The following is a 55,866-nucleotide window of genomic DNA, read 5'->3' as shown; positions in this document are numbered from 1 at the left end:
AGATTTACAGAAAGAGCACAGAAAGTATTAGCTTTATCTCAAGAGGAAGCAATTCGTATTGGGCATAATAATATTGGAACAGAACATATTTTACTTGGGCTTGTACGCGAAGGTGAAGGAATTGCAGCAAAAGCATTAATTGCTCTTGGATTAAGTCCAGAGAAAGTTCAAAAAGAAGTAGAAGCGTTAATTGGGCGTGGAACAGAAGCTTCTCAAACTGTACATTATACACCTCGTGCTAAAAAGGTTATTGAATTATCTATGGATGAAGCGCGTAAGCTAGGCCATTCTTACGTTGGAACGGAACACATTTTACTCGGTTTAATCCGTGAAGGTGAAGGTGTAGCCGCACGTGTTTTAAATAATTTAGGTGTAAGTCTAAATAAAGCAAGACAACAAGTCTTACAACTTCTTGGAAGTAATGAAGCTAGTTCAGGTCATCAAGGTGGTTCAGCATCAAATGCAAATACGCCGACACTTGACAGTTTAGCAAGGGACTTAACAGTTGTTGCGCGTGAAAATCGCTTAGACCCTGTTATTGGACGTGGTAAAGAAATTCAACGTGTAATTGAGGTATTAAGCCGTAGAACGAAAAACAACCCAGTATTAATTGGTGAGCCTGGTGTAGGTAAAACGGCAATTGCAGAAGGATTAGCACAGCAAATTGTAAATAATGAAGTTCCTGAAACTTTAAGAGATAAGCGTGTTATGACACTAGATATGGGTACAGTGGTAGCTGGAACGAAATATCGCGGTGAATTTGAAGATCGTTTAAAGAAAGTGATGGATGAAATTCGCCAAGCAGGCAATATTATTCTATTTATTGATGAGCTTCATACATTAATTGGTGCAGGTGGAGCAGAAGGTGCAATCGATGCATCGAATATTTTAAAACCATCGTTAGCACGAGGAGAGTTACAATGTATTGGGGCAACAACTTTAGATGAGTATCGTAAATATATTGAAAAAGACGCGGCTTTAGAAAGACGTTTTCAACCAATTCATGTTGATGAGCCAAGTTTAGAAGAATCGATTCAAATCTTGAAAGGTTTACGTGATCGTTATGAGGCGCATCACCGTGTATCTATTACAGATGACGCTATTGATGCAGCTGTAAAACTTTCAGATCGTTATATTACAGATCGCTTTTTACCAGATAAAGCAATTGATTTAATTGATGAAGCTGCTTCAAAAGTTCGCTTACGTTCTTATACAACACCACCAAACTTAAAAGAGCTTGAAGTGAAGCTTGAGGAGATTCGAAAAGAAAAAGATGCAGCTGTACAAAGTCAAGAATTTGAAAAGGCTGCATCCTTACGTGATATGGAGCAACGCTTACGTGAGAAGTTAGAAGATACAAAACGTCAATGGAAAGAGCAACAAGGAAAAGAAAATTCAGAGGTTACGGTAGAAGATATTGCAAATGTCGTTTCTACATGGACACGTATCCCAGTTTCTAAACTTGCACAAACAGAGACTGATAAATTATTAAATTTAGAATCCATTCTCCATGATCGTTTGATTGGTCAAGATGAAGCAGTAGTAGCTGTAGCAAAAGCTGTTCGTCGTGCAAGAGCAGGATTAAAAGATCCGAAGCGCCCAATTGGTTCATTTATTTTCTTAGGGCCAACAGGTGTAGGTAAAACAGAACTTGCAAGAGCACTAGCAGAATCTATGTTCGGTGATGAAGATGCAATGATTCGCATCGATATGTCAGAATACATGGAGAAGCATTCTACTTCCCGTTTAGTTGGTTCTCCTCCAGGATATGTTGGATATGAAGAAGGTGGACAATTAACAGAGAAAGTTCGTCGCAAGCCATATTCAGTTGTCTTATTAGATGAGGTAGAGAAAGCTCATCCGGATGTGTTTAATATTTTACTACAAGTATTAGAAGATGGTCGTTTAACAGATTCTAAAGGACGTACAGTTGATTTCCGTAATACGATTGTTATTATGACGTCTAACGTTGGTGCCGAGGCGTTAAAACGTAACAAACATCTTGGATTTAATGTACAAGATGAAAGCCGTGATTATTCGGATATGAAAGGTAAAGTAATGGATGAGCTGAAAAAGGCATTTCGTCCAGAATTCTTAAACCGTATTGATGAAATTATCGTATTCCATATGCTTGAGAAAAAACATATTCAAGAGATTGTAACTCTTATGGTAAATCAGTTAGTTAATCGCTTAAAAGAACAAGAAATCGAATTGCACTTAACGGAAGGGGCAATTTCAGCTATTGCAGATAAAGGATTTGATCGTGAGTATGGCGCTCGTCCACTTCGCAGAGCAATTCAGAAACATGTAGAAGATAGACTATCAGAAGAACTTTTAAAAGGTGCTATTGAGAAAGGACAAAAAGTTATCTTTGATGTAGAAGGAGAATCATTTGTCATTCATAGTGCGGAAAAGGTAAAATAAGTATAGACAAACAAAGAGGGCTACGCGATAGCCCTCTTTCTTGTACGAGAAGGATAAACGTTTATAGACGAAAGTGAAGTGAACTATAAAAAGGTATGGCTAAAAAGAAAACGAAATTTATATGTCAAGAATGTGGTTATCAGTCACCAAAATATATGGGTAAATGTCCTGGATGTGGTCAATGGAATACACTTGTTGAAGAAATGGAGCCAGTTGTATCATCTAGGCGCCTTAATTACGCGAATGCAATTCAAACGGAAGTAACAAAACCAAGACGTCTTACCGAAGTAGAAACAAAGTCTGAGGCACGTATTGAAACGGAATTTCAAGAGTTTAATCGTGTGCTTGGTGGTGGAATTGTAGATGGGTCCTTAGTGCTTATTGGTGGAGACCCTGGGATTGGAAAATCAACATTACTATTACAGATTTCATCACAATTAGCAGATTCTTCATATGATGTATTATACATATCGGGTGAGGAGTCGGCAAAGCAGATTAAACTTCGTGCAGATCGTTTGCATGTAAAGGGTAGCAATCTATTTGTTGTAGCAGAGACAGACCTGCAGCGTATTGCAGCACATATTGAAGAGATGAATCCAGCTTTTGTTGTTATTGATTCTATTCAAACGATACATTTACCTGAAGTGACGTCAGCACCAGGAAGTGTGGCACAAGTACGTGAATGTACAGCGGAATTAATGAAACTTGCAAAAACAAAAGGAATCCCTATTTTCATTGTCGGGCATGTGACAAAAGAAGGAGCAATTGCAGGACCTCGTATGTTAGAACATATGGTCGATGCAGTTCTTTACTTTGAAGGAGATCGACACCATACGTATCGTATTTTACGGGCTGTGAAGAACCGTTTTGGTTCCACGAATGAAATGGGTATCTTTGAAATGAAAGAGCTTGGTCTTGCGGAAGTTTTAAATCCTTCTGAAATCTTCCTTGAGGAAAGGCCGGTTGGTGTTGCAGGATCAACAGTAGTTGCTTCAATGGAAGGAACAAGACCGGTTTTAGTAGAAATACAAGCATTAATCTCCCCTACTAGTTTTGGAAATCCTCGAAGAATGGCGACGGGAATTGATCATAACCGTGTTTCGCTTATTATGGCAGTATTAGAAAAAAGAACAGGTTTACTATTGCAAAATCAAGATGCATATTTAAAAGTAGCTGGTGGTTTGAAATTAGACGAACCGGCAATTGATTTAGCAGTGGCTTTAAGTATAGCCTCAAGTTTTAGGGATAAATCTACGGCACCAACTGATGCAGTAATAGGAGAAGTAGGATTAACTGGAGAAATAAGAAGAGTATCAAGAATCGAACAACGTGTACAAGAAGCGGCTAAATTAGGATTTCAACGTGTTATTATTCCTAGAAAAAACTTAGGAGGATGGACAATTCCGGATGGGATTGAGGTTGTAGGTGTTTCTAATTTAGGAGAAGCGCTTCGTTTGACATTAGGAGGCTAGGCTATGGAAGAAAATAAGCAACGTGTCAAAAGTATGATTAATATTTTACAGCTCGTGGCCCCAGGAACACCACTGCGTGAAGGGATAGATAATGTACTTCGCGCACAAACAGGGGGGCTAATTGTTCTTGGATATAATGAGCAGATTAAAAGTATTGTGGATGGTGGTTTTCACATTAATTGTGCATTCTCTCCTGCTAGTTTATATGAATTAGCAAAAATGGACGGGGCACTTATTTTAAATGAAACGGGAAGTAAAATTTTAATAGCGAATGCACAGTTAGTTCCAGAGGCATCTATTGATTCTATTGAAACCGGTATGCGTCACCGAACAGCAGAACGTGTAGCGAAGCAGACGGGCAGCCTTGTTGTGGCCATTTCACAAAGACGTAACGTAATTACGCTATATCAAGGGAACTTACGTTATACACTAAAAGATATAGGGGTTATTTTAACAAAGGCAAACCAAGCTATTCAAACGTTAGAAAAATATAAGGCTGTATGGAATGATGGTATTACGAATTTGGGCATTCTAGAATTTGAAGAGGTCGTTACAATGTCTGAGGTAGTTCACGTTTTACATAGTGTTGAAATGGTACTGCGTATTAAAAATGAAATATTGAGCTATATTCATGAGCTAGGAACAGAAGGTAGGTTAATTCGTTTACAGCTTACAGAATTACTAGCTGATTTAGAAGCAGAGGCAGCATTGTTAATTAAAGATTACCATCAGGAGAAAACACAAGACCATCATCAAATTTTGAAAAAGTTACAGGACCTTGCAAATACACAACTTTTAGAGGATAGTGATTTAGTTAAATTACTTGGTTACCCAGGGCAAACCAGTTTAGAAGAAAGTGTGACGCCAAGGGGATATCGAATTACAAGCAAAATCTCTCGTGTTCCGCCACTTATCATTGAAAATTTAATTAATCGATTCAAAACGTTGCAAGGAGTTTGTCGCGCGACTATTCATGAATTGGATGATGTGGAAGGAATTGGGGAAGTAAGGGCGAAGAAAATACGAGAAGGCCTAAAAAGAATTCAAGAGCATCTATATATGAGTAGACACAATTAAGAATATTACATTGATTCCATAATATAACGACACTAGAACATTTTTGGTATATGATATGATATATTGGTAAATAAAACTATTTATAAAAAAACACGTCCGCTTTTGCATTCGGCGTTTTGATTAGCGAAACAATGGTTAATAATGAGTAGGAGGTGGTTGGATGTTAAAACGGATCGTACAGCTCTTCTTTCTAGTGATCGGGGGAGCGTTAGGGATTTACTTAATCCCAAAAGTTATTAATGTATTAGACATCGGTGCTGTTCCTTTATTGGAAGGATCGTATGTTCGTGCGATTATTGGTGCAATTATTTTATTTTTAACAACATTTTGGCTTGTAGATTATATTGTTCAACTTATTAAGCATATTGAAGAGGCTCTTGTAAAGGCGCCTGTAGCAGATGTTTTATTTGGTACATTAGGATTGATCTCTGGTCTTATTGTTGCATATTTAATTTTAATACCGATTCGTGAATTTACAATTCCGGTTATTAGTACGGTATTGCAAGTGTTCTTCACTCTTTTACTTGGATATTTAGGATTCCAAGTAGGATTTAAAAAGAGGAATGAATTGCTAGGATTATTTACATTACCCCAACGCGGAGGTAAGAAGAAAAATAATAGCGAGAACGAAGAGGCAGAAGCAGAAAAATCTACGACTCATTGGAAAATTCTCGATACGAGTGTAATTATTGATGGACGTATTGCTGATATTTGCCAAACGAAGTTTTTGGAAGGAACAATTGTGATTCCACAATTCGTATTAGAAGAGCTTCAGCATATTGCCGATTCTTCCGATGCTTTAAAGCGTAATCGTGGTCGCAGAGGACTAGACATTTTAAATCGTATTCAAAAAGAGATGCCGATTCCGGTAGAAATTTATGAAGGCGATTTCGAGGATATCCAAGAGGTGGATAGCAAACTTGTAAAGTTAGCAAAAATCACCGGTGGAACTGTAGTAACGAATGATTTTAACTTAAATAAAGTTTCTGAATTACAAGGAGTAACAGTGTTAAACATTAATGATTTAGCTAATGCAATTAAACCAGTTGTACTCCCTGGCGAAGAATTAAATGTTTATGTTGTGAAAGATGGTAAAGAGCAAAACCAAGGTGTTGCGTACTTAGATGATGGTACGATGATTGTAGTAGAAGATGGTAGAGAGTATGTAGGTTCGCAACTTAATGTACTGGTTACTAGCGTATTACAAACATCAGCTGGTCGTATGATTTTCGCAAAACGTAAATTATTAGAAAAAGCATTATAGGTAGAGGATTATTAATATGTATACATTAATTATTCCGGCAGCCGGCCAAGGAAAGCGGATGGGTGCTGGCAAAAATAAGTTGTTCTTACTTATAAATGAAGTACCGATTATCGTTCATACATTACGTGCTTTTGAAAGAGATAAAGCGTGCAAAAGTATTGTTATGGCAATTAACGAAGAGGAACGCCCGTATTTTGAAGAATTAATGCAGAAGTATCCGATTGAAAAACAGGTACAATTTATTCAGGGTGGAGCCGAAAGACAAGATAGTGTATATAACGCGATTCAGCATGCGAGTGGTGTTGAATACGTTCTTGTACATGACGGAGCGCGCCCATTCGTAACGAATAAAGTGATTCAAGATGTATTAACAGCAGCAGAAAAATATGGAGCTTCCATTTGTGCAGTGCCAGTAAAGGATACAGTTAAGAAGGTAGAGCAAGGTGTTGTTGTCGAAACGGTAGAACGATCTCAGCTTAAGGCTGTACAAACACCGCAAGGGTTCTCTGTTTCTCTTTTGCTAGAAGCTCATAGAAGTGCAAAACAGAGCTGTTTTCTTGGTACAGATGATGCAAGTCTCGTGGAACGTATTGGAAAGCAAGTAGGTGTAGTAGAAGGGAGTTACTATAATATTAAAGTGACGACTCCAGAGGATTTACTAATTGCTGAAAGTTTCCTTCATGTTCTGAAAAAATAGCCGTGATGGTGTATAACAAAGGAAAGCTCGGCAATGGCCGGGCTTTTCTTTGTAAGGATATCGATATAATATAGAGTCATAAAGCTCAGTGGTTTAGCTCAAGGAGGATGTAAAGAATGTTTCGAATTGGACAAGGTTTTGACGTGCATGAATTTGCAGAAGGTAGACCGTTAATTATTGGCGGAATTACAATTCCACACGAGAAAGGATTAATCGGCCATTCAGATGCAGATGTATTGTTACATACGATTGCTGATGCATGTTTAGGTGCCATTGCAGCAGGAGATATCGGAAAGCATTTTCCTGATACAGACCCAGCTTTTAAAGATGCAGATTCAGCTGTATTGTTGCAAAAAGTTTGGGAATTTGTGCGTGAACAAGGTTACGAGTTAGGGAATTTAGATTGTACAATTATTGCTCAAAAGCCAAAAATGGCACCGCATATTGAAAGTATGCGTAAACGTATTAGTGAACTGTTAGAAACGTCTATAGATAACATTAATGTAAAGGCAACTACAACAGAAAAATTAGGATTTACAGGTAGGGAAGAAGGAATTGCTTCTCAAGCAGTGGTATTATTACAGAAAAAATAATGGTTTTTAATTCGTAAGATGGATAATCACATTTTTTTGTTGTACAATTATAGAATGTGTAGACATTAAGAATGGAAGGTGTACCAATTATGGAAAAGCAAGTGAGAGTGCGCTATGCGCCAAGTCCAACAGGACACTTACATATCGGAAATGCGCGTACGGCATTATTTAATTATTTATTTGCTCGTCATTTAGATGGCAAGTTTATTATTCGTATTGAAGATACTGATGTAAAACGTAACGTGGCTGGTGGAGAAGAAAGCCAATTAAAATACTTAAAATGGCTCGGTATGGACTGGGATGAAGGTGTTGATGTTGGCGGTGAATTTGGACCATATCGTCAAACAGAGCGTTTAGATATTTATAAAAAATTATATCTAGATTTATTAGAGCGTGGTTTAGCTTACAAATGTTATATGACAGAAGAAGAGCTAGAAGCAGAGCGTGAAGGACAAATTTCTCGTGGTGAAACACCTCGTTATGCAGGTAACCACCGTGATTTAACTGAAGAACAAATGAAAGAATTTGAAGCTGAGGGACGTATTCCGAGTATTCGTTTCCGTGTACCAGCTAATCGTGATTACACATTCAAAGACATCGTAAAAGACGAAGTTGCATTCCATTCAAATGATTTTGGTGATTTTGTTATCGTGAAAAAAGATGGAATCCCAACTTATAACTTTGCGGTAGCAGTAGATGATCACTTAATGGAAATTACACATGTACTTCGTGGTGATGATCATATTTCAAACACGCCAAAACAAATGATGATTTATGAAGCTTTCGGTTGGGATATCCCACAATTCGGTCATATGACTTTAATTGTAAATGAAAGTCGTAAAAAATTAAGCAAGCGTGATGAATCTATTATTCAATTTATTGAGCAATATAAAGAGCTTGGATATCTTCCAGAAGCAATCTTTAACTTTATTGCGCTATTAGGTTGGTCACCAGTAGGTGAAGAAGAAATCTTCTCTAAAGATGAGTTTATCAAAATGTTTGATGCAGCTCGTTTATCGAAATCACCTGCATTATTTGATTCTCAAAAACTAAAATGGATGAACAACCAGTATATGAAAAAGCAAGATTTAGATACGGTTGTAGAGTTAAGTTTACCGCATTTAGTGAAAGCTGGACGTGTGGGAGAAACTTTAAGTGAACAAGACCAAGATTGGATCCGTGGTGTAATTGCTTTATACCATGAACAAATGAGTTTTGGAGCTGAAATTGTAGAGCTTTCTGAAATGTTCTTCAAAGATCATGTTGATTATGAAGAAGAAGGACAAGAAGTATTAAAAGGTGAACAAGTACCAGAAGTACTTCGTGCATTTGCTGGTCAAGTAGAAGCACTAGAAGCGATGGAACCAGCAGCAATTAAGGCGGCTATTAAAGCAGTTCAAAAGGAAACAGGTCATAAAGGTAAAAACTTATTTATGCCAATCCGTGTTGCAACTACTGGTCAAACACATGGTCCAGAGCTTCCGAATGCTATTGCACTTCTTGGAAAAGAAAAAGTTTTAAATCGTCTTCAAAAAGTAATTGGTTAACATTTTCTAGGTTTAGAAATATAATAAGTATACTTAAAACCTAATAAGGAAAAGCGACGAGAAGGAGAAGTAGAAAATCAGGCTTTTTACAGAGAGAACCACCTTTAGGCTGGAAGTGGTTTATAAGCGGATTTTTGAAATGCCCCTTCGAGTCTTCTGCTGAACAGTAAATTGTTTTGCGAAACGTCTTAGGGCGTAAAGTAAGCAGAAGCGGTGTACACCGTTATCAGAGATGAGTTTGAGGCTTTTTTAGCCTAAACAGAGTGGAACCGCGCTTATAAGGCGTCTCTGTCAATATGACAGAGGCGTCTTTTTTTATACCGTAAAACTGGGTATGAGTATAAATTTTATCTACGTGTATAAAGATTTAGGGAGATAAGTAGGGAGTTAGTTCATTCGAAAAAGCAGCCCATAAAGGGGAGGGAACGTCGATGTTTAAGAGGCTTCGGGAAGATATTGAAGTCGTTTTTGAACAGGATCCAGCGGCAAGAAGTTATTTCGAAGTCATTTTGACTTACTCTGGATTACATGCAGTTTGGGCCCATCGAATTGCACATGCTTTTTATAAAAAAAATTTCTTCTTTATTGCACGTTGGATCTCACAAGTTAGTCGTTTCTTTACTGGCATTGAGATTCATCCAGGAGCAACAATTGGTCGTCGTTTTTTCATAGACCATGGAATGGGGGTTGTAATTGGAGAAACGTGCGAAATTGGTGATAATGTAACGATCTATCAAGGGGTTACATTAGGTGGTACGGGTAAAGAAAAGGGAAAGAGGCACCCTACAATTCAGGATAATGTATTAATTGCAACAGGTGCTAAAGTACTAGGTTCTATTACAGTTGGAGAGAATTCTAAAATTGGAGCAGGTTCTGTCGTATTAAAAGAAGTCCCTGCACATTCTACAGTTGTAGGTATACCTGGCCGAGTCGTTATTCAAAATGGAGTAAAAATCGGTCAAGAATTAAATCATTCTGACCTTCCAGACCCAATTTTTGATAAGTTAAAGGTCATGGAAGTAGAACTTGATAAATTGAAAAAACAACTTGAAGTAAAGGTAGAAAGGAAGGATAAAAATGACTATTCACATTTATAATACGTTAACACGTCAAAAGGAAGAGTTTACTCCATTAGAAGAAAATAAGGTAAAGATGTATGTGTGTGGACCTACAGTTTATAACTATATTCACATTGGGAATGCAAGACCACCTATGGTATTTGATACGGTACGCCGTTATTTAGAATATAAAGGATATGATGTGCAGTATGTATCCAACTTTACTGACGTAGATGATAAATTAATTAAAGCAGCAAATGAATTAGGTGAAGATGTGCCGACAATTGCTGACCGTTTCGTTGAAGCGTACTTTGAGGATGTAACGGCACTAGGTTGCAAACACGCAACAGTTCATCCGCGTGTAACGGAAAATATGGATATCATTATTGAATTTATTCAAGAACTTGTGAATAAAGGATATGCATATGAATCAGAAGGTGATGTGTACTTTAGAACGAAGGAATTCGAAGGATATGGTAAATTATCGCATCAACCAATCGCAGACTTACGTCACGGTGCGCGTATTGAAGTAGGAGAAAAGAAACAAGACCCTCTTGATTTTGCTTTATGGAAAGATGCTAAAGAAGGAGAAATCTTCTGGGAAAGCCCTTGGGGGAAAGGTCGTCCAGGCTGGCATATTGAATGCTCGGCAATGGCACGTAAATACTTAGGAGATACAATCGATATTCATGCTGGTGGTCAAGACTTAGCATTTCCTCATCATGAGAATGAAATTGCGCAGTCTGAGGCGTTAACTGGAAAAACATTTGCACGTTACTGGATGCACAATGGATATATTAATATTAATAATGAGAAGATGTCTAAGTCATTGGGGAATTTTATTTTAGTTCACGATATCATTAAGCAATATAATCCGCAGTTAATTAGATTCTTTATGCTATCGGTACATTACCGTCATCCAATTAATTTCAGTGAAGAGTTATTACAAAGCACAAATAACGGACTGGAAAGAATTAAGACGGCTTACGGTAACTTAAAACACCGTATGGAAAGTAGTACTGATTTAACAGACCATAATGAGAAATGGTTAGCGGAACTGGAAAAATTCCAGACTGCATTTGAAGAAGCGATGAATGATGACTTCAACACTGCTAATGCAATCACTGAGTTATATAATGTGGCAAATCATGCGAATCAATATTTACTGGAAGAACATACGTCTACAGTGGTAATTGAAGCATACGTAAAACAACTTGAAACATTATTTGATATTTTAGGGTTAGAATTAGCGCAAGAAGAGTTGCTTGATGAAGAAATTGAGGCACTTATTCAAAAACGCATTGAAGCTCGTAAAAATCGTGATTTTGCATTATCAGATCAAATTCGCGATGACTTAAAAGACCGTAATATTATTTTAGAAGATACCGCTCAAGGTACAAGATGGAAAAGAGGATAAGAATGATTGATGCAAAGCAATTAAACAGCTTAGCGTTAGCATACATGGGTGATGCGGTATATGAACAATATATCCGCTATCACCTACTTCAAAAAGGGAAAGTTCGCCCTAATCAATTACATCGATTAGGGACGAGCTTTGTTTCAGCAAAAGCACAGGCGAAAGTTGTTTATCATTTATTAGAGACGGCGTTTTTGACAGAGGAAGAAGAGGCGGTATTAAGAAGAGGACGTAATGCAAATTCAGGTACAGTTCCAAAAAATACGGATGTACAAACATATCGACATAGTACAGCCTTTGAAGCGCTAATTGGTTATCATCATTTATTAAATAACCGTGAAAGATTAGACGAAATTGTATATAAGGCAATTGCAGTTTTAGAAGAAAAGGAAGGGGGCACATCATCATGAGTAGTGAATATATTATCGGACGTAACCCTGTAATTGAGGCGTTACGATCAGGGAGAGATATAAATAAAATTTGGATCGCAGAAGGTGCTGCCAAAGGACAAGTACAGATTGTACTAGCGTTAGCGAAAGAAAATAAGGTTATTTTACAACATGCACCAAAGAAAAAGTTAGATCAATTAGTTGAGGGTAATCATCAAGGTGTAATTGCTCAAGTAGCTGCATATCAGTATGCGGAGTTAGAAGAGTTATTCAAAGTGGCAGAAAAACGTAATGAAGATCCATTCTTCTTAATTTTAGATGAGATTGAAGATCCGCATAACCTAGGTTCTATTATGCGTACTGCTGATGCGACAGGAGCTCATGGAATTATTATTCCAAAGAGAAGGGCTGTGGGGCTTACAGCGTCAGTTGCGAAAGCATCAACAGGAGCGATTGAATACATTCCTGTTGCGCGCGTAACGAACTTATCCCGTACAATTGATGAATTAAAAGAACGTGGACTTTGGATTGCTGGTACAGATGCCAAAGGGAAAACGGATTACCGTAATTTAGATGGTAAAATGCCAATTGGGTTAGTAATTGGTAGTGAAGGAAAAGGTATGAGTCGTATTATTGGTGAAAAGTGTGATTTCCTAATCACTCTACCGATGGTTGGTAAAGTTACATCCTTAAATGCTTCCGTAGCCGCAAGTTTGTTAATGTATGAGGTATATCGTAAACGTCACGAAATTGGTAAATAAAAGATGAACGATATTTTAATCGTTGACGGTTACAACATTATCGGAGCTTGGGGAGATTTGAAGAAACTGCGGGATGTAGATTTACAATCATCAAGAGATGCACTTATTGATAAGATGGCGGATTATCAAGGTTATACAGGTACAAAAGTGATGATAGTCTTTGATGCCTATACAGTACATGGTATTGAAAAAAAGATGAAACAATCTCGTGTGGAAGTAATATTCACACGAAAGAATCAAACTGCAGACGAAAAGATAGAGCAACTTGCGATAGAGCTTAGAAATATAAATACACGAATATATGTTGCGACTTCTGATTACACGGAACAATGGGTTATATTTGCGCAAGGTGCCCTTCGGAAATCTGCGCGTGAATTAGAGTTGGAAGTACAGGCAATGGAGCAACAAGTAAGAAGGCGTACAAAAGACACGAAAGAACAGCAACCCGCCATGCGAAAGATATTTAGTAAAGATATTACAGAAAAATTAGAAAAATTAAGAAGAGGAGAGCGTTGAAGCATTGACGCTCTTTGTCTTTTTACTGTATAATATTGCTAAATAAATAGCGGTCGGAGGGATCAAGGTGGAAGCAGGCTTCGTAAGTGTAGGCGACGTTACATTTCGTGATTTAGAGGATGAGGCAATCGTTGAGTTAGTTCGAAAAGGTAATACTGACGCTCTAGAATATTTAATTCACAAATATAAGAACTTTGTTCGCGCGAAATCAAGATCTTACTTTTTAGTGGGTGCCGATCGAGAAGATATTGTTCAAGAAGGTATGATAGGATTGTTTAAAGCAATTCGTGATTATAAAGAGGACAAGCTGTCTTCATTCAAAGCATTTGCTGAACTGTGTATCACTCGACAAATTATTACCGCTATTAAAACGGCAACAAGGCAAAAACATATTCCCTTAAATTCGTATGTGTCTTTAGATAAGCCGATTTACGATGAGGAATCTGATCGAACATTATTGGATGTTATTTCTGAAGCGAAGGTAACTGATCCTGAAGAGATGATTATTAGCCAAGAAGAATATACAGACATAGAATCAAAAATATCAGAATTATTAAGCGATTTAGAAAGAAAAGTACTTTCTTTATATCTAGATGGGCGTTCTTATCAAGAGATTTCAGAACAGTTAAACAGACATGTGAAATCTATTGATAACGCTTTACAGCGGGTGAAGAGGAAATTGGAACGATATATGGAAATGCGAGAAAGTACAACTTTAAATTCATAACAAATAACAAGTGCAACAGGTGTAAAATAAATCACCTGTTTTCTTTTGTAGACAGTACAAAATGCATGTCATTGACATTGTCTTTTATTGTATGATACATTTTTAGGGACATAATGTTACAAGGTTGGTGTAACTAATGAGGAAAAAAGTTGTACTCTCATGTGAAGAGTGTAAAAATCGAAACTACTCTACTATGAAAGATACGAGCTCAATAGAGCGACTTGAAATAAAAAAGTTTTGTAAAACATGCAATCAGCATACAGTTCACAAGGAAACAAAATAAATAATTGAAATAATACACTGGAGGTCCCGCAGATGCGTTTAACGAACTTTTTCGGCGATGTAGGTCGCGAAATGAAAAAAGTAAGTTGGCCTAAAAAAGATGAATTACTCCGCTCAACAGCGACTGTTGTTGCTACAGTTGTGTTCTTTGCGATTTTCTTCGCAGTAGTTGATATGGGCATTTCTTCTTTAATTCGGTTAATTCTTGGTTAATTCTTGAATAAGAAGCACTTATCCATGATATAATGTTATTTATAAGAACTGTGTAAAAGCCCGGTGAACGGGTTTTTTCATTTGCGCAAAAAAATGTACGTCAGGGAGGGAAGGACGCTCGTCCTAAATGAATGGAAAAAAGTTGGTATGTTGTCCATACTTATTCTGGATATGAAAATAAAGTAAAAGCAAACCTAGAGAAGCGTGTAGAATCAATGGGTATGCAAGATAAAATTTTCCGTGTTGTTGTCCCGGAAGAAGTAGAAGTAGAAATGAAAAACGGAAAAGAAAAATTAATGAAAAGAAAAGTGTTCCCAGGTTATGTATTAGTAGAATTAATCATGACTGATGATTCTTGGTATGTTGTACGTAACACGCCGGGTGTAACTGGGTTCGTTGGTTCTTCTGGTTCTGGATCTAAACCATCACCTCTATTAGAAGAGGAAGTTGTTACCATTATGAAACATATGGGAATGGACAACGAAGTGGTTGATTTCGACTTTGAACTTCATGAGACAGTACGTGTAAATGAGGGGCCATTCGCAGATTATACAGGTGCTATTGAAGAAATTGATGTGGAGAAGAAAAAGGTTAGCGTACTTGTGGACATGTTTGGTCGCGAGACTCCAGTTGAACTTGACTTCCATCAAATTGAAAAATTATAAAATGAAACTTGAAATGAATTGTAAAAAGTGATAATATCTTTTAAGTCAGTACGTCTTCGTTATCGGAGACGTTTTTTGAAAGATTTTATCCTTACAGATAAAATATGACGTGGGAGGGCAAATCACTGTCCAATTGACCACATCACGGACTTAAGGAGGTGTGTCTCGTGGCTAAAAAGGTAATTAAAATGGTAAAGCTTCAAATTCCTGCAGGTAAAGCTAACCCAGCTCCACCAGTTGGTCCAGCATTAGGACAAGCAGGTGTTAACATCATGGGCTTCTGTAAAGAGTTTAACGCTCGTACAGCAGATCAAGCTGGTCTTATCATCCCTGTTGAAATTACGGTATTTGAGGACCGTTCATTCACTTTCATTACTAAAACTCCTCCTGCTGCTGTTCTTCTTAAGAAAGTAGCTGGTATTGAGTCTGGTTCTGGTGAACCAAACCGTAATAAAGTGGCAACTGTTAAGCGTGATAAAGTACGCGAAATCGCTGAAACTAAAATGCCTGACCTAAACGCTGCTAGCGTAGAAGCTGCAATGCGTATGGTTGAAGGTACTGCACGCAGTATGGGCATCGTTATCGAAGACTAATTCGATTTGTTTTTAAAAAAGGTTGCGGGTCTGGAATTCCAATTCGCAACCTTTATTATCGTAAATGATTATTGTTTTTAAATAAATGGATGGCGCTCATCCTCAGGTTATACCTGAAAACAGGCGTAAACGTGGGAGGTTATTCCGCTAAAACCACATTCGAGGAGGAAATAAAAATGGCTAAAAGAGGTAAAAAGTACGTAGAAGCTGCAAAGCTTGTTGATCGTGCATCTGCTTACTCTGCAACAGAAGCAGTAGAATTAGTAAAGAAAACAAACACAGCTAAATTTGATGCAACTGTAGAAGCTGCATTCCGTTTAGGTGTTGACCCTAAGAAAGCTGACCAACAAATCCGTGGTGCAGTTGTTCTTCCACACGGTACTGGTAAAGTACAACGTGTATTAGTGTTCGCTAAAGGTGAAAAAGCTAAAGAAGCTGAAGCTGCTGGCGCTGACTTCGTAGGCGATACTGATTACATCGGTAAAATCCAACAAGGTTGGTTCGATTTCGATGTAGTAGTAGCAACTCCTGACATGATGGGTGAAGTTGGTAAACTTGGTCGCGTATTAGGACCTAAAGGTTTAATGCCAAACCCTAAAACTGGAACAGTTACTTTCGATGTAACTAAAGCTGTTAACGAAATCAAAGCTGGTAAAGTTGAATACCGCGTTGATAAAGCTGGTAACATCCACGTTCCAATCGGTAAAGTATCTTTCGAAGATGCTAAATTAGTAGAAAACTTCAAAACAATCGCTGACACTTTATTAAAAGTTAAGCCATCTGCTGCAAAAGGTACTTACATGAAGAACGTAACAGTTGCTTCTACAATGGGACCTGGCGTACGCGTAGACGTTTCTACATTAGCGTAAAAATTGGAAGTTGACTTCATAAAGAAGATTTAATATAATCATTTATGTTGTGAATTTAAATAGTGTACCGTAGACAGTAGGTGTCAATAGACTTAATTTCCTACCTAGGTGTTAATATACGAAACGGAATTTTTTTCTGTGACTATATGCCTCCATGTCTACAAGTTGGGCATGGAGGTTTTTAGTGCACTTTCGGTACATCTTCTATATAATCTACAGGAGGTGTAATAACATGAGCAAAGTAATCGAAACTAAACAACAAGTTGTAACTGAAATCGCGGACAAACTTCGTGCTAGTAAATCTACAATTGTTGTTGACTACCGTGGTTTAACAGTTTCTGAAGCAACAGAATTACGTAAGCAATTACGTGAAGCTGGCGTTGAGTTCAAAGTTTACAAAAACTCTCTAACTCGTCGTGCTGCAGAATCTGCTGAAATGGCTGAGTTAAACGAATTCTTAACAGGACCAAACGCAATCGCGTTCAGTAACGAGGATGTAGTTGCTCCTGCGAAAGTATTAAACGACTTCGCTACAAAACATGAAGCTTTAGAAATTAAAGCGGGCGTAATCGAAGGTAAACTTGTAACACTTGATGAGGTTAAAGCAATCGCTACTCTTCCATCACGTGAAGGCTTACTTTCTATGCTTCTTAGCGTTCTTCAAGCTCCAATCCGTAACCTTGCACTTGCTACTAAAGCAGTTGCAGAACAAAAGGAAGAGCAAGGCGCTTAATTTTTTAAAAGATAATTACTTGTTATCTATAAAACAATACAAACCTATTTAAGGGAGGATATTTACAATGACTAAAGAACAAATCATTGAAGCAGTTAAATCTATGACTGTATTAGAACTTAACGACTTAGTAAAAGCTATCGAGGAAGAATTCGGCGTAACTGCTGCTGCTCCTGTAGCTGTAGCTGGTGGCGCTGGTGAAGCTGCTGCTGAAAAAACTGAGTTTGACGTAGTACTTGCAAGTGCTGGCGCTCAAAAAATCAAAGTTATCAAAGCTGTACGTGAAATCACTGGTCTTGGCTTAAAAGAAGCTAAAGAATTAGTTGACAACACTCCAAAAGCAATCAAAGAAGGCGTTTCTAAAGAGGAAGCTGAAGAAATGAAAGCTAAACTTGAAGAAGTTGGCGCTGCTGTAGAAGTTAAGTAATTAACTTTTGATGCTTTAAAAAAAGCTCGCTCTCATGCGAGCTTTTTTTTTAACTGTAAAGAAAAGAGGTGGCCATATGGCAGACCATTATTTTTCTAACGACCCTTCTAGTAAAAGTGATCGTAAACGATGGGAATTTCCACTTCGTGGATCTCAATTTACTTTTTTATCTGACCATGGGGTGTTTTCGAAAAACGAGGTGGACTTTGGTTCTCGTCTTTTAATTGAAGCGTTTCAAATGCCGGATATTAAAGGTGATATATTAGACGTAGGTTGTGGATACGGTCCTATTGGTTTGTCGTTAGCGAAAGAGTTTCAAGGTTGTGAAGTTCACATGGTGGATGTGAATGAAAGGGCGCTTGGGCTTGCGAAAGAAAATGCCGCTAATAACAGAATCGAGAATATACGTATTTTTCAAAGTAGCGTCTATGAAAATGTAGATGGCGAGTATGCTGCTATTCTATCTAACCCTCCAATTCGTGCGGGTAAAGATATCGTACATGAGATTTTAGAAAAAGCTGTGGATTATTTAGTTCCAGGTGGAGAACTTTGGATTGTTATTCAAAAGAAGCAAGGTGCACCATCTGCGCTGAAAAAACTAGAAGAAGTATTTTCTGAAGTTGAGATTGTAGAAAAGAAAAAAGGATATTATATCATAAAATCAAAAAAACGTTGACGGTTATTTTTGGCTATGTTAACATTATACAATGCCAATATATGATTTTCTGCGTTGAGAAAGATGTATATTTTTGTTTCTCTTGGAAAAGATAGTAAAATCAGCAGATTATGAAACAGAATGATGGTTTTCTTATAGAAGCCATTTTTCTTTTTTGAGCAGGTAGAAAGACTCAACGTATTTATCTTTAAGAGAAAAAGACTACGCTAATAGCAGTAGTTGTATTTATTTGTGATTTTGCACAAATTTTTTTGTGCATTTATAATACTCATGATTTGAGGGGTGAAGCAGTTGACAGGTCAACTAGTTCAATACGGACGCCACCGCCAACGAAGAAGTTATGCCCGTATTAGTGAAGTATTAGAGTTACCAAATCTTATCGAAATTCAAACCTCTTCTTATCAGTGGTTTCTTGATGAGGGTTTGCGAGAAATGTTCCAAGACATTTCTCCGATTGAAGACTTTACGGGAAATCTATCGCTTGAATTTATCGACTACAGCTTAGGTGAACCTAAATACTCTGTAGACGAATGCAAAGAGCGTGATGTGACGTATGCAGCACCACTTCGTGTAAAAGTGCGTCTAATCAACAAGGAAACTGGTGAAGTAAAAGAACAAGATGTGTTCATGGGAGATTTCCCACTCATGACAGAGACTGGAACATTCGTAATTAACGGTGCAGAACGTGTTATCGTTTCCCAGTTAGTTCGCTCTCCAAGCGTATACTATAGTGGCAAAGTGGATAAAAACGGAAAACGTGGTTTTACTGCTACTGTAATTCCAAACCGCGGAGCTTGGTTAGAGTATGAGACAGATGCTAAGGATGTTGTATATGTGCGTATTGACCGTACGCGTAAACTTCCTGTAACTGTTTTGTTACGCGCATTAGGGTTTGGCTCTGATCAAGAAATCACCGAGCTTTTAGGTGATAACGAATACTTAAGCAACACATTAGAAAAAGACAACACAGATAGTACAGAAAAAGCATTGCTTGAAATTTATGAGCGTCTACGTCCTGGTGAACCACCAACAGTAGAAAATGCTAAGAGCTTACTTGTGTCTCGTTTCTTCGATCCAAAGCGCTACGATTTAGCAAATGTAGGTCGCTATAAGATCAACAAGAAGTTACACATTAAAAACAGATTGTTTAATCAACGTTTAGCTGAAACATTAGTGGATCCAGAAACTGGTGAAATTTTAGCGGCGGAAGGAACAATCTTAGATCGTCGTACACTTGATCGCATTTTACCTTACTTAGAGAAAAACATTGGATTCAAAACAGCGAAACCAATGGGTGGAGTGGTAGAAGGCGATGTTGAGCTGCAATCTATTAAGATTTATGCTCCTGAGTCGGAAGGCGAACGTGTAATTAATGTAATTGGCAATGCAAATATTACTCGTGATGTGAAACACATCACACCAGGTGATATCCTTGCTTCTATCAGTTACTTCTTCAACCTACTATACAAAGTAGGGGATACAGATGATATTGACCATTTAGGAAACCGTCGTCTTCGTTCTGTTGGAGAACTATTACAAAATCAATTCCGTATCGGTCTTTCTCGTATGGAACGTGTTGTTCGTGAGAGAATGTCGATCCAAGATACAAATGCAATTACACCACAGGCGCTAATTAATATTCGTCCTGTTATTGCATCTATTAAAGAGTTCTTCGGAAGTTCTCAGTTATCTCAGTTCATGGACCAAACAAATCCATTAGCAGAGTTAACTCACAAACGAAGACTATCTGCATTAGGACCTGGTGGTTTAACGCGTGAGCGCGCAGGATTTGAAGTACGTGACGTTCATTACTCCCACTACGGTCGTATGTGTCCGATTGAAACACCAGAGGGACCAAACATCGGTTTGATTAACTCATTATCTTCGTTCGCGAAAGTAAATGAGTTTGGTTTCATTGAAACACCATATCGTCGTGTTGACCCAGAAACTGGTCTTGTAACAGGGCATGTTGATTATTTAACAGCAGATGAAGAAGATAACTATGTTGTAGCCCAAGCGAATATGAAATTATCTGATGAAGGTGAATTCCTAAGTGAAGATATCGTAGCTCGTTTCCGTGGTGAAAACATTGTCACAAATAGAGAACGCATCGACTACATGGATGTATCTCCAAAACAAGTAGTGTCGGCAGCGACAGCTTGTATTCCGTTCTTAGAAAACGATGACTCTAACCGCGCACTTATGGGAGCGAACATGCAACGTCAGGCGGTTCCGTTAATGAATCCGGAATCTCCGATTGTAGGTACAGGTATGGAGTACGTATCAGCAAAAGACTCAGGTGCTGCAGTAATCTGTAAACATCCTGGTGTTGTTGAGCGCGTAGAAGCACGTGAAGTTTGGGTACGTCGCTATGTAGAAGTTGACGGTCAAACAGTAAAAGGCGACTTAGATCGCTACAAAATGCAAAAATTCATTCGTTCTAACCAAGGAACTTGTTACAACCAACGTCCAATCGTAAGTGTTGGAAATGAAGTTGTAAAAGGTGAAATCCTTGCGGATGGTCCTTCTATGGAATTAGGTGAACTAGCACTTGGACGTAACGTGCTTGTTGGCTTCATGACTTGGGACGGTTATAACTACGAGGATGCGATCATCATGAGTGAGCGCCTTGTAAAAGATGATGTGTACACTTCTATTCATATTGAAGAATATGAATCAGAAGCTCGTGATACGAAGCTTGGACCAGAAGAAATTACACGTGACATTCCAAACGTTGGGGAAGACGCATTACGTAACCTTGACGAGCGCGGTATCATTCGCGTTGGTGCTGAAGTAAAAGATGGAGATTTACTTGTTGGTAAAGTAACACCTAAAGGTGTAACAGAATTAACAGCTGAAGAACGTCTATTACATGCTATCTTTGGAGAAAAAGCGCGTGAAGTACGTGATACATCACTACGTGTACCACACGGTGGTGGCGGTATTATCTTAGACGTAAAAGTATTCAACCGTGAAGATGGCGATGAATTGCCACCAGGCGTGAATCAACTTGTACGTGCATATATCGTTCAAAAACGTAAAATTTCTGAAGGTGACAAGATGGCCGGACGTCACGGTAACAAAGGTGTTATTTCTCGTATTTTACCAGAAGAAGATATGCCTTACTTACCAGACGGTACGCCAATCGATATCATGTTAAACCCATTAGGGGTACCATCTCGTATGAATATCGGTCAGGTATTAGAGCTTCATCTTGGTATGGCAGCAAGATACCTGGGCATTCACATTGCAACACCAGTATTCGATGGTGCTCGTGAGGAAGATGTTTGGGGCACAATTGAAGAAGCTGGTATGGCAAATGACGCGAAAACAATCCTGTATGACGGACGTACTGGTGAACCATTCGATAACCGCGTATCTGTTGGTGTCATGTATATGATCAAACTTGCGCACATGGTTGACGATAAACTTCATGCTCGTTCTACTGGACCATACTCACTTGTAACGCAGCAACCTCTTGGAGGTAAAGCTCAGTTCGGTGGACAGCGTTTCGGTGAGATGGAGGTTTGGGCACTTGAAGCTTACGGTGCTGCTTATACTCTTCAAGAAATCTTAACAGTGAAGTCTGATGATGTTGTTGGACGTGTTAAGACTTATGAAGCAATTGTTAAAGGCGAAAATGTTCCAGAACCAGGCGTTCCTGAATCATTCAAAGTATTGATTAAAGAGCTGCAAAGTTTAGGTATGGACGTTAAAATGATGTCTAGCGACGATACAGAAATTGAAATGCGTGATACAGAAGATGACGATGATCATCAATCAGCAGATAAATTGAATGTCGAAGTTGAGACAACTAAGGAATAATTGGGATAACCTGTAGACTAAAAGGGAGGTAGGCCCCTTGATAGATGTAAATAACTTTGAATATATGAAGATTGGACTTGCTTCACCTGACAAGATTCGTTCTTGGTCATACGGTGAAGTTAAGAAACCAGAAACTATTAACTATCGTACGTTAAAGCCTGAAAAAGATGGCTTGTTCTGTGAGCGTATTTTCGGACCACAAAAGGACTGGGAATGTCATTGCGGAAAATACAAACGTGTACGTTATAAAGGTGTAGTTTGTGATCGATGTGGCGTTGAAGTAACGCGTGCAAAAGTACGTCGTGAACGTATGGGTCATATTGAATTAGCTGCTCCTGTATCTCATATTTGGTATTTCAAAGGTATCCCGAGCCGCATGGGACTTGTCTTAGACATGTCCCCTCGCGCGCTTGAAGAAGTAATTTATTTCGCTTCTTATGTTGTAACAGAAAGTGGAGATACACCACTTGATAAGAAGCAATTACTTTCTGAAAAAGAATACCGTGCATATCGTGATCGATATGGTAGCACATTCCAAGCTGCTATGGGTGCAGAAGCGATTAAAAAGCTACTACAAGACATTGATTTAGATAAAGAAGTAGACTTCTTAAAAGAAGAATTAAAAACAGCACAAGGACAACGCCGTACTCGTGCTATTAAACGTCTAGAAGTATTAGAAGCATTCCGTAACTCTGGAAATGAACCATCTTGGATGATCTTAGATGTTCTACCAGTTATCCCACCAGAACTACGCCCAATGGTACAGTTAGATGGTGGACGTTTTGCTACTTCTGACTTAAACGACTTATATCGTCGTGTAATTAACCGTAACAATCGTTTAAAACGTCTATTGGACCTAGGTGCTCCAAGCATCATCGTTCAAAACGAAAAACGTATGTTACAAGAAGCTGTAGATGCATTAATTGATAATGGTCGTCGTGGCCGTCCAGTAACTGGACCAGGTAACCGTCCATTAAAATCACTATCTCACATGCTTAAAGGTAAACAAGGACGTTTCCGTCAAAACTTATTAGGTAAACGTGTTGACTACTCTGGCCGTTCTGTAATCGTTGTAGGACCGAACTTAAAGATGTACCAATGTGGATTACCGAAAGAAATGGCGCTTGAACTGTTCAAACCTTTTGTTATGAAAGAGTTAGTTGGAAAAGGGTTAGCACACAACATTAAGAGTGCGAAACGTAAAATTGAGCGTGTACACCCTGAAGTTTGGGACGTTTTAGAATCTGTGATTAAAGAACATCCAGTACTTCTAAACCGCGCACCAACACTTCACCGTCTTGGTATCCAGGCGTTTGAACCTACATTAGTAGAAGGTCGCGCAATTCGTCTTCACCCACTTGTATGTACTGCATACAACGCGGACTTTGACGGTGACCAAATGGCGGTTCACGTTCCGTTATCATCAGAGGCACAAGCAGAAGCTCGTATTCTTATGTTAGCGGCACAAAACATCTTGAATCCAAAAGACGGAAAACCAGTTGTTACTCCATCTCAGGATATGGTATTAGGTAACTACTACTTAACACTTGAGCGTGAAGGCGCAATCGGTGAAGGTATGGTCTTCAAAGATGCAAACGAAGCAATACTTGCATATCAAAATGGATATGTACATCTGCACACACGTGTTGCAGTTGCTGCAAGTTCAGTAAATAACGTAACGTTTACTGAAGAGCAAAAAGGTAAGCTTCTATTAACAACAGTTGGTAAATTAATATTTAACGAAATCTTACCAGAGTCGTTCCCTTATATTAATGAACCGACAAACTCAAACCTTGAAAAAGAAACACCAGCGGAATATTTCGTTGAAAAAGGTGCGAACATTAAAGAAATTATTGCTAGTCGCGAAGAAGTGGCGCCATTTAGCAAGAAGATCCTTGGTAACATCATTGCGGAAGTGTTCAAACGTTTCCAAATTACAGAAACGTCTCGCATGCTTGACCGTATGAAAAACTTAGGGTTCAAGTACTCTACAAAAGCTGGTATTACAGTTGGGGTATCTGACATTCTTGTATTAGGCGAAAAAGATGAAATTCTCCACGAAGCACAAGCAAAAGTAGATAATGTAATTAAACAATTCCGTCGTGGTTTAATCACGGAAGAAGAACGTTACGATCGCGTTATCTCTATTTGGAGTAATGCAAAAGATGTTATCCAAGGAAAACTGATGAAATCCTTGAATAAACGCAATCCAATCTTCATGATGAGTGACTCAGGTGCCCGTGGTAACGCATCTAACTTTACTCAGCTTGCTGGTATGCGTGGTCTGATGGCCAATCCATCTGGTCGTATCATCGAACTTCCAATCAAATCGAGTTTCCGTGAAGGTTTAACAGTACTTGAGTACTTCATCTCTACGCATGGTGCGCGTAAAGGTCTTGCCGATACAGCACTTAAAACTGCCGATTCTGGTTACTTAACACGTCGTCTTGTAGACGTTGCACAAGATGTAATTGTCCGTGAAGATGATTGTGGAACAGATCGTGGTCTATTAATTGGTGCGATTAAAGAGGGTAATGAAGTAATTGAGTCATTATATGATCGTCTTGTTGGACGTTTTGCAAGAAAAACTGTAAAACATCCTGAAACAGGTGAAGTATTAGTTAGTGAAAACCAATTAATTACTGAAGATATCGCTCATATCGTTGAAAATTCGGGTGTTGAAACTGTAAATATTCGTTCAGCGTTTACGTGTAACACTCGCCATGGTGTATGTAAGAAGTGTTACGGTCGTAACTTAGCAACTGGTACAGACGTAGAAGTAGGAGAAGCGGTAGGTATTATCGCAGCTCAATCTATCGGTGAGCCAGGTACACAGTTAACGATGCGTACATTCCATACAGGTGGGGTTGCCGGAGATGATATCACTCAAGGTTTACCTCGTATCCAAGAGATCTTCGAAGCTCGTAATCCGAAAGGTCAGGCAGTTATCAGTGAAATCGACGGTGTTATCGCAGCGATCAACGATGTTAAAGATCGCCAAGAAGTAGTTGTACAGGGTGAAGTTGAAGCTCGTACGTATGCTATTCCTTACGGTGCTCGTCTGAAAGTAACTCCAGGACAGCCAATTAGCCACGGTAAAGAGTTAACAGAAGGTTCTATTGATCCGAAAGAATTACTAAAAGTAACGGACATTACAGCAGTTCAAGAATACTTATTACGTGAAGTTCAAAAAGTATACCGTATGCAAGGGGTAGAAATTGGTGACAAACACGTAGAGGTAATGGTACGTCAAATGCTACGTAAAGTTCGTGTAAGTGATGCAGGTGAAACAGACGTATTACCAGGAACATTACTAGATATCCATCAGTTTACTGATGCGAATGCGAAGGTGTTACTGAAAGGTAAACAACCAGCGACAGCTAGACCTGTTCTACTTGGTATTACAAAAGCTTCACTTGAAACTGATTCATTCTTATCTGCAGCATCATTCCAAGAAACAACTCGTGTCTTAACTGATGCAGCAATTAAAGGTAAACGTGATGAGCTTCTAGGATTGAAAGAGAACGTTATTATCGGTAAACTTGTTCCTGCTGGAACAGGTATGAATCGTTATCGCAAAGTGGATCTTGTAAAAACAACACAAGATAACATGAATGTAGAAAACGATGAGATTTATGTGGAACAGTAAAATTTTCCGTCGTAAATTTTGTATAAAAACATCTAATCCTAGTTGACATTGTATGAGTCAAAATGTTACTATAATCAAGGTTGCTCCTGAACGATGCTTTGGAGGATATTTATATGTCTTATCAAAAAGTGTCAAATGCTGAAAATGTAGTCGTTGGTCATAAACGCACATTGGAAGCAATCAAAAATGGTATAGTTAAAGAAGTTGTTATTGCAGAAGATGCTGATGTGCGGTTAACCCATGTTATCATTCGCACTGCTTTGCAACATAACATACCCATAACAAAGGTTGAATCAGTTCGTAAGCTTGGAAAAGTTTCGGGGATTCAAGTGGGAGCTTCAGCAATAGGAATAATAAGTTAAAACTGTTTTTGTGAGGAGAGAGCATTTGCTCTTCCTTGCAAAAACTTTGTTTTCAACTAATAATGAACCACCTGGATATGTGGTCATACAAACATGCGAAGGGAGGATAATCAAATGCCTACTATTAACCAATTAGTGAGAAATGGTCGTACTGATAAAGTATGGAAATCTAAATCACCTGCGTTAAACAAAGGATTTAACTCTTTAAAGAAAAAATCAACTGATATCTCTGCACCTCAAAAACGTGGTGTATGTACTCGTGTTGGTACAATGACTCCAAAGAAACCTAACTCAGCGTTACGTAAATACGCTCGTGTACGTTTAACAAACGGTATTGAAGTTACAGCTTACATCCCAGGTATCGGTCATAACTTACAAGAGCATAGCGTAGTATTAATTCGCGGTGGTCGAGTAAAGGATTTACCAGGGGTACGTTACCACATCGTTCGTGGAGCGCTTGATACAGCTGGTGTTGACAAACGTATGCAAGGACGTTCTAAATATGGTACTAAGCGACCAAAACCTGCTAAAAAATAATAAACTTATAATGAAAGGAGGAACTCAATATGCCTCGTAAAGGACCTGTTGCGAAACGTGACGTGTTACCAGATCCAATGTACAATTCTAAGCTAGTAACACGCCTTATCAACAAAATGATGGTTGACGGTAAAAAAGGTAAATCTCAAACAATTCTTTATAACGCTTTCGATATCGTTCGTGAACGTTCAGATAAAGAACCAATGGAAGTATTCGAGCAAGCTCTTAAGAACATCATGCCTGTTCTTGAAGTACGCGCTCGTCGTGTTGGTGGTGCTAACTACCAAGTTCCAGTTGAGGTTCGTCCAGAACGCCGTACAACTTTAGGTCTTCGCTGGTTAGTAAACTATGCTCGTCTTCGTGGTGAAAAAACTATGGAAGAGCGTCTAGCTTACGAAATCTTAGATGCAGCTAACAACGCTGGTGCATCTGTTAAGAAACGTGAAGACACTCATAAAATGGCAGAAGCTAACAAAGCATTTGCTCATTACCGTTGGTAGGATTCAACGTAAAATAAATGTATGCATAAACCGCTTTATTTGTCGCTTATGGAAGTGTGGAGAGGGAGAATGCCTCTCCCTTTCGTTGGGCGCTCGTTTTACATAATGAGGGTACTGGACACTGGCATATGTAACAATATAAAGTGGCTTTTTTGCTACTTAAAATAAAAAATCCAATCCATATATGGAAGGAGCAAGACACCAAATGACAAGAGAGTTCTCTTTAGAAAACACTCGTAATATTGGTATCATGGCTCACATCGATGCTGGTAAAACAACAGCAACTGAGCGTATTCTGTATTACACAGGACGTATTCATAAAATCGGTGAAACTCATGAAGGTGCATCTCAGATGGACTGGATGGAGCAAGAGCAAGAGCGTGGTATCACAATTACTTCTGCTGCAACTACAGCTCAATGGAAAGGTCACCGTGTAAACATCATTGATACTCCAGGACACGTAGACTTCACAGTAGAAGTAGAACGTTCTTTACGCGTACTTGATGGTGCGGTAGCAGTACTTGATGCACAATCTGGTGTAGAACCACAAACAGAAACTGTTTGGCGTCAGGCTACTACTTACGGTGTACCTCGTATCGTATTCGTTAACAAAATGGATAAGATCGGTGCAGATTTCTTATACTCTGTAGGAACAATCCACGATCGTTTACAAGCAAACGCACATCCAATTCAGTTACCAATCGGTGCTGAAGATGAGTTCAATGGTATCATTGACCTTGTTGAAGAGTGTGCTTACATGTACGGTAACGATTTAGGAACAGACATCGAGCGTGTCGAAATTCCTGAAGAGCACAAAGAACTAGCTGAAGAATACCGTGGAAAGCTTATTGAAGCGGTAGCTGAGCTTGATGAAGAAATGATGATGAAGTACCTAGAAGGTGAAGAAATCACTGTAGAAGAGCTTAAAGCTGGTATCCGTAAGGCTACAACTTCTGTAGAATTCTTCCCAGTAATCTGTGGTTCTGCATTCAAAAACAAAGGTGTTCAAATTCTGTTAGACGCAGTTATCGACTACCTACCATCTCCATTAGATGTACCTGCGATTAAAGGTACTCTTCCGGATACAGATGAAGAAGTAGAACGTAAGTCTAGCGATGAAGAACCATTCGCAGCTTTAGCATTCAAAATCATGACTGACCCTTATGTTGGTAAGTTAACGTTCTTCCGTGTGTACTCTGGTGTGTTAAACTCTGGATCATACGTGAAAAACTCAACTAAAGGTAAGCGTGAGCGTGTAGGACGTATCCTACAAATGCACGCTAACAGCCGTGAAGAGATTTCAACAGTTTACGCTGGTGATATCGCTGCTGCTGTAGGTTTAAAAGATACTACTACTGGTGATACTCTTTGTGACGAGAAGAGCCTTGTTATCCTTGAGTCTATGGAATTCCCAGAGCCAGTTATCTCTGTAGCTATCGAACCAAAATCTAAAGCTGACCAAGATAAAATGGGTACAGCATTATCTAAGCTTTCTGAAGAAGATCCAACATTCCGTGCTCACACTGACCAAGAAACTGGCCAAACTATCATCGCTGGTATGGGTGAACTTCACCTTGATATCATCGTTGACCGTATGCGCCGTGAATTCAAAGTCGAAGCAAACGTTGGTGCTCCTCAGGTAGCATACCGTGAAACTTTCCGCGCTGCTGCGAAAGTTGAAGGTAAGTTTGCTCGTCAATCTGGTGGACGTGGACAATTCGGTCACGTTTGGATTGAGTTTGCACCTAACGAAGAAGGTAAAGGATTTGAATTCGAAAACAAAATCGTCGGCGGTGTAGTTCCACGTGAATACATCCCAGCTGTTGGAGCGGGTCTTGAAGACTCACTTAAAAATGGTGTACTAGCTGGTTACCCACTAGTTGACATTAAAGCAGCATTAGTTGACGGTTCTTACCATGATGTCGATTCATCTGAGATGGCGTTCAAAATCGCTGCATCTATGGCACTTAAAGCTGCGGTTTCTAAATGTAACCCAGTAATTCTTGAGCCAATGATGAAAGTTGAAGTTGTAATTCCTGAAGAGTACATGGGAGACATCATGGGTGACGTAACATCTCGTCGTGGACGTGTAGAAGGTATGGAAGCTCGCGGTAACGCACAAGTTGTTCGCGCTATGGTTCCACTTTCTGAAATGTTCGGTTATGCGACAGCATTACGTTCTAACACTCAAGGACGCGGAACATTCTCAATGACATTTGATCATTATGAAGAAGTACCGAAGTCTGTTTCAGAAGAAATTATTAAAAAAAATAAAGGCGAATAATTGATTTTTATCAATTGTTCGAGTATAACTACTTATGTAAGCTTAGAAAGTGGGACGTAAGTTTCGCTTTCTAGTCTAAATATAAAATAACCTATATAAACTAAGGAGGAATTTAGAATGGCTAAAGCTAAATTCGAACGTTCTAAACCCCATGTTAACATCGGTACAATCGGCCACGTTGACCATGGTAAAACTACATTAACTGCTGCGATCACTACAGTTCTTGCAAAAGCTGGTGGTGCTGAAGCACGCGGATACGATCAAATCGACGCTGCTCCAGAAGAAAGAGAGCGCGGAATCACAATCTCAACTGCACACGTTGAGTACGAAACTGAAACTCGTCACTATGCACACGTTGACTGCCCAGGTCACGCTGACTATGTTAAAAACATGATCACTGGTGCTGCTCAAATGGACGGCGGTATCTTAGTAGTATCTGCTGCTGATGGCCCAATGCCTCAAACACGTGAGCACATCCTTCTTTCTCGTCAAGTAGGTGTTCCTTACATCGTTGTATTCTTAAACAAATGCGACATGGTAGACGACGAAGAATTATTAGAATTAGTAGAAATGGAAGTTCGTGACCTATTATCTGAATACGGATTCCCAGGCGACGACATTCCTGTAATCAAAGGTTCTGCTCTTAAAGCTCTTCAAGGAGAAGCTGATTGGGAAGCAAAAATCATTGAATTAATGACTGAAGTTGATGCTTACATCCCAACTCCAGAACGTGAAACTGACAAACCATTCTTAATGCCTATCGAGGATGTATTCTCTATCACAGGTCGTGGTACAGTTGCAACTGGTCGTGTAGAGCGCGGAATCGTTAAAGTTGGTGACGTAGTAGAAATCATCGGTCTTGCTGAAGAGAATGCTTCTACAACTGTAACTGGTGTAGAAATGTTCCGTAAACTTCTTGACCAAGCTCAAGCTGGAGACAACATCGGTGCTCTTCTTCGTGGGGTTGCTCGTGAAGACATCCAACGTGGACAAGTTCTTGCTAAAACTGGCTCTGTAAAAGCACACGCTAAATTCAAAGCTGAAGTTTTCGTATTATCTAAAGAAGAAGGTGGACGTCACACTCCATTCTTCGCTAACTACCGTCCTCAGTTCTACTTCCGTACAACTGACGTAACTGGTATCATCCAATTACCAGAAGGTACTGAAATGGTAATGCCTGGTGACAACATCGAAATGACTATCGAACTTATCGCTCCAATCGCTATCGAAGAGGGAACTAAATTCTCTATTCGTGAAGGTGGACGTACAGTAGGTTACGGTGTAGTTGCTACTATCGTTGAGTAATCTTAGCTGATATAAAAAAACCTAAGGGATTTTCCCTTAGGTTTTTTGTTTGCGTTTATATAAAGAAGAAGAGTGTGTTTTTTTGTTTTGACGAGTTTCTTCTATAGTAATATAAAAACAACAAAAGATAATCCAGAAACTGTAAAACGAATTCTGTTAGATGAAAACTTGAAATTCTTTAAAGTGCCATGTATAATAGCAAAAGTAGAGAAAAGCAGATGCAAACAAAAAGATGCTTGCATCTAGACGAATAACATTGTATAATAGACAATGTTGGTCTTTGACTGCGATGAAGTGGAAGGTTGCTGACACACCCGGCCGCTTTGCCATGGCATGGTGTGGGGAAATTTCCATGGAGAAGGTCTATTTTAGAAATAGGCGAACGAAGGAGGGAAAATAATGGCAAAAGAAAAAATTCGTATCCGTTTAAAAGCTTATGATCACCGTATTCTTGATCAATCAGCTGAGAAAATTGTAGAAACAGCTAAGCGTTCTGGGGCAACAGTTTCTGGTCCGATCCCATTACCAACTGAGAAGACTATTTACACAATTCTTCGTGCTGTTCATAAGTACAAAGATTCTCGTGAGCAATTTGAAATGCGCACACACAAACGTTTAATCGATATCGTGAGTCCTACTCCACAAACAGTAGATTCATTAATGCGTTTAGACTTACCGTCTGGTGTAGATATCGAAATCAAACTATAAATTATATAACTTAAAAATGTAGGAGGTGTAACTCATGACCAAAGGAATCTTAGGAAGAAAGATCGGTATGACTCAAGTATTTGCTGAGAACGGTGAGTTAATCCCAGTAACAGTTATCGCTGCTAATCCAAACGTTGTTCTTCAAAAGAAAACAACTGAAACTGATGGCTACAATGCAATCCAGTTAGGATTTGAAGATAAACGTGAAAAGTTAACTAACAAACCTGAACAAGGCCACACTGCTAAAGCATCTACAACTCCTAAGCGCTTCATTCGCGAAATCCGCGATGCAGACGTGGACGGATTAGAGGTTGGTCAAGAGGTAAAAGTTGAAGTTTTCGCTGCAGGTGAAATCGTTGACGTAACAGGAATTTCTAAAGGTAAAGGTTTCCAAGGTGTTATCAAACGCCACGGACAATCTCGCGGACCTATGTCTCATGGTTCTCGCTATCACCGTCGTCCAGGTTCAATGGGCCCAGTTGCTCCGAACCGTGTATTCAAAGGCAAAAAACTTGCTGGACGTATGGGTGGAGACCAAGTTACTATCCAAAACTTAGAAATCGTTCAAGTTGACACTGAGCGCAACTTATTACTAGTAAAAGGTAACGTTCCAGGTGCTAAGAAATCTCTTGTAGTTGTTCAAGGCGCTGTGAAGGTTAGCAAATAATTCACAATAGGAAGGAGGAATTCCAATGCCAAAAGTTACTGTATATAACCAAACTGGTTCACAGGTTGGTGAAATCGAATTAGCTGAAGCTATTTTCGGTATCGAACCAAATGAAGCTGTACTTTTCGAAGCTGTAATGATGCAACGTGCATCTTTACGTCAAGGTACACACAAAGTAAAAACTCGCTCTGAAGTTCGCGGTGGTGGTCGTAAACCATGGCGTCAAAAAGGAACTGGACGTGCTCGTCAAGGGTCTATCCGCTCTCCTCAATGGCGTGGTGGTGGTACGGTATTCGGACCTACACCAAGAAGCTATGCGTACAAACTTCCTAAGAAAGTTCGTCGTTTAGCAATCAAATCTGCATTAGCTACTAAAGTAGTTGAGAACAACATTGTAGTTCTTGAAGACCTAGTGTTAAATGCACCAAAAACAAAAGACATGCTAGCAGTACTTAAAGGATTAACTGTTGAGAAGAAAGCTCTTATCGTAACTGCTGATGCAAACGAATCTGTAGAGTTATCTGCTCGCAATATCCCTGGAGTAACAGTAATCACTGCTGATGGCGTAAACGTTTTAGACGTGCTTCATCATGATAAGCTAATCATGACAAAAGCGGCAGTGGAAAAAGTAGAGGAGGTGCTTGCATAATGAGAGATCCTCGTGATATCATTAAGCGCCCAGTTATCACTGAACGTTCTATGGAAATGATGGCTGAAAAAAAATACACGTTCGATGTGGACGTTAAATCTAATAAAACAGAAGTTAAAGATGCTCTTGAAGCGATCTTTGGTGTTAAAGTAGAAAAAGTGAACATCATGAACTACAAGCCGAAAGCAAAACGCGTTGGTCGTCACGCTGGTTTTACTAGCCGTCGTCGTAAAGCAATCGTTAAGCTAACTGCTGACAGCAAAGAAATCGAAATCTTCCAAGGCGTTTAATTCTTACTAAAGAAGGAGGGAAATTGAGATGGGAATTAAAAAGTATAATCCAACTACTAACGGTCGTCGTAATATGACTACGAATGATTTCGCTGAAATCACGACTGACAGACCCGAAAAGTCATTACTTGCTCCTTTAAGCAAGAAGGCTGGTCGTAATAACCAAGGTAAAATTACTGTACGTCATCAAGGTGGCGGACATAAGCGTCAATACCGTATCATCGACTTTAAGCGTAACAAAGATGGAATTCCAGGACGCGTTGCTACGATCGAATACGATCCAAACCGCTCTGCGAATATCGCATTAATTAACTACGTTGACGGTGAAAAACGTTACATTCTTGCTCCTAAATCTTTAGAAGTAGGTATGGAAGTTATGTCTGGCCCAGAAGCTGACATCAAAATCGGTAACGCATTACCATTAATCAACATTCCAGTAGGTACTGTTGTTCATAACATCGAGCTTAAGCCTGGTCGTGGCGGACAATTAGTTCGTTCTGCTGGTACATCTGCTCAAGTACTTGGTAAAGAAGGTAAATACGTACTTGTACGTTTAACTTCTGGTGAAGTACGTCTTGTATTATCTGCTTGTCGCGCTTCAATCGGTCAAGTAGGTAACGAACAACACGAACTTATCAAAATCGGTAAAGCAGGTCGCTCTCGCTGGTTAGGTAAACGCCCAACAGTTCGTGGTTCTGTAATGAACCCGGTTGATCACCCACACGGTGGTGGTGAAGGACGTTCTCCAATCGGACGTAAGTCTCCAATGTCTCCATGGGGTAAACCAACTCTTGGATTCAAGACTCGTAAGAAAAACAAAGCGTCTGACAAATTCATCGTTCGTCGTCGTAAAAAATAATGGGATTGTAGTACGGTTCATTTCTAGAACCGTACGCCAATCACGAAGGGAGGCACCAAAATGGCTCGTAGCTTAAAAAAAGGACCATTTGTCGATGATCACTTAATGAGCAAAATGGAAAAATTAGTTGCATCTGAGCAAAAACAAGTTGTTAAAACTTGGTCTCGCCGTTCAACAATCTTCCCTCAGTTCATCGGACACACAATCGCTGTATATGATGGTCGTAAACACGTACCTGTGTACATCACTGAGGATATGGTTGGCCATAAGTTAGGTGAATTCGCACCAACTCGTACGTATAAAGGTCACCTTGCTGACGATAAGAAAACTAGAAGATAATGAGAGGAGGCACTTCAATGCAAGCTAAAGCAGTAGCGAGAACAGTTCGTATTGCTCCTCGTAAAGTTCGTTTAGTAGTAGACTTAATCCGAGGTAAGCAAGTGGGTGAAGCGATTGCTATCCTTAACCACACACCAAAAACTGCTTCTCCAGTTGTAGAAAAAGTTTTAAAATCTGCAATCGCAAATGCAGAGCACAATTATGAGATGGACATTAACAACCTAGTTGTTGAAAAAGTCTTCGTTGACGAAGGTCCAACGTTGAAACGTTTCCGTCCACGTGCAATGGGTCGTGCAAGCCAAATTAACAAACGCACAAGCCACATTACAGTTGTGGTATCAGAAAAGAAGGAGGGATAATCGATGGGTCAAAAGGTTAATCCAATTGGTCTTCGTGTCGGTGTTATCCGTGACTGGGAATCTCGTTGGTTCGCTGAGAAAGATTACGCTACATTATTACATGAAGACATCAAAATCCGTGAGTACATTAATGTACGCTTAAAAGATTCTGCTGTTGCTAAAGTAGAAATCGAACGTGCAGCAAATCGTGTAAATGTTACAATTCACACTGCAAAACCTGGTATGGTAATTGGTAAAGGTGGTACTGAAGTTGAAGCACTTCGTAAAGCTCTTAACCAATTAACAGGCAAGCGTGTACACATCAACATTTTAGAAGTTAAGAGAGCTGATCTTAACGCTAAATTAGTAGGCGAAAACATCGCTCGTCAATTAGAAAACCGTGTATCATTCCGTCGTGCACAAAAGCAAGTTATTCAACGTGCTATGCGTGCAGGTGCTAAAGGTATTAAAACACAGGTTTCTGGTCGTCTTGGCGGAGCTGATATCGCTCGTGCAGAATCTTACAGTGAAGGAACTGTTCCACTTCATACACTTCGCGCTGATATTGACTATGCAGCAGTTGAAGCTGATACAACATACGGTAAATTAGGCGTAAAAGTATGGATCTACCGTGGAGAAGTCCTTCCTACAAAAAAGAAAGCTTCTGAGGAAGGAGGAAAATAATATGTTAATGCCAAAACGCGTAAAATATCGTAGAGAGCATCGTGGTAAAATGCGTGGTCGTGCTAAAGGTGGAACTGAAGTTGCTTTCGGTGAATTCGGTTTACAAGCACAAGCTGCTTCATGGATTACAAACCGTCAAATCGAAGCTGCTCGTCGTGCAATGACTCGTTACATGAAACGTGGCGGTAAAGTATGGATTAAAATTTTCCCTTCTAAACCTTACACTGCAAAACCTCTAGAAGTACGTATGGGTTCCGGTAAAGGGGCACCAGAAGGCTGGGTAGCAGTAGTAAAACCTGGGAAAATTATGTTCGAAATCGCGGGTGTATCTGAAGAGGTAGCACGCGAAGCATTACGTCTTGCAGCTCACAAGTTACCTGTGAAATGTAAATTCGTAAAACGTGAAGAAAATGGTGGTGAATCTAATGAAAACTAATGATATTCGTGAATTAACCACTGCCGAAATCGAAACAAAAGTTAAAGCTTTAAAGGAAGAGTTGTTTAATCTTCGCTTCCAACTTGCTACAGGACAATTAGAGAATCCAACTCGCATTCGTGAAGTGCGTAAAGCAATTGCTCGTATGAAAACTGTAGTTCGTGAAAGAGAGATCGGAATTAATCGATAAATTGAGGGGAGGTTTGCATAGTGAGCGAACGTAACCAACGCAAAGTTTATACTGGTCGTGTAGTGTCTGACAAAATGGACAAAACGATTACAGTTTTAGTTGAAACTTACAAAACTCATTCCTTGTACGGAAAACGTGTTAAGTATTCTAAGAAGTACAAAGCCCATGATGAGCAAAACCAAGCGAAACTTGGCGATATCGTTAAAATCATGGAAACTCGCCCGCTTTCTGCTACTAAGCGTTTCCGTTTAGTTGAAATCGTTGAAGAAGCGGTTATTATCTAAATAGACGAATCGGAATTTTTAGTCCGAAGGGAGGTTTCATAACATGATCCAACAAGAATCTCGTTTGAAAGTTGCTGACAACTCTGGTGCACGTGAACTTTTAACAATTAAAGTATTAGGCGGCTCTGGTCGTAAATATGCTAACATTGGTGACATTATCGTTGCTACGGTAAAACAAGCAACACCAGGTGGCGTTGTTAAAAAAGGTGACGTTGTTAAAGCAGTAGTAGTACGTACGAAGAGCGGAGCTCGTCGTCCGGACGGTTCTTACATCAAATTTGATGAAAACGCAGCGGTTATCATTAAAGACGATAAGAGCCCACGTGGTACTCGTATCTTCGGACCAGTAGCTCGTGAATTACGTGATAGCAACTTCATGAAGATCGTTTCTTTAGCTCCAGAAGTTCTATAATTTAAGGTATTGCCTTGCTAAGGAGGTGCAGAATTAAGATGCATGTAAAAAAAGGTGATAAAGTACAGGTAATCACTGGTAAAGACAAAGGAAAACAAGGCGTTATCCTTGTGGCTTTCCCAAAGCAAAACCGTGTTATCGTTGAGGGTGTCAATATCGTTAAGAAGCACTCTAAGCCATCTCAATTAAATCCACAAGGTGGAATTATTACTAAAGAAGCACCTATTCACGTTTCTAACGTTATGATTTTAGATCCGAAAACAGGTGAACCTACTCGTGTAGGCTTCAAAGTAGAAGATGGTAAAAAAGTTCGTATTGCAAAAAAATCTGGTGAATTATTAGATAAATAATTTTCTTAAGAAAGGAGGTCACTTCATTGAATCGCCTTAAAGAGAAGTTCCAAAAGGAAATTACTCCTGCTCTAGTGAGCAAGTTTAACTATAAATCTGTGATGGAAGTACCGAAAATCGAAAAGATCGTAATCAACACTGGTGTTGGTGACGCGGTATCTAACTCAAAAGCTTTAGACAATGCAGTAGAAGAATTAACACAAATCGCAGGTCAAAAACCTGTTGTAACTCGTGCTAAAAAATCAATCGCTGGTTTCCGTCTTCGTGAAGGTATGCCAATCGGTGCGAAAGTAACTTTACGCGGCGAGCAAATGTATGAGTTCTTCGACAAATTAGTATCAGTTTCTTTACCACGTGTACGTGATTTCCGTGGTGTTTCTAAGAAATCATTCGATGGTCGTGGGAACTACACATTAGGTGTTAAAGAGCAACTTATCTTCCCTGAGATTGATTATGATAAAGTAAGCAAAGTCCGCGGTATGGACATCGTAATCGTTACTACAGCGAAAACTGATGAAGAAGCTCGTGAACTTTTAACACAATTCGGTATGCCATTCCAAAAATAATGGAAGCCAACGCTAAGTAGAGGAGGCGAAAACGTGGCTAAAAAATCTATGATAGCGAAACAAAAGCGTACTCCTAAGTTTAAAGTACAAGAGTATACACGTTGCGAACGCTGCGGTCGTCCGCATTCTGTATACCGCAAATTTAAACTTTGCCGTATTTGTTTCCGTGAACTTGCATATAAAGGTCAAATTCCTGGTGTTAAAAAAGCTAGTTGGTAAAACCCACAAATGGGAAGGAGGTAAAACACATGGTGATGACAGATCCAATTGCAGACATGCTTACTCGCATCCGTAATGCGAACATGGTACGTCATGAGAAATTAGAGGTTCCTGCTTCTAAAATCAAAAAAGAGATCGCTGAACTTTTAAAACGTGAAGGTTTCATTCGTGATGTAGAATACATCGAGGATAACAAACAAGGTATCCTTCGTATTTTCCTGAAATATGGTGCAAACAATGAACGTGTAATCACTGGATTAAAACGTATCAGTAAACCTGGCTTACGCGTTTACGCTAAAGCTGACGAAGTACCACGTGTACTTAACGGATTAGGTATCGCTCTTGTTTCTACATCTAAGGGAGTAATGACAGACAAAGACGCTCGTCAATTACAAACTGGTGGAGAAGTAGTAGCATACGTTTGGTAATATATATTTAAAACGAACGGAGGTGTGACCACATGTCTCGTATTGGTAAAAAGATTCTTGAAATCCCTGCAGGTGTTACTATTACAATTGCAGAAGACAATACTGTAACAGTAAAAGGCCCTAAAGGTGAATTAACTCGTAAATTCAATGCTGATATGTCTATCAAAATTGAAGAAAATACACTAACAGTTGAGCGTCCATCTGAACAGAAGGAACACCGTGCATTACACGGTACAACTCGTGCTTTAATCGGAAACATGGTTGAAGGTGTAACTGCAGGTTTCGCACGCGGACTTGAATTAGTCGGTGTTGGTTACCGTGCTCAAAAACAAGGAGATAAACTTGTTTTAAGCGTAGGTTATTCTCATCCAGTAGAAATGACTCCGGAAGCAGGTCTTGAAGTTGAAGTACCTGCACCAACTAAAATCGTAATTAAAGGTATCGACAAGCAACGTGTTGGCGAATTTGCTGCTAACATCCGTGCTGTACGTGCTCCTGAGCCTTACAAAGGTAAAGGTATTCGTTACGAAGGCGAAGTTGTTCGTCGTAAAGAAGGTAAAACTGCTAAGTAAACCCGTTAGGTGAGAGAAAGGAGTGACAAGAAAATGATCACTAAAGCTGATAAAAATGCGACTCGTAAGAAAAGACATGCACGTGTACGTGCTAAACTTACTGGTACTGCAGAGCGTCCACGTTTAAACGTGTTCCGTTCTAACCAACATATTTACGCTCAAGTTATTGATGATGTGAATGGTGTAACGTTAGTAAGTGCATCTACTCTTGATAAAGACCTTGCTCTTAACGGTACTAGCAATACTGAAGCTGCTACGAAAGTTGGAGAATCAGTTGCTAAGCGTGCTGTAGAGAAAGGCGTTAAAGAAGTAGTATTTGATCGCGGTGGTTACTTATACCATGGCCGTGTTAAAGCTCTAGCTGAAGCTGCTCGTGAGGCTGGATTACAATTTTAATGGTCAAAGGAGGGAAAATTGATGCATCGCATTGACCCAAGTAAATTAGAACTTGAAGAACGTGTAGTTACGATAAATCGTGTCGCGAAAGTTGTTAAGGGTGGTCGTCGTTTCCGCTTTGCTGCACTAGTTGTAGTTGGCGATAAAAACGGTCATGTTGGATTCGGTACTGGTAAAGCACAAGAGGTACCAGACGCAATCCGCAAAGCTATCGAAGACGCTAAGAAAAACTTAATCGCTGTACCATTAGTTGGTACAACAATTCCACACACAATCAACGGTCACTTTGGAGCTGGTGAAGTATTCTTAAAACCTGCTGCTGAAGGTACTGGTGTTATTGCTGGTGGACCTGTTCGTGCGGTACTTGAATTAGCTGGTGTACAAGATATTCTTTCGAAATCTCTTGGTTCTAACACACCAATCAACATGATTCGCGCTACTGTGAACGGATTAAGCGAACTTAAGCGCGCTGAAGATGTTGCAAAATTACGCGGTAAATCTGTAGAAGAGCTACTAGGTTAAGGAGGGAAAACAAATGGCGAAAAAGTTAGAAATTACCCTCACTCGTAGTGTAATTGGTCGTCCACAAGATCAACGTGCGACGGTAGAAGCTTTAGGTCTTAAAAAGTTGAATTCAACTGTAGTTAAGGAAGAAACTCCTGCTATTCTTGGTATGATCAACAAAGTTTCTCACCTTTTAACTGTAAAAGAAGCTTAAGGATAACTCATTAATATAAGGAGGTGCCTGGGAATGAAACTTCATGAATTAAAACCTGCAGAAGGTTCTCGTAAAGTACGTAACCGTGTCGGTCGTGGTATCGGTTCTGGTAACGGTAAAACTGCTGGTAAAGGTCATAAAGGACAAAACGCACGTTCTGGTGGCGGTGTTCGTCTTGGCTTCGAAGGTGGTCAAACTCCATTATTCCGTCGTTTACCAAAACGCGGCTTCACAAACATTAACCGTAAAGAGTTTACTATTGTAAACTTATCAACGTTAAATCGTTTTGAAGATGGTACAGAAGTAACACCTGAATTATTGCTGGAAACTGGCGTTATCAGCAAGTTAAACGACGGTGTTAAAATTCTTGCAAGCGGAGCAGTAGAGAAAAAACTAACTGTTAAAGCGCACAAGTTCTCTTCAAGTGCTAAAGAAGCAATTGAAGCAGCTGGCGGATCAGTTGAGGTGATCTAATGTTTCGTACAATCTCCAACTTTATGCGCGTTGCTGAGATAAGACGTAAAATATTATTCACTTTAGCGATGTTAATCGTATTCAGGATTGGCACGTTTATCCCAGTGCCATTTACAAATGGAGACGTACTGAAAGCACAAGACCAATTAAATGCTTTAGGTATTCTAAATACATTTGGCGGTGGCGCCTTGAAAAACTTCTCCATCTTTGCGATGGGAATCATGCCGTATATTACAGCATCCATCATCGTGCAATTATTGCAGATGGATGTTGTTCCTAAATTTTCGGAATGGTCGAAGCAAGGTGAAATGGGCCGTCGTAAACTAACGCAATTCACGCGTTACTTTACAATTGTTCTTGCGTTTATTCAGGGGTTTGGTATGTCAATCGGTTTTAACGGTATGGTAGGTGGGCAATTAATTTTGAATCCTGGTTGGAGCACTTATTTATACATTGCTACGGTACTGACTGCTGGTACTGCATTTTTAATGTGGTTAGGCGAACAGATTACAGCTAAAGGTGTGGGTAATGGTATTTCCATCCTTATCTTTGGCGGTATTGCTGCAGCGATCCCAAGTGTTATATCTCAAGTGTATCAACAACAGTTTCAAAATATCGGAGATCAATTGTTCATGAGTATCGTTAAAGTTGCATTGATTTTACTAGCTGTGCTAGCAGTTATTGTTGGTGTTATTTTCATTCAACAAGCTGTTAGAAAGATCCCAATTCAATACGCGAAGCGTGTAACAGGAGGGAATGGGAATCATGCTGGAGCACAAAACACACATTTACCGCTTAAGGTAAATAGTGCGGGTGTTATTCCAGTCATTTTTGCTGTTTCATTCTTAATTACGCCTCCAACTATTGCACAGTTCTTCCCGAAACATGATGTATCGCAGTGGATTATTGCAAACTTTAACTATTCTCACCCAGTGGGAATGATCATATATGTTGCGCTCATTGTAGCCTTCACATATTTCTATGCGTTTGTTCAGGTTAATCCAGAGCAAATGTCAGAGAATCTAAACAAGCAAGGTGGATATGTTCCAGGTATTCGTCCGGGTAAGAATACAGAACAATATCTAACAAAAATCTTGTATCGTTTGACCTTTGTAGGATCAATTTTCCTAGCAGCGATTGCAATCTTACCAGTTATCTTTACGAAATTGGGAAATCTTCCTCCATCTGCACAGATTGGTGGAACGAGTATGTTAATCGTTGTCGGCGTTGCTTTAGAAACAATGAAGCAGCTAGAAAGCCAACTGGTAAAACGCCATTACAAAGGGTTTATCAAGCAGTGAGTAAGTGGGAAGAACCATCTTCCCTACATGCTCATGTACTGAGGGGGAACAAGGATGAACTTAATTTTAATGGGGCTTCCTGGTGCTGGTAAAGGTACACAAGCCGAACAGATTGTAGCCAAGTATAACATCCCTCACATTTCAACAGGAGATATGTTCCGTGCAGCTATGAAGGCTGAAACTGAAATGGGTCTACAAGCAAAATCTTTTATTGATAAAGGTGCACTTGTTCCAGATGAAGTTACAATCGGAATTGTTCGTGAACGTTTAAGTCAAGAAGACTGCGTAAGAGGTTTCTTACTAGACGGTTTCCCACGAACTGTTGCACAAGCATCAGCTCTTGAAGAGATTATGAAAGATCTTGGCAAAAAAATCGACTATGTTTTAAACATTAATGTGGATTCAGGGTTGTTATTAAAACGCCTTACAGGCCGTCGCATTTGTAAAGAGTGCGGTGCGACTTACCACTTAGAATTCAATCCACCAGCAACAGCTGATGTGTGCGATAAATGTGGTGGCGAATTATACCAACGCTCTGATGACAATGAAGAAACTGTAGCAAATCGTTTAGATGTGAATATTAAGCAAACAAAACCTTTGCTTGATTTCTACGACGAGCTTGGTTACTTAAAAAGCATTAATGGTGAGCAAGATATCAATAAAGTATTTGCTGATATCGATGTTCTCATCGGAGGCTTAGCGTAATGATCATCTGCAAAACTCCTCGCGAGATAGAAATCATGCGAGAAGCTGGCAGAATCGTTGCTTTAACTCATCAAGAGTTGAAACAGCACATTACTCCAGGAATTACAACGAAAGAGCTCGATCAAATAGCGGAAAAGACGATTCAAAAATATGGTGCTACGCCATCTTTTAAAGGATACAACGGATTTCCGGGGAGCATATGTGCTTCTGTAAATGAAGAGCTTGTACACGGAATTCCAGGAAAGCGCAAGCTCAAAGAGGGCGATATCATCAGTATCGATATTGGTGCGAAATACAATGGGTACCATGGAGATTCTGCATGGACGTATCCAGTTGGAAACATTTCTGAATCTGTTCAAAAGCTACTTGATGTCACAGAAAAATCGTTGTATCTTGGTCTAGAACAAGTAAAACCAGGCGAGAGATTATCAAATATCTCACATGCGGTTCAAACCCATGCTGAAGAGAATGGATTCTCGATCGTTAGGGAGTATGTTGGTCACGGAATCGGGCAAGACTTACATGAGGACCCTCAAATCCCGCACTATGGTCCACCAAATAGAGGCCCTAGATTAAAGCCGGGAATGGTCATCTGTGTTGAGCCGATGGTGAATCAAGGAAGACGATATGTAAAAACACTATCTGATGACTGGACAGTGGTAACGGTAGATGGTAAATGGTGTGCCCATTTTGAGCACACGATTGCTCTTACAGAAGCAGGATACGAAATCCTTACCACTTTATAAGTAGCTGGCTCTCCGGGATTTCAGAGCAGTGTAAAATGTTACTGATTTGAAGAAGGGAGAACTATTGAATGGCTAAAGATGATGTAATTGAAGTCGAAGGTACCGTTCTTGAAACGTTGCCAAATGCTATGTTCAAAGTAGAATTAGAGAATGGGCATGTCGTATTGGCTCACGTTTCTGGTAAAATCCGTATGAACTTCATTCGTATTTTACCAGGAGACAAAGTTACGGTAGAATTATCTCCGTACGATTTAAATCGTGGTCGTATTACGTACCGTTTTAAATAATATAGCACTCCGTAATCTTTAAGGAGGTTCGAGACATGAAAGTAAGACCGTCAGTTAAACCAATCTGCGAAAAATGTAAAGTTATTCGTAGACGTGGAAAAGTAATGGTTATTTGTGAAAACCCTAAACATAAACAAAAACAAGGTTAATCAGAAGGAGGTGCATTCAGAATGGCACGTATCGCAGGTGTAGATATTCCTCGAGACAAACGCGTTGTTATTTCTTTAACTTACGTATTCGGCATTGGTCGCACAACTGCTGAAAAAATTCTTACTGAAGCTGGTATTTCTTCAGAAACACGAGTTCGTGATTTAACGGAAGACGAATTAGGACGTATCCGTGATGTTATCGATCGTATTAAAGTTGAGGGAGACCTTCGTCGTGAAGTATCTCTTAACATTAAACGTCTAATGGAGATCGGTTCTTACCGTGGTCTTCGTCACCGTCGTGGTTTACCAGTTCGTGGTCAAAATTCTAAAAACAATGCTCGTACACGTAAAGGTCCACGTCGTACAGTAGCAAATAAAAAGAAATAATAAGTAAAGGAGGTTGAACTAACAATGGCACGTAAAACAAACACTCGTAAAAAACGTGTGAAAAAGAATATCGAAGCTGGTATAGCTCATATTCGTTCTACTTTCAACAACACAATCGTAACACTTACAGATACTCACGGTAACGCGCTTTCTTGGTCTAGTGCTGGTGCACTTGGTTTCCGTGGATCTCGTAAATCTACTCCATTCGCTGCGCAAATGGCTGCTGAAGCTGCTGCTAAAGTTGCAATGGAGCACGGTTTAAAAACTTTAGAGGTTACTGTTAAAGGTCCTGGTGCTGGTCGTGAAGCTGCAATTCGTGCTCTTCAAGCTGCAGGTCTAGAAGTAACAGCAATTAGAGATGTTACTCCAGTTCCTCATAATGGATGTCGTCCGCCAAAACGTCGTCGTGTGTAATTTTTCTGTATAGAATTTTCCCTTTTGTCTATAATGGATATGATGCATTATCGAGAAATTTCGTACAGAAACATCGCTTGTTGTGCACAATCGGGAACTGCCTAAGGGGGACTTTCGGTTAGACAGGGGTTATACCTTTGTTTAACCGGGGTTTCGACGTTTTGAAGGAGGGTTTAGTTAATGATTGAAATCGAAAAGCCGAAAATCGAAACGGTTGAACTTAACGAAGATGCTAAATATGGTAAATTCGTAATTGAACCGCTTGAGCGTGGATATGGTACTACTTTGGGTAACTCCTTACGTCGTATTCTTTTATCCTCACTCCCTGGTGCCGCTGTTACTGCTATCCAAATCGATGGCGTATTACATGAATTTTCAACAGTTGAGGGCGTAGTAGAAGACGTTACGACGATCATCTTAAACTTGAAAAAGTTAGCTCTTAAAATCTACTCTGAAGAAGAGAAGACGTTGGAAATTGATGTGCAGGGCGAAGGTATTGTCACAGCTGCTGATATTACTCACGATAGTGATGTAGAAATCTTAAATCCAGATTTACACATTGCAACGTTAGCAAAAGATGCGCATTTCCGCGTGCGTTTAACTGCAAAGCGTGGCCGTGGGTATACGCCAGCTGATGCAAATAAAAGCGAAGATCAACCAATAGGAGTAATTCCTATTGATTCTATTTATACTCCAGTATCACGTGTGACTTACCAAGTGGAAAAGACACGTGTCGGACAAGTGGCTAATTATGATAAGCTTACGCTTGATGTATGGACGGATGGAAGCATCGGGCCAAAAGAAGCTATCTCTTTAGGTGCCAAAATCTTAACTGAGCATTTAAATATCTTTGTTGGTTTAACTGATGAAGCACAAAATGCTGAGATTATGGTCGAGAAGGAAGAAGATCAAAAAGAGAAAGTTCTTGAGATGACTATCGAAGAACTAGACCTTTCTGTTCGTTCTTATAATTGCCTAAAACGTGCAGGAATTAATACTGTACAAGAGCTTGCGAACAAAACAGAAGAAGATATGATGAAAGTTCGTAACTTAGGACGTAAATCCTTAGAAGAAGTTAAACATAAACTTGAGGAATTAGGTTTAGGTTTACGTAAAGACGACTGAGGATTTAAACCCATGAACAAAGGAGGGAACTACGAATGGCATACAGAAAATTAGGCCGTACAAGTGCGCAACGTAAAGCTATGTTACGTGACTTAGCTACTGATTTAATTATCAACGAGCGCATCCAAACGACAGAAACTCGTGCAAAAGAACTTCGTTCTGTAGTGGAAAAAATGATCACTTTAGGTAAACGCGGAGATCTTCATGCTCGTCGTCAAGCAGCAGCTTTCATTCGCAATGAAGTAGCTAACGCTGAGACTGGTCAAGATGCACTTCAAAAATTATTCGCTGATGTAGCTCCACGCTATGCTGAGCGCCAAGGCGGATACACTCGTATTGCAAAAATTGGTCCACGTCGCGGAGACGCAGCACCAATGGTAATTATCGAGTTAGTATAATGATAATTAAAAGGGCAGGACAGTTCTTTTCAAGAAACTGGTCATGGCCCTTTTTTTTAAATATAAAAATAGGCGAGCTTGGCGAAGGAAAGGGTGCCTTCTATTGAAAAAAGAGAAACTTCGGATAGGAAATATATCATTTCAATATCCTGGGGCAGCCACGTATGCATTAAAAGATGTTTCATTTTCCTTATATGAGGGAGAATGGGTATCTATTATTGGACAAAACGGTTCAGGAAAGTCTACACTTGCAAAATTATTGAATGGTTTGTTTTTGCCGGAAGCAGGGACTATTACAGTAAATGATTCAATGGTTTTATCAGAGGAAACGGTATGGGATGTTCGAAAACAAATTGGAATGGTATTTCAAAATCCAGATAATCAATTTGTTGGAACAACAGTGCAAGATGATGTTGTATTTGGCTTAGAGAATATCGGAATGCCCAGAGAACAAATGATTGAAAGATTAGAACAGGCCTTACGACTTGTCCGTATGGAAGATTTTCTTAATGATGAGCCTCATTCCTTATCTGGTGGGCAAAAGCAGCGAGTGGCAATAGCAGGCGTTTTAGCACTTCAGCCATCTATTTTAATATTAGATGAAGCAACGTCAATGTTAGATCCTCAAGGAAGACGTGAAGTAGTAGAAACGGTTAGACAACTTGTTAATCAAAAAGGTATTACTGTGCTATCAATTACGCACGATTTAGAAGAAGCGGCACAGTCAGATCGTGTCATTATTTTAAATAAGGGAGAAATATTAGAGGAAGGGACTCCAGAAAAAATTTTCAAATCCTCTCATATGCTCCAAGAAATTGGCTTAGATGTACCGTTTTCGGTGAAAATAGCAGAATTATTAAAAAGAAATGAAATTCTTTTGCAAAATACGCATCTTACAATGGAAAGCTTGGTGAACGAACTTTGGAGATTACATTCCAAAAAGTAGAACATCGTTATCAATATAAAACTCCATTTGAAAGACGCGCACTTTATGATGTAGACGTGTCGTTTCCAAGTGGGGGCTATTATGCCATTATCGGTCATACTGGTTCAGGTAAGTCGACGATGATTCAACATTTAAATGGTTTATTGCAGCCGACAAATGGTACAGTTCAAATTGGTGAACATTTGATTTCGGCAGGAAAGAAAGAAAAAAAGCTAAAGCCACTACGTAAAAAAGTAGGGGTTGTCTTTCAATTCCCAGAACATCAGTTGTTTGAAGAGACTGTGGAGAAAGATATTTGTTTCGGCCCTACTAATTTTGGGGTATCTGTAGAAGAAGCGAAGCAAAAGGCAAGAGAGGCAATTGAACTTGTAGGGTTAGAGCCAGAACTGTTAACACGTTCACCGTTTGAGTTAAGTGGCGGGCAAATGAGGCGTGTTGCGATAGCGGGTGTATTGGCGATGGAACCTGAAGTGCTTGTATTAGATGAACCTACAGCAGGTCTAGATCCAAAAGGGCAGAACGAACTTATGCAGATGTTTTATAAGTTGCATAAGGAGAAGGGGCTTACAGTTATCCTTGTAACGCATAATATGGAGGATGCCGCTCAGTATGCGGAGCAGATTGTAGTTATGCATAAAGGAACGGTCTTTTTGCAAGGAAGTGCAGAGGAAGTATTTTCACATGCTGATGAACTAGAGAAAATTGGTGTGGATCTTCCTATGTCATTAAAGTATAAACGTGCAATTGAAGAGAAGTTTGGTATTTCAATTCCAAAGGCTACCTTATCTTTAGAGGATCTTACTCATGAAGTTGTGCAGGTGTTACGAAAAGGTGGTCATGAATCATGCAGCAGTTGATTATTGGGAGATATATCCCAGGTAATTCACTTATTCATCAACTTGATCCACGTACGAAGCTGCTGATTGTCTTTTTATATGTATTTGTTGTTTTCTTAGCAAATAATGCGATTTCATATGGATTTTTATTTTTATATGCACTCATTGCTTTATTTTTTGCAAAAGTGCCGATTCGTTATGTACTTTCGGGCTTAAAACCAATTTTATGGATTTTTCTTTTTACATTTTTCCTGCATATTTTTACAAATAAAGAGGGGGATGTACTACTCCAGCTTGGTTGGTTTTCGATACATGAAAAAGGATTAGAGCAAGGGATATACATTTCTGTACGATTCTTCGTTATTATTTTAATGACGACATTATTAACGTTAACGACGACACCTATTGAAATTACAGATGGTTTGGAGACGTTATTAAAGCCGTTGAAGCGTATAAAGGTTCCTGTTCATGAAATCGCATTAATGATGTCAATTTCTCTTCGTTTTATTCCGACATTAATGGATGAAACGAGTAAAATAATGAAAGCACAAGCATCACGTGGTATTGATTTCGCTGGGGGACCGATAAAAGATAGAATGAAAGCTATTATCTCACTGCTTGTTCCTCTGTTTATCAGTGCTTTTAAGCGTGCAGAGGACTTAGCTATTGCGATGGAAGCTCGTGGATATCAAAGTGGTGAAGGACGTACTAAATTTAGGCAACTACGCTGGAAAACAAGCGATACAGTAACGATTGTAAGCTTATTTTGTTTAGCTTGTATTTTGGCATGGGTGCGATCGTAATGGAGAATAGAGAAATGGATAGAATAAAATGTACGGTTGCATATGATGGCATGCATTTTTGTGGTTATCAAATTCAGCCGAAGCATCGTACTGTTCAACAGGAGATAGAAAAAGCATTACAGAAATTGCATAAGGGAGAACTTGTTCGTGTTCAGGCATCTGGTAGAACAGATTCTACGGTTCATGCAAAAGGACAAGTCATACACTTTGATACTCCTTTGTCTCTTGAAGAGTGGCAATGGAGTAACGCTTTAAATACAATGTTGCCAGATGATATTGTTATTAGGCAAGTAGAGAAAAAAACAGAAGAATTTCATGCACGTTATGGTGTTGAGAAAAAAGAATATCGTTATCGTGTATTCTTATCGAAGACTGCGGATGTATTCCGTAGAAATTACGTATATCAATATCCATATCCGCTCGAAATCAAAAAAATAAGAAAAGCAATTCCGTATTTTATTGGAACGCATGATTTCACTTCTTTTTGTTCGGCAAAAACTGACAAAAAAGATAAAGTGCGAACAATTTATGAAATCGAGTTAATTGAGCAAGACGATGAATTAATTTTTCGTTTTGTAGGTAATGGATTTTTATATAATATGGTCAGAATTATTGTTGGTACGTTACTTAACGTAGGGCAAGGAAAGCTTGATCCTGATAGCATTCCAGAGATTTTAGCGAAACAAAATCGTCAGTTTGCTGGAAAGATGGCTCCAGGTCATGGGCTTTACCTATGGGAGGTAAACTATAACAACTAATCCTGGTGTAACATTTGCTTGACATTAGAAACTCAAAAGTATATCATAACATATGGTATTGTTTCTAAAACCACGATTAGCCCCGGAAGGAAATCGTGTTTAAGATAAACAATAGATTTTTTCTATGGAAAAGATAACGAGGAGGGAAACACATGCGTACGACTTTTATGGCAAAAGCTAACGAAGTTGAGCGTAAATGGTATGTGGTTGATGCTGAAGGTCAAACTTTAGGTCGCCTATCTACTGAAGTAGCATCCATTTTACGTGGTAAAAACAAACCTACATTTACACCACACGTTGACACGGGTGATCATGTAATTATTATTAACGCTGAGAAAATTCATTTAACAGGTAATAAATTAAACGATAAAATTTACTACCGTCACACTAACCACCCAGGTGGACTTAAGCAGAGAACAGCTCTTGAAATGCGTACAAACTACCCTGTACAAATGTTAGAGCTTGCAATTAAAGGCATGCTTCCAAAAGGACGCTTAGGCCGTCAAGTTTCTAAGAAACTTAACGTGTATGCTGGAGCAGAGCATCCACACCAAGCACAAAAACCAGAAGTTTACGAACTTCGCGGATAATTAATTAAAGGAGGGCTTACTTTGGCACAGGTTCAATACTATGGCACTGGACGTCGTAAGAGTTCAGTAGCGCGCGTACGCCTAGTTCCAGGCGAAGGACGCGTTATCATTAACGGTCGTGATTTTGAAAACTATATCCCATTTGCTGCATTACGTGAAGTAGTGAAACAACCTCTAGTTGCAACAGAAACTTTAGGTAACTACGATGTACTTGTAAACGTAAATGGTGGTGGATACACTGGTCAAGCTGGTGCTATTCGTCACGGTATTTCTCGCGCTTTATTAAAAGCTGATCCAGAATACCGTCTAACACTAAAACGTGCAGGTCTATTAACTCGTGACGCACGTATGAAAGAGCGTAAAAAATACGGTCTTAAAGGCGCACGTCGTGCACCTCAGTTCTCAAAACGTTAATTTTTGCGAACTACAAACCCCAACCATTTTGGTTGGGGTTTTTTTATGTTTCATTCCTCTTTTGTAATTTTTATAGCTTGGAATATTTTAGTGCTACCGCCGCGCGTATGCTTCTTCTTTAGAAGTTTAGACTAATACGTATTAGGGAGGTTTATAAGTACTATGAATGTCATTGTCAGCTTACAAGAAAAACAAAAAGAAAAGCAGTTAAAATACGAGCGGAAGATGTTGCGGGAATTATCATTAAAAACATTACGTTCAAATATTCGTGATGCCTTTCAAATGCAAGAGCTTCATCGTCAGTATGAAGATTACTGTATTGAATTAGGGATAGAATCTTATTTATTAGGAGCGAGATATAGTAAATTTGGTTATTATGGTGAATCGTTTTTTGATGTGAAATATAGAGCTTTAGAAGAAGAACAACAATTAACTGAAACGCTATTTCAATTTTTAACGAGTATGACTATGCGAGAAATAAAGTTGAAAGATGAGGAATTACTTTTTGAATCTTGTCAGCAGTTTATAGGATTGTGGTGGCAAGAAGGGTATGAAAAAGGTGAAAGAAGATATCGATTAAAGCTTCATTAAGACAAGCATAAACTTTCCTCTTGTCCCATATAAGTAATTAGAGGGACTAGCTGGAGGAGGAAAGGTATGAAGAGAATTCGAATTATCTCTTTTGCACTCGCTGCGGTTGTATTGTTTTTTTTAGTCAAACAAGAATTTCAAATTACAAAATCGTGGCGAGCTTGGAATTTACCCTTATCAGGGAAAGTAATTGTATTAGATGCTGGTCATGGTGGACCAGATGGAGGGGCTGTTGGAGGAAAGGATATTATAGAAAAGGATATTACGCTTGAAATTACAAAAAAGGTACAAGACTATTTACAAGAACAAGGTGCACTAGTTATTTTAACGCGTGAGGGAGATTATGATTTAGCTAACAAAGATACAAAGTCATATAGTAGACGTAAAGCAGAGGATTTAAAAAAACGTGTAGAAATCATCAATAAACCTGATGTAGACTTTTTTGCAAGTATTCATTTAAATGCTTTAACTAGTAGTGGATCGAAAGGTGCACAAACGTTCTATTACCGCTCTTCAATTGAAAATGAACGTGCTGCAAAATTTATACAGGCTGAATTGAGAACAAGTTTAGAGAACACGAATCGTTCTGCTAAGACAATTTCGCATGTGTATTTATTAAAGTATTCTAAAACACCAGGTGCTTTAATTGAAGCCGGCTTTTTATCGAATGTGAACGAAAGGTATATGTTAAATTCGGAGAAATATCAGCAAAAGGTAGCAGCTGCAATATACCGGGGTATATTACGCTATTTCACGGAAAAAGGAAATCCTCCAGAATAAGGAGGATTTTTTTGAGTTTCTCTCGTTAACGAAGTTTTCGGAAAATATGTTATACTGGAAATGTAAACGCATTTATTTCAAGAATAAGCAGAGATAAATTCAATTAACATTACGTTATTTTTCATACAGGGGGCTGGGCTAATTATGGTAACGAAAGAACAAGTGGTTGAAGCGTTAGAAGGGATTGTAGATCCGTTTTTACATAAAACATTAAAAGAAACAAGTGCAATTAAAGAGGTAACAGTCAAGCCTGAGAAGGAACATGTGAGTGTCAAAATTGCAATCGTAAAAACTGGTACAGCGGAACAAATGCAGTTGCAGTCTGGAATTGTAAAGTTATTAAAAGAACTTGGAGCAGCAACAGTTGGACTTCGTTTTGCAGAATTTACAGAAGAGGAATTAGCTCAGTTTGCACCAGAACAAGAAGCAGAGCAAAGTGAATCTTTATTGTCACCAAATTCAAAAACGACATTCTTAGCAGTAGCGAGTGGAAAAGGTGGCGTGGGAAAATCAACCGTTTCCGTTAACCTTGCAGTTGCTTTAGCTCGTTTAGGAAAAAAAGTTGGTATTATTGATGCGGACATTTACGGTTTTAGTGTGCCAGACATGATGGGGATAGAAAAACGTCCCATCGTAAGAGGTGATAAGATAATTCCGGTAGAACGTTTAGGTGTAAAGGTAATCTCAATGGGCTTCTTTGTAGAGGATAATGCACCAGTTATTTGGAGAGGACCTATGCTTGGGAAAATGTTAAACCACTTCTTCACAGAAGTAGAATGGGGCGATTTAGATTATTTAGTATTAGATTTGCCACCAGGCACAGGTGATATTGCGTTAGATGTGCACTCAATGTTGCCATCTTGCAAAGAGATTATTGTAACGACACCGCATCCAACAGCTGCGTTTGTAGCAGCGCGTGCTGGAGCGATGGCATTACGCACTGAACATAGTATTCTCGGTGTTGTTGAGAACATGGCATATTTTGAAAGTAAGGTAACTGGTGAGAAAGAATATGTATTTGGAAGAGGCGGGGGAGATAAGTTAGCTACCGAACTACAAACAAATGTTCTTGGTCGTATTCCACTGCAACAACCCGATTGGAATAAAGAAGACTTTGCTCCTTCAGTATATGAGGATACACATACAACCGGCATTATTTATAGTAAAATAGCTGAAACAGTAATTGATAAAACAGCTGTTACACAAAAATAAAGCGAAACTTTAATCAGTGGGGTTCATCTGTTACTGGCAACAACTAGTAAACCTTTCGCTTAACTAGAGGGCCATTTTGTCTGTTAATAGCAAGATAAAGTAATAACGAGTGGACAATTTATACATTGTCCACTCGTTATTATAGTTATTATTTTCACTGTTCTTCCTTCTTCTCGCCTTGAGAACCGCCATCACCGCCTGCTTCTTTCTTATCAGATCCACCTTTTTCAGCCTTTTGTACACCTTTACTAATGATATCAATCATCTTGGCTTGGAAGAGTGGACTTTCAGCAGTTTCTGTTAGTACTTGTTGTAGATATTGACGGTATTCTTTACTCTTCATTGTTTGTAACATCATTTTTTCTACTTCAGGATTTTTCATAATTTCTATAACGCCTGCTTGGTATTCAGGGTCTTTTAATAAGGTTTTCATTAATTGGGTTTGTTCTTTCCCCATACTTTTAGCAAACTTTGATGAGAACTCAGGATCTTTAAAGAGCTTTTCCCAGAATTGTTGCCCTTTATCGGATACCATGGCATCTTCAATCGTTTTCTTTACTACTGTTTCATCTAGTATGAGTGCTTGTTTCATTTTTTCATCAGTTAATACATCTTGAATAGCTTTCTTACCTTGATCTGTTTTTAAAATATCAACAATCATTTTCTTTGTTTGATCGTAATCTAGTTCGGATTTCGTTTCTTTTCCTTGTGCGCATGCTACAAGTGCGATAAGTAGAAAAGAAGAAACGAAAATGAATAGTATCCGTTTCATAAGTTGGAACTCCTTTCAGCACAGTTCTCTCTTTTTAATATAAATATCTTTAAGGAATTTATACATGAACATGGCTAGCTTTTTGAAATTGTCATTGATACAATTTAATTAGAAATATAAGGATAATGGGGGATGTGTTGTGAATAGCCGCAAGTGGGTACGACTATTTTTAACGACGTTGTTTCTTGGTGGGATTAGCACAGTTATTATTGGTTTTGTTTTGGAGTGGGACAGGTATGATAAATTTTTTCAAAATTTCGACGTTAAGGAGATTTTAGCGGTATCTTTCTGGTTGATGGGTGTAGGATTTATTTTTAGCGTTATAAGTCAAATGGGATTCTTTGCATATTTAACAATCCATCGTTTTGGACTAGGGATGTTTCGCTCATCGTCTTTATGGAATGCAGTCCAGCTCTTCTTTATTGCATTCGTATTATTTGATTTTGTGTATTTAAGATCTGTACTTATTGAAAATGGGGAAATCTCATTGGGGAATAACATACTTGTTGCTGGAATTTTATTTGTGTTTGGAGCAATTGTTGCTTATGTAAAAAGTAAAGAAACAAATAAAAAAGCATTTGTGCCAGCTCTGTTCTTTATGGTTGTTGTAACGATTCTTGAATGGGTACCGGCGCTTCGGATTAATGATACAGATTGGTTATATTTAATGGTTATACCGCTATTGTTATGTAATGCATATCAATTACTTGTATTACATCGTTTAATCGGAAAAACGAGTAAATCTGCTTAATAGAGAGAGGTTTTATATATCAGCAGTTATATTATTGGAAATGGTGTGATTAAAAAAGCTCTACCACCTTTTTGAAAGGTAGTAGAGCTTTTTATACGTGAAGAGTAGTAGGGACGAAGCTATTTCACATCTTCACTTTTCGTACTTGTGTTGGAAATAAGTTGTGATACGGATATTTGCTCATATCCATCACTTTTTAATTTTTGCAGAAGCAGCGGTAAAGCTCTATTTGTTTGAAGGGCAGAATCGGATGCGTGTAATAAGACAATATCTCCACCTTTCAAATTATTAGAGACGGTGGAAACGATGTGATTTACACCTGGGTTTTTCCAATCGTTGGAATTATTACTCCAATGCACGACGGTGTATCCAAGTGATTCTGCAATTTTAAGGGTTGCCTTGTTAAATTCGCCACTAGGTGGACGTAACAGCTTGACTTGTTTTACCCCAAGTTTTGTAAAAACATCTTGTGCTCGTAAAAGGTCTCGTCTTATTTCATTCGTCTCTAGAGAAGTATAGGATGTGTAATTGTAACCCATACTACCGATTTCGTGTCCATCTTTCATGATGCGCTCTACAATATCGGGGTGTCTTTCGGCCCATGCAGCAGAAAGGAAGAAGGTTGCATTCTTAATTTGTCTTTCTTTAAGAGTATCAAGGATTGGAATTGCTTTTTTGTCTCCCCAACTAATATCAAACGTAAATGCAACTTGCTTTTTAGCGGTATCTCCTTTGTAAATTACTTTAGGACCTGTAGCAGTTGAAAAAGCAGATTCATGTGAATATGTTTTTAAAAAGAGTAGCCATGCTGTAAATAAGGAAAGTATCACTATTAAGCTAATGTGTTTAAAAGTTCTCTTACTCGTAATAAAAAAGAAAAACATAATATTACGCCCCTTTGTCCAATCCTTTTCAGTTACATATATGCTGTAAATATAAAAAAGAGAACAAAGGATTAATATCGTAAGTAATGGATATAATGAATGATAGGATTGTAATAAGTGAAAATGAGCGAAACGTTTATTGTTACGTAAGGAATTATTGAGGTGATCATTTGCTTGGGCTGATGTTGACAAAAGAAGAGAGAAAAGAGATGGAATACATATTAAAGAGAGAGTTAGAGGAACTTTTATTTGATTTTGAAGATGAGCGTATTCATGAAGTTGTAAAAAAGGCGATGGAAGAAAGATATAAAATCATTTTTTGTTTATTTCGGAGAATTGCTAACGCAGAGGAATGTATTCGTTATGTAAGAAAAAGAACTTTTTATTAAAAAGTGTTGACGTTAATAGTTTGTATATGGTAAATTAATAAACGTCGCTGATGCGGAAACGCAGAAAACGACAAAAAAGAAATTGAAAAACTTAGTTGACATCGAAAAACGAAGATGTTAACATAAGGAAGTCGCAAATGAGCGACCAAGTAGTTCTTTGAAAACTGAACGAAACAAACAACGTGAA

General features: G+C 39.0%; 71 protein-coding genes and 2 other annotated features (1 of these 73 only partly in view). Of the genes, 69 read left to right on the top strand and 2 right to left on the bottom strand.

From position 1 onward, the window contains the following. The 67 genes from clpC to MRP26_RS28625 all read left to right on the top strand — a co-directional run. Positions 1–2,424: the 3' portion of an ATP-dependent protease ATP-binding subunit ClpC gene (clpC, locus tag MRP26_RS28955; protein ID WP_000971170.1), read on the top strand. 12 nt of this gene lie to the left of the window's left edge; 2,424 of the gene's 2,436 nt are visible here — the last part of the coding sequence; its start codon lies beyond the left edge, outside the window; the stop codon is at positions 2,422–2,424. Between the two features lie 95 nt (positions 2,425–2,519). After that, on the top strand, positions 2,520–3,896 hold the full coding sequence (gene radA / locus MRP26_RS28950) for a DNA repair protein RadA (RefSeq protein ID WP_001085199.1): 1,377 nt from the start codon (positions 2,520–2,522) through the stop codon (positions 3,894–3,896). Positions 3,897–3,899: 3 nt separating this feature from the next. Continuing rightward, positions 3,900–4,973 carry a DNA integrity scanning diadenylate cyclase DisA gene (disA, locus tag MRP26_RS28945; RefSeq protein ID WP_000392164.1) on the top strand — a complete coding sequence of 358 codons (1,074 nt, stop codon included), beginning with the start codon at positions 3,900–3,902 and terminating at the stop codon, positions 4,971–4,973. Between the two features lie 160 nt (positions 4,974–5,133). Next, positions 5,134–6,237 (top strand): PIN/TRAM domain-containing protein, encoded by a 1,104-nt coding sequence (locus tag MRP26_RS28940; RefSeq protein WP_053565451.1) that lies wholly within the window; start codon positions 5,134–5,136, stop codon positions 6,235–6,237. A 16-nt stretch (positions 6,238–6,253) separates the two neighbouring features. Then, positions 6,254–6,934: a 2-C-methyl-D-erythritol 4-phosphate cytidylyltransferase gene (gene ispD / locus MRP26_RS28935; protein ID WP_053565450.1), complete on the top strand. Its 681-nt coding sequence runs from the start codon at positions 6,254–6,256 to the stop codon at positions 6,932–6,934. A 116-nt stretch (positions 6,935–7,050) separates the two neighbouring features. Further along, complete coding sequence (gene ispF / locus MRP26_RS28930) at positions 7,051–7,527, top strand: 2-C-methyl-D-erythritol 2,4-cyclodiphosphate synthase (protein ID WP_000488386.1); 477 nt, start codon at positions 7,051–7,053, stop codon at positions 7,525–7,527. Between the two features lie 89 nt (positions 7,528–7,616). Further along, a complete protein-coding gene (gene gltX / locus MRP26_RS28925) occupies positions 7,617–9,074 on the top strand; it encodes a glutamate--tRNA ligase (protein ID WP_000415150.1) in 1,458 nt (485 codons plus the stop codon). Positions 9,075–9,121: 47 nt separating this feature from the next. After that, positions 9,122–9,367: a binding site (T-box leader), on the top strand. Between the two features lie 138 nt (positions 9,368–9,505). After that, positions 9,506–10,171, top strand: coding sequence for a serine O-acetyltransferase (gene cysE, locus MRP26_RS28920; protein WP_000476500.1), 666 nt, complete (start codon positions 9,506–9,508; stop codon positions 10,169–10,171). After that, on the top strand, positions 10,152–11,549 hold the full coding sequence (gene cysS / locus MRP26_RS28915; protein ID WP_000152273.1) for a cysteine--tRNA ligase: 1,398 nt from the start codon (positions 10,152–10,154) through the stop codon (positions 11,547–11,549). Before cysE ends, cysS begins: the two co-directional genes overlap by 20 nt. A gap of 2 nt (positions 11,550–11,551) precedes the next feature. Beyond that, on the top strand, positions 11,552–11,959 hold the full coding sequence (locus MRP26_RS28910) for a Mini-ribonuclease 3 (RefSeq protein ID WP_000564261.1): 408 nt from the start codon (positions 11,552–11,554) through the stop codon (positions 11,957–11,959). Then, positions 11,956–12,699, top strand: coding sequence for a 23S rRNA (guanosine(2251)-2'-O)-methyltransferase RlmB (gene rlmB, locus MRP26_RS28905; RefSeq protein WP_000093765.1), 744 nt, complete (start codon positions 11,956–11,958; stop codon positions 12,697–12,699). The genes MRP26_RS28910 and rlmB overlap by 4 nt, the downstream gene beginning before the upstream one ends. A 3-nt stretch (positions 12,700–12,702) precedes the next feature. After that, positions 12,703–13,215, top strand: a complete 513-nt coding sequence (locus MRP26_RS28900) for an NYN domain-containing protein (RefSeq protein WP_000997887.1) — start codon at positions 12,703–12,705, stop codon at positions 13,213–13,215. Positions 13,216–13,282: 67 nt separating this feature from the next. After that, a complete protein-coding gene (locus tag MRP26_RS28895; protein ID WP_000387198.1) occupies positions 13,283–13,942 on the top strand; it encodes an RNA polymerase factor sigma-70 in 660 nt (219 codons plus the stop codon). Between the two features lie 136 nt (positions 13,943–14,078). Next, positions 14,079–14,225: a 50S ribosomal protein L33 gene (rpmG, locus tag MRP26_RS28890; RefSeq protein WP_014481927.1), complete on the top strand. Its 147-nt coding sequence runs from the start codon at positions 14,079–14,081 to the stop codon at positions 14,223–14,225. A 32-nt stretch (positions 14,226–14,257) separates the two neighbouring features. After that, complete coding sequence (gene secE, locus MRP26_RS28885; protein ID WP_001241323.1) at positions 14,258–14,437, top strand: preprotein translocase subunit SecE; 180 nt, start codon at positions 14,258–14,260, stop codon at positions 14,435–14,437. A 131-nt stretch (positions 14,438–14,568) separates the two neighbouring features. Beyond that, complete coding sequence (gene nusG / locus MRP26_RS28880; RefSeq protein ID WP_000415794.1) at positions 14,569–15,102, top strand: transcription termination/antitermination protein NusG; 534 nt, start codon at positions 14,569–14,571, stop codon at positions 15,100–15,102. Positions 15,103–15,269: 167 nt separating this feature from the next. Then, complete coding sequence (rplK, locus tag MRP26_RS28875; protein ID WP_001085872.1) at positions 15,270–15,695, top strand: 50S ribosomal protein L11; 426 nt, start codon at positions 15,270–15,272, stop codon at positions 15,693–15,695. Positions 15,696–15,871: 176 nt separating this feature from the next. Further along, on the top strand, positions 15,872–16,564 hold the full coding sequence (rplA, locus tag MRP26_RS28870; protein ID WP_002094239.1) for a 50S ribosomal protein L1: 693 nt from the start codon (positions 15,872–15,874) through the stop codon (positions 16,562–16,564). A gap of 49 nt (positions 16,565–16,613) precedes the next feature. After that, positions 16,614–16,757, top strand: a sequence feature (ribosomal protein L10 leader region). Between the two features lie 39 nt (positions 16,758–16,796). Further along, entirely contained in the window at positions 16,797–17,297 is a 501-nt protein-coding gene (gene rplJ, locus MRP26_RS28865) for a 50S ribosomal protein L10 (protein WP_000048718.1), read from the top strand. A 67-nt stretch (positions 17,298–17,364) separates the two neighbouring features. Then, positions 17,365–17,724 (top strand): 50S ribosomal protein L7/L12, encoded by a 360-nt coding sequence (gene rplL / locus MRP26_RS28860; RefSeq protein ID WP_000159737.1) that lies wholly within the window; start codon positions 17,365–17,367, stop codon positions 17,722–17,724. Positions 17,725–17,800: 76 nt separating this feature from the next. Further along, on the top strand, positions 17,801–18,400 hold the full coding sequence (locus MRP26_RS28855) for a class I SAM-dependent methyltransferase (protein WP_064531899.1): 600 nt from the start codon (positions 17,801–17,803) through the stop codon (positions 18,398–18,400). Positions 18,401–18,691: 291 nt separating this feature from the next. Next, complete coding sequence (rpoB, locus tag MRP26_RS28850) at positions 18,692–22,225, top strand: DNA-directed RNA polymerase subunit beta (protein WP_000147553.1); 3,534 nt, start codon at positions 18,692–18,694, stop codon at positions 22,223–22,225. A 37-nt stretch (positions 22,226–22,262) separates the two neighbouring features. Next, the gene (rpoC, locus tag MRP26_RS28845; protein WP_000567943.1) at positions 22,263–25,874 is read left to right on the top strand and encodes a DNA-directed RNA polymerase subunit beta'; all 3,612 of its coding nucleotides are present in this window, start codon (positions 22,263–22,265) and stop codon (positions 25,872–25,874) included. A gap of 113 nt (positions 25,875–25,987) precedes the next feature. After that, entirely contained in the window at positions 25,988–26,236 is a 249-nt protein-coding gene (locus MRP26_RS28840) for a 50S ribosomal protein L7ae-like protein (RefSeq protein WP_000121833.1), read from the top strand. Between the two features lie 114 nt (positions 26,237–26,350). Beyond that, positions 26,351–26,773, top strand: a complete 423-nt coding sequence (gene rpsL, locus MRP26_RS28835; RefSeq protein ID WP_001142341.1) for a 30S ribosomal protein S12 — start codon at positions 26,351–26,353, stop codon at positions 26,771–26,773. A 29-nt stretch (positions 26,774–26,802) separates the two neighbouring features. Continuing rightward, positions 26,803–27,273: a 30S ribosomal protein S7 gene (rpsG, locus tag MRP26_RS28830; protein WP_001137492.1), complete on the top strand. Its 471-nt coding sequence runs from the start codon at positions 26,803–26,805 to the stop codon at positions 27,271–27,273. Positions 27,274–27,478: 205 nt separating this feature from the next. Beyond that, on the top strand, positions 27,479–29,557 hold the full coding sequence (gene fusA, locus MRP26_RS28825; protein ID WP_000196384.1) for an elongation factor G: 2,079 nt from the start codon (positions 27,479–27,481) through the stop codon (positions 29,555–29,557). Between the two features lie 117 nt (positions 29,558–29,674). Further along, positions 29,675–30,862: an elongation factor Tu gene (gene tuf / locus MRP26_RS28820; RefSeq protein ID WP_001029617.1), complete on the top strand. Its 1,188-nt coding sequence runs from the start codon at positions 29,675–29,677 to the stop codon at positions 30,860–30,862. A 399-nt stretch (positions 30,863–31,261) separates the two neighbouring features. Next, positions 31,262–31,570 carry a 30S ribosomal protein S10 gene (gene rpsJ, locus MRP26_RS28815; RefSeq protein WP_001040595.1) on the top strand — a complete coding sequence of 103 codons (309 nt, stop codon included), beginning with the start codon at positions 31,262–31,264 and terminating at the stop codon, positions 31,568–31,570. Between the two features lie 34 nt (positions 31,571–31,604). Then, positions 31,605–32,237, top strand: coding sequence for a 50S ribosomal protein L3 (gene rplC, locus MRP26_RS28810; protein WP_000160209.1), 633 nt, complete (start codon positions 31,605–31,607; stop codon positions 32,235–32,237). 25 nt (positions 32,238–32,262) lie between these two features. After that, positions 32,263–32,886: a 50S ribosomal protein L4 gene (gene rplD, locus MRP26_RS28805; RefSeq protein WP_001127258.1), complete on the top strand. Its 624-nt coding sequence runs from the start codon at positions 32,263–32,265 to the stop codon at positions 32,884–32,886. Beyond that, a complete protein-coding gene (rplW, locus tag MRP26_RS28800) occupies positions 32,886–33,176 on the top strand; it encodes a 50S ribosomal protein L23 (RefSeq protein WP_001205558.1) in 291 nt (96 codons plus the stop codon). Before rplD ends, rplW begins: the two co-directional genes overlap by 1 nt. 28 nt (positions 33,177–33,204) lie before the next feature. Then, complete coding sequence (gene rplB, locus MRP26_RS28795) at positions 33,205–34,035, top strand: 50S ribosomal protein L2 (protein ID WP_000511583.1); 831 nt, start codon at positions 33,205–33,207, stop codon at positions 34,033–34,035. Between the two features lie 60 nt (positions 34,036–34,095). Beyond that, on the top strand, positions 34,096–34,374 hold the full coding sequence (rpsS, locus tag MRP26_RS28790) for a 30S ribosomal protein S19 (protein ID WP_000124454.1): 279 nt from the start codon (positions 34,096–34,098) through the stop codon (positions 34,372–34,374). 17 nt (positions 34,375–34,391) lie between these two features. Further along, positions 34,392–34,733 carry a 50S ribosomal protein L22 gene (gene rplV / locus MRP26_RS28785; RefSeq protein WP_001148024.1) on the top strand — a complete coding sequence of 114 codons (342 nt, stop codon included), beginning with the start codon at positions 34,392–34,394 and terminating at the stop codon, positions 34,731–34,733. 3 nt (positions 34,734–34,736) lie between these two features. Further along, positions 34,737–35,396, top strand: coding sequence for a 30S ribosomal protein S3 (gene rpsC / locus MRP26_RS28780; RefSeq protein WP_000529956.1), 660 nt, complete (start codon positions 34,737–34,739; stop codon positions 35,394–35,396). A gap of 1 nt (position 35,397) precedes the next feature. Further along, on the top strand, positions 35,398–35,832 hold the full coding sequence (gene rplP / locus MRP26_RS28775) for a 50S ribosomal protein L16 (RefSeq protein ID WP_000928971.1): 435 nt from the start codon (positions 35,398–35,400) through the stop codon (positions 35,830–35,832). Beyond that, complete coding sequence (gene rpmC / locus MRP26_RS28770) at positions 35,822–36,022, top strand: 50S ribosomal protein L29 (RefSeq protein ID WP_000855718.1); 201 nt, start codon at positions 35,822–35,824, stop codon at positions 36,020–36,022. The genes rplP and rpmC overlap by 11 nt, the downstream gene beginning before the upstream one ends. Before the next feature lie 20 nt (positions 36,023–36,042). Then, positions 36,043–36,306 (top strand): 30S ribosomal protein S17, encoded by a 264-nt coding sequence (rpsQ, locus tag MRP26_RS28765; protein WP_000004106.1) that lies wholly within the window; start codon positions 36,043–36,045, stop codon positions 36,304–36,306. Positions 36,307–36,349: 43 nt separating this feature from the next. Continuing rightward, complete coding sequence (rplN, locus tag MRP26_RS28760; RefSeq protein WP_000615912.1) at positions 36,350–36,718, top strand: 50S ribosomal protein L14; 369 nt, start codon at positions 36,350–36,352, stop codon at positions 36,716–36,718. 38 nt (positions 36,719–36,756) lie between these two features. Then, on the top strand, positions 36,757–37,068 hold the full coding sequence (rplX, locus tag MRP26_RS28755) for a 50S ribosomal protein L24 (RefSeq protein WP_000558200.1): 312 nt from the start codon (positions 36,757–36,759) through the stop codon (positions 37,066–37,068). Positions 37,069–37,094: 26 nt separating this feature from the next. Beyond that, on the top strand, positions 37,095–37,634 hold the full coding sequence (gene rplE / locus MRP26_RS28750; RefSeq protein WP_001080829.1) for a 50S ribosomal protein L5: 540 nt from the start codon (positions 37,095–37,097) through the stop codon (positions 37,632–37,634). Positions 37,635–37,667: 33 nt separating this feature from the next. Next, positions 37,668–37,853 (top strand): 30S ribosomal protein S14, encoded by a 186-nt coding sequence (rpsN, locus tag MRP26_RS28745; protein WP_001085700.1) that lies wholly within the window; start codon positions 37,668–37,670, stop codon positions 37,851–37,853. A gap of 29 nt (positions 37,854–37,882) precedes the next feature. Continuing rightward, complete coding sequence (gene rpsH, locus MRP26_RS28740; protein ID WP_000245511.1) at positions 37,883–38,281, top strand: 30S ribosomal protein S8; 399 nt, start codon at positions 37,883–37,885, stop codon at positions 38,279–38,281. Positions 38,282–38,313: 32 nt separating this feature from the next. Then, positions 38,314–38,853: a 50S ribosomal protein L6 gene (rplF, locus tag MRP26_RS28735; protein WP_000086551.1), complete on the top strand. Its 540-nt coding sequence runs from the start codon at positions 38,314–38,316 to the stop codon at positions 38,851–38,853. Between the two features lie 33 nt (positions 38,854–38,886). After that, entirely contained in the window at positions 38,887–39,249 is a 363-nt protein-coding gene (gene rplR / locus MRP26_RS28730) for a 50S ribosomal protein L18 (protein WP_000628818.1), read from the top strand. A gap of 21 nt (positions 39,250–39,270) precedes the next feature. After that, positions 39,271–39,771, top strand: a complete 501-nt coding sequence (gene rpsE / locus MRP26_RS28725; RefSeq protein ID WP_000554646.1) for a 30S ribosomal protein S5 — start codon at positions 39,271–39,273, stop codon at positions 39,769–39,771. A gap of 13 nt (positions 39,772–39,784) precedes the next feature. Next, the gene (gene rpmD, locus MRP26_RS28720) at positions 39,785–39,967 is read left to right on the top strand and encodes a 50S ribosomal protein L30 (protein ID WP_001085233.1); all 183 of its coding nucleotides are present in this window, start codon (positions 39,785–39,787) and stop codon (positions 39,965–39,967) included. 33 nt (positions 39,968–40,000) lie between these two features. Next, on the top strand, positions 40,001–40,441 hold the full coding sequence (gene rplO, locus MRP26_RS28715) for a 50S ribosomal protein L15 (protein ID WP_000766083.1): 441 nt from the start codon (positions 40,001–40,003) through the stop codon (positions 40,439–40,441). Beyond that, complete coding sequence (secY, locus tag MRP26_RS28710; protein WP_000490118.1) at positions 40,441–41,742, top strand: preprotein translocase subunit SecY; 1,302 nt, start codon at positions 40,441–40,443, stop codon at positions 41,740–41,742. Before rplO ends, secY begins: the two co-directional genes overlap by 1 nt. 54 nt (positions 41,743–41,796) lie before the next feature. Beyond that, positions 41,797–42,447: an adenylate kinase gene (locus MRP26_RS28705; RefSeq protein WP_001048997.1), complete on the top strand. Its 651-nt coding sequence runs from the start codon at positions 41,797–41,799 to the stop codon at positions 42,445–42,447. Beyond that, entirely contained in the window at positions 42,447–43,193 is a 747-nt protein-coding gene (gene map / locus MRP26_RS28700; protein WP_000582539.1) for a type I methionyl aminopeptidase, read from the top strand. The genes MRP26_RS28705 and map overlap by 1 nt, the downstream gene beginning before the upstream one ends. Positions 43,194–43,261: 68 nt before the next feature. Then, on the top strand, positions 43,262–43,480 hold the full coding sequence (infA, locus tag MRP26_RS28695) for a translation initiation factor IF-1 (protein WP_001029884.1): 219 nt from the start codon (positions 43,262–43,264) through the stop codon (positions 43,478–43,480). A gap of 35 nt (positions 43,481–43,515) precedes the next feature. Next, the gene (gene rpmJ / locus MRP26_RS28690) at positions 43,516–43,629 is read left to right on the top strand and encodes a 50S ribosomal protein L36 (protein ID WP_000868344.1); all 114 of its coding nucleotides are present in this window, start codon (positions 43,516–43,518) and stop codon (positions 43,627–43,629) included. Between the two features lie 21 nt (positions 43,630–43,650). Beyond that, positions 43,651–44,016, top strand: a complete 366-nt coding sequence (rpsM, locus tag MRP26_RS28685; RefSeq protein ID WP_000090792.1) for a 30S ribosomal protein S13 — start codon at positions 43,651–43,653, stop codon at positions 44,014–44,016. A 24-nt stretch (positions 44,017–44,040) separates the two neighbouring features. Next, complete coding sequence (gene rpsK / locus MRP26_RS28680; protein ID WP_000101797.1) at positions 44,041–44,430, top strand: 30S ribosomal protein S11; 390 nt, start codon at positions 44,041–44,043, stop codon at positions 44,428–44,430. Positions 44,431–44,610: 180 nt separating this feature from the next. Next, complete coding sequence (locus tag MRP26_RS28675) at positions 44,611–45,555, top strand: DNA-directed RNA polymerase subunit alpha (protein ID WP_000569643.1); 945 nt, start codon at positions 44,611–44,613, stop codon at positions 45,553–45,555. 35 nt (positions 45,556–45,590) lie between these two features. Then, on the top strand, positions 45,591–45,953 hold the full coding sequence (gene rplQ / locus MRP26_RS28670; RefSeq protein WP_000331490.1) for a 50S ribosomal protein L17: 363 nt from the start codon (positions 45,591–45,593) through the stop codon (positions 45,951–45,953). A gap of 103 nt (positions 45,954–46,056) precedes the next feature. Beyond that, positions 46,057–46,899 (top strand): energy-coupling factor ABC transporter ATP-binding protein, encoded by an 843-nt coding sequence (locus MRP26_RS28665; protein ID WP_000711763.1) that lies wholly within the window; start codon positions 46,057–46,059, stop codon positions 46,897–46,899. Further along, the gene (locus MRP26_RS28660) at positions 46,875–47,756 is read left to right on the top strand and encodes an energy-coupling factor ABC transporter ATP-binding protein (RefSeq protein ID WP_000406539.1); all 882 of its coding nucleotides are present in this window, start codon (positions 46,875–46,877) and stop codon (positions 47,754–47,756) included. The genes MRP26_RS28665 and MRP26_RS28660 overlap by 25 nt, the downstream gene beginning before the upstream one ends. Next, positions 47,744–48,538, top strand: a complete 795-nt coding sequence (locus MRP26_RS28655; RefSeq protein WP_001186530.1) for an energy-coupling factor transporter transmembrane component T family protein — start codon at positions 47,744–47,746, stop codon at positions 48,536–48,538. Before MRP26_RS28660 ends, MRP26_RS28655 begins: the two co-directional genes overlap by 13 nt. A gap of 14 nt (positions 48,539–48,552) precedes the next feature. Beyond that, positions 48,553–49,296 carry a tRNA pseudouridine(38-40) synthase TruA gene (gene truA / locus MRP26_RS28650; RefSeq protein ID WP_064531903.1) on the top strand — a complete coding sequence of 248 codons (744 nt, stop codon included), beginning with the start codon at positions 48,553–48,555 and terminating at the stop codon, positions 49,294–49,296. Positions 49,297–49,448: 152 nt separating this feature from the next. Next, entirely contained in the window at positions 49,449–49,886 is a 438-nt protein-coding gene (gene rplM, locus MRP26_RS28645) for a 50S ribosomal protein L13 (protein ID WP_001260795.1), read from the top strand. A 21-nt stretch (positions 49,887–49,907) separates the two neighbouring features. Further along, entirely contained in the window at positions 49,908–50,300 is a 393-nt protein-coding gene (gene rpsI, locus MRP26_RS28640; RefSeq protein WP_000079986.1) for a 30S ribosomal protein S9, read from the top strand. A 162-nt stretch (positions 50,301–50,462) separates the two neighbouring features. After that, positions 50,463–50,891, top strand: a complete 429-nt coding sequence (locus tag MRP26_RS28635; protein WP_001101005.1) for a DUF2521 family protein — start codon at positions 50,463–50,465, stop codon at positions 50,889–50,891. A gap of 66 nt (positions 50,892–50,957) precedes the next feature. Continuing rightward, a complete protein-coding gene (cwlD, locus tag MRP26_RS28630) occupies positions 50,958–51,671 on the top strand; it encodes an N-acetylmuramoyl-L-alanine amidase CwlD (RefSeq protein ID WP_000822439.1) in 714 nt (237 codons plus the stop codon). Positions 51,672–51,815: 144 nt separating this feature from the next. Beyond that, positions 51,816–52,883 carry an Mrp/NBP35 family ATP-binding protein gene (locus MRP26_RS28625; RefSeq protein ID WP_000256623.1) on the top strand — a complete coding sequence of 356 codons (1,068 nt, stop codon included), beginning with the start codon at positions 51,816–51,818 and terminating at the stop codon, positions 52,881–52,883. 154 nt (positions 52,884–53,037) lie between these two features. Here the strand turns inward: MRP26_RS28625 and gerD are convergent, their stop codons facing one another. After that, positions 53,038–53,655, bottom strand: coding sequence for a spore germination lipoprotein GerD (gene gerD / locus MRP26_RS28620; protein ID WP_050842394.1), 618 nt, complete (start codon positions 53,653–53,655; stop codon positions 53,038–53,040). 139 nt (positions 53,656–53,794) lie between these two features. On the opposite strand from gerD, the gene kbaA reads away from it, so the two are divergent. Beyond that, positions 53,795–54,406 (top strand): KinB signaling pathway activation protein KbaA, encoded by a 612-nt coding sequence (gene kbaA, locus MRP26_RS28615; RefSeq protein ID WP_053565447.1) that lies wholly within the window; start codon positions 53,795–53,797, stop codon positions 54,404–54,406. A 119-nt stretch (positions 54,407–54,525) separates the two neighbouring features. On the opposite strand, the gene pdaB is transcribed toward kbaA, so the two are convergent. After that, positions 54,526–55,290 (bottom strand): polysaccharide deacetylase family sporulation protein PdaB, encoded by a 765-nt coding sequence (pdaB, locus tag MRP26_RS28610; protein WP_000464717.1) that lies wholly within the window; start codon positions 55,288–55,290, stop codon positions 54,526–54,528. 170 nt (positions 55,291–55,460) lie between these two features. Between pdaB and MRP26_RS28605 the strand changes: the two genes are divergently transcribed. Further along, positions 55,461–55,679 (top strand): hypothetical protein, encoded by a 219-nt coding sequence (locus tag MRP26_RS28605; protein ID WP_242807370.1) that lies wholly within the window; start codon positions 55,461–55,463, stop codon positions 55,677–55,679. Positions 55,680–55,866: the final 187 nt, after the last annotated feature.

This window comes from Bacillus sp. CCB-MMP212 (assembly GCF_022748145.1).
Taxonomy (GTDB): Bacteria; Bacillota; Bacilli; order Bacillales; family Bacillaceae_G; genus Bacillus_A; species Bacillus_A cereus.
Note: the sequence above shows the minus strand (reverse complement) of the source record. Positions and strands in the feature narration are given on the sequence as shown.

What these genes read in the sequence shown, in the direction of transcription:
- rpsC (WP_000529956.1), top strand. Translation starts at nt 34,737, where the DNA reads ATGGGTCAAAAGGTTAATCCAATTGGTCTTCGTGTCGGTGTTATCCGT.
- secY (WP_000490118.1), top strand. Translation starts at nt 40,441, where the DNA reads ATGTTTCGTACAATCTCCAACTTTATGCGCGTTGCTGAGATAAGACGT.
- map (WP_000582539.1), top strand. Translation starts at nt 42,447, where the DNA reads ATGATCATCTGCAAAACTCCTCGCGAGATAGAAATCATGCGAGAAGCT.
- MRP26_RS28655 (WP_001186530.1), top strand. Translation starts at nt 47,744, where the DNA reads ATGCAGCAGTTGATTATTGGGAGATATATCCCAGGTAATTCACTTATT.
- gerD (WP_050842394.1), bottom strand. Translation starts at nt 53,655, where the DNA reads ATGAAACGGATACTATTCATTTTCGTTTCTTCTTTTCTACTTATCGCA.
- secE (WP_001241323.1), top strand. Translation starts at nt 14,258, where the DNA reads ATGCGTTTAACGAACTTTTTCGGCGATGTAGGTCGCGAAATGAAAAAA.
- rplD (WP_001127258.1), top strand. Translation starts at nt 32,263, where the DNA reads ATGCCAAAAGTTACTGTATATAACCAAACTGGTTCACAGGTTGGTGAA.
- rplM (WP_001260795.1), top strand. Translation starts at nt 49,449, where the DNA reads ATGCGTACGACTTTTATGGCAAAAGCTAACGAAGTTGAGCGTAAATGG.
- MRP26_RS28675 (WP_000569643.1), top strand. Translation starts at nt 44,611, where the DNA reads ATGATTGAAATCGAAAAGCCGAAAATCGAAACGGTTGAACTTAACGAA.
- disA (WP_000392164.1), top strand. Translation starts at nt 3,900, where the DNA reads ATGGAAGAAAATAAGCAACGTGTCAAAAGTATGATTAATATTTTACAG.
- rplN (WP_000615912.1), top strand. Translation starts at nt 36,350, where the DNA reads ATGATCCAACAAGAATCTCGTTTGAAAGTTGCTGACAACTCTGGTGCA.
- MRP26_RS28635 (WP_001101005.1), top strand. Translation starts at nt 50,463, where the DNA reads ATGAATGTCATTGTCAGCTTACAAGAAAAACAAAAAGAAAAGCAGTTA.
- gltX (WP_000415150.1), top strand. Translation starts at nt 7,617, where the DNA reads ATGGAAAAGCAAGTGAGAGTGCGCTATGCGCCAAGTCCAACAGGACAC.
- ispF (WP_000488386.1), top strand. Translation starts at nt 7,051, where the DNA reads ATGTTTCGAATTGGACAAGGTTTTGACGTGCATGAATTTGCAGAAGGT.
- MRP26_RS28900 (WP_000997887.1), top strand. Translation starts at nt 12,703, where the DNA reads ATGAACGATATTTTAATCGTTGACGGTTACAACATTATCGGAGCTTGG.
- infA (WP_001029884.1), top strand. Translation starts at nt 43,262, where the DNA reads ATGGCTAAAGATGATGTAATTGAAGTCGAAGGTACCGTTCTTGAAACG.
- pdaB (WP_000464717.1), bottom strand. Translation starts at nt 55,290, where the DNA reads ATGTTTTTCTTTTTTATTACGAGTAAGAGAACTTTTAAACACATTAGC.
- rpmG (WP_014481927.1), top strand. Translation starts at nt 14,079, where the DNA reads ATGAGGAAAAAAGTTGTACTCTCATGTGAAGAGTGTAAAAATCGAAAC.
- radA (WP_001085199.1), top strand. Translation starts at nt 2,520, where the DNA reads ATGGCTAAAAAGAAAACGAAATTTATATGTCAAGAATGTGGTTATCAG.
- nusG (WP_000415794.1), top strand. Translation starts at nt 14,569, where the DNA reads ATGGAAAAAAGTTGGTATGTTGTCCATACTTATTCTGGATATGAAAAT.
- rplA (WP_002094239.1), top strand. Translation starts at nt 15,872, where the DNA reads ATGGCTAAAAGAGGTAAAAAGTACGTAGAAGCTGCAAAGCTTGTTGAT.
- rpsS (WP_000124454.1), top strand. Translation starts at nt 34,096, where the DNA reads ATGGCTCGTAGCTTAAAAAAAGGACCATTTGTCGATGATCACTTAATG.
- rpsL (WP_001142341.1), top strand. Translation starts at nt 26,351, where the DNA reads ATGCCTACTATTAACCAATTAGTGAGAAATGGTCGTACTGATAAAGTA.
- rpsK (WP_000101797.1), top strand. Translation starts at nt 44,041, where the DNA reads ATGGCACGTAAAACAAACACTCGTAAAAAACGTGTGAAAAAGAATATC.
- rplP (WP_000928971.1), top strand. Translation starts at nt 35,398, where the DNA reads ATGTTAATGCCAAAACGCGTAAAATATCGTAGAGAGCATCGTGGTAAA.
- rplV (WP_001148024.1), top strand. Translation starts at nt 34,392, where the DNA reads ATGCAAGCTAAAGCAGTAGCGAGAACAGTTCGTATTGCTCCTCGTAAA.
- rpmD (WP_001085233.1), top strand. Translation starts at nt 39,785, where the DNA reads ATGGCGAAAAAGTTAGAAATTACCCTCACTCGTAGTGTAATTGGTCGT.
- MRP26_RS28940 (WP_053565451.1), top strand. Translation starts at nt 5,134, where the DNA reads ATGTTAAAACGGATCGTACAGCTCTTCTTTCTAGTGATCGGGGGAGCG.
- rplX (WP_000558200.1), top strand. Translation starts at nt 36,757, where the DNA reads ATGCATGTAAAAAAAGGTGATAAAGTACAGGTAATCACTGGTAAAGAC.
- MRP26_RS28855 (WP_064531899.1), top strand. Translation starts at nt 17,801, where the DNA reads ATGGCAGACCATTATTTTTCTAACGACCCTTCTAGTAAAAGTGATCGT.
- MRP26_RS28625 (WP_000256623.1), top strand. Translation starts at nt 51,816, where the DNA reads ATGGTAACGAAAGAACAAGTGGTTGAAGCGTTAGAAGGGATTGTAGAT.
- rpmJ (WP_000868344.1), top strand. Translation starts at nt 43,516, where the DNA reads ATGAAAGTAAGACCGTCAGTTAAACCAATCTGCGAAAAATGTAAAGTT.
- rplO (WP_000766083.1), top strand. Translation starts at nt 40,001, where the DNA reads ATGAAACTTCATGAATTAAAACCTGCAGAAGGTTCTCGTAAAGTACGT.
- rplC (WP_000160209.1), top strand. Translation starts at nt 31,605, where the DNA reads ATGACCAAAGGAATCTTAGGAAGAAAGATCGGTATGACTCAAGTATTT.
- rplW (WP_001205558.1), top strand. Translation starts at nt 32,886, where the DNA reads ATGAGAGATCCTCGTGATATCATTAAGCGCCCAGTTATCACTGAACGT.
- MRP26_RS28910 (WP_000564261.1), top strand. Translation starts at nt 11,552, where the DNA reads ATGATTGATGCAAAGCAATTAAACAGCTTAGCGTTAGCATACATGGGT.
- rplR (WP_000628818.1), top strand. Translation starts at nt 38,887, where the DNA reads ATGATCACTAAAGCTGATAAAAATGCGACTCGTAAGAAAAGACATGCA.
- rplL (WP_000159737.1), top strand. Translation starts at nt 17,365, where the DNA reads ATGACTAAAGAACAAATCATTGAAGCAGTTAAATCTATGACTGTATTA.
- rpsM (WP_000090792.1), top strand. Translation starts at nt 43,651, where the DNA reads ATGGCACGTATCGCAGGTGTAGATATTCCTCGAGACAAACGCGTTGTT.
- cysS (WP_000152273.1), top strand. Translation starts at nt 10,152, where the DNA reads ATGACTATTCACATTTATAATACGTTAACACGTCAAAAGGAAGAGTTT.
- rpsG (WP_001137492.1), top strand. Translation starts at nt 26,803, where the DNA reads ATGCCTCGTAAAGGACCTGTTGCGAAACGTGACGTGTTACCAGATCCA.
- rpmC (WP_000855718.1), top strand. Translation starts at nt 35,822, where the DNA reads ATGAAAACTAATGATATTCGTGAATTAACCACTGCCGAAATCGAAACA.
- truA (WP_064531903.1), top strand. Translation starts at nt 48,553, where the DNA reads ATGGATAGAATAAAATGTACGGTTGCATATGATGGCATGCATTTTTGT.
- rplQ (WP_000331490.1), top strand. Translation starts at nt 45,591, where the DNA reads ATGGCATACAGAAAATTAGGCCGTACAAGTGCGCAACGTAAAGCTATG.
- rplJ (WP_000048718.1), top strand. Translation starts at nt 16,797, where the DNA reads ATGAGCAAAGTAATCGAAACTAAACAACAAGTTGTAACTGAAATCGCG.
- MRP26_RS28840 (WP_000121833.1), top strand. Translation starts at nt 25,988, where the DNA reads ATGTCTTATCAAAAAGTGTCAAATGCTGAAAATGTAGTCGTTGGTCAT.
- ispD (WP_053565450.1), top strand. Translation starts at nt 6,254, where the DNA reads ATGTATACATTAATTATTCCGGCAGCCGGCCAAGGAAAGCGGATGGGT.
- cwlD (WP_000822439.1), top strand. Translation starts at nt 50,958, where the DNA reads ATGAAGAGAATTCGAATTATCTCTTTTGCACTCGCTGCGGTTGTATTG.
- MRP26_RS28705 (WP_001048997.1), top strand. Translation starts at nt 41,797, where the DNA reads ATGAACTTAATTTTAATGGGGCTTCCTGGTGCTGGTAAAGGTACACAA.
- fusA (WP_000196384.1), top strand. Translation starts at nt 27,479, where the DNA reads ATGACAAGAGAGTTCTCTTTAGAAAACACTCGTAATATTGGTATCATG.
- tuf (WP_001029617.1), top strand. Translation starts at nt 29,675, where the DNA reads ATGGCTAAAGCTAAATTCGAACGTTCTAAACCCCATGTTAACATCGGT.
- rpsH (WP_000245511.1), top strand. Translation starts at nt 37,883, where the DNA reads ATGGTGATGACAGATCCAATTGCAGACATGCTTACTCGCATCCGTAAT.
- rpsE (WP_000554646.1), top strand. Translation starts at nt 39,271, where the DNA reads ATGCATCGCATTGACCCAAGTAAATTAGAACTTGAAGAACGTGTAGTT.
- cysE (WP_000476500.1), top strand. Translation starts at nt 9,506, where the DNA reads ATGTTTAAGAGGCTTCGGGAAGATATTGAAGTCGTTTTTGAACAGGAT.
- rlmB (WP_000093765.1), top strand. Translation starts at nt 11,956, where the DNA reads ATGAGTAGTGAATATATTATCGGACGTAACCCTGTAATTGAGGCGTTA.
- rpsJ (WP_001040595.1), top strand. Translation starts at nt 31,262, where the DNA reads ATGGCAAAAGAAAAAATTCGTATCCGTTTAAAAGCTTATGATCACCGT.
- rplB (WP_000511583.1), top strand. Translation starts at nt 33,205, where the DNA reads ATGGGAATTAAAAAGTATAATCCAACTACTAACGGTCGTCGTAATATG.
- rplF (WP_000086551.1), top strand. Translation starts at nt 38,314, where the DNA reads ATGTCTCGTATTGGTAAAAAGATTCTTGAAATCCCTGCAGGTGTTACT.